This window comes from Paenibacillus sp. P3E, from assembly GCF_001909045.1.
GTDB lineage: Bacteria > Bacillota > Bacilli > Paenibacillales > Paenibacillaceae > Paenibacillus_AQ > Paenibacillus_AQ helianthi.
In genome coordinates this window covers 57672-115342 of sequence record NZ_LVWH01000209.1, presented here as the reverse complement: position 1 = coordinate 115342, position 57671 = coordinate 57672, and the positions used below count along the sequence as shown (strand labels likewise).

General features: G+C 50.7%; 53 protein-coding genes and 1 other RNA gene (2 of these 54 cut by a window edge). 48 read left to right on the top strand and 6 right to left on the bottom strand.

Translation table 11 applies throughout. The annotated features are described in order from the left end of the window. From A3842_RS26655 to rnpB, 28 genes are all read left to right on the top strand, one after another. Positions 1–2038 carry the end of a UvrD-helicase domain-containing protein gene (locus A3842_RS26655; RefSeq protein ID WP_074103307.1) on the top strand. 2132 nt of this gene lie to the left of the window's left edge, so only the last 2038 of its 4170 coding nucleotides appear in the window; its start codon lies off the left edge, out of view; its stop codon occupies positions 2036–2038. Positions 2039–2119: 81 nt separating this feature from the next. Next, positions 2120–3301 (top strand): exonuclease SbcCD subunit D, encoded by a 1182-nt coding sequence (locus A3842_RS26650; protein ID WP_074103306.1) that lies wholly within the window; start codon positions 2120–2122, stop codon positions 3299–3301. 1 nt (position 3302) lies between these two features. After that, positions 3303–6899, top strand: coding sequence for an AAA family ATPase (locus tag A3842_RS26645; RefSeq protein ID WP_074103305.1), 3597 nt, complete (start codon positions 3303–3305; stop codon positions 6897–6899). 554 nt (positions 6900–7453) lie between these two features. Further along, positions 7454–7813 carry a histidine triad nucleotide-binding protein gene (locus A3842_RS26640; RefSeq protein ID WP_074085707.1) on the top strand — a complete coding sequence of 120 codons (360 nt, stop codon included), beginning with the start codon at positions 7454–7456 and terminating at the stop codon, positions 7811–7813. Between the two features lie 141 nt (positions 7814–7954). Then, positions 7955–8128, top strand: a complete 174-nt coding sequence (gene rpsU, locus A3842_RS26635) for a 30S ribosomal protein S21 (RefSeq protein ID WP_005547957.1) — start codon at positions 7955–7957, stop codon at positions 8126–8128. A 15-nt stretch (positions 8129–8143) separates the two neighbouring features. After that, positions 8144–8587: a GatB/YqeY domain-containing protein gene (locus A3842_RS26630; RefSeq protein ID WP_074085706.1), complete on the top strand. Its 444-nt coding sequence runs from the start codon at positions 8144–8146 to the stop codon at positions 8585–8587. Between the two features lie 215 nt (positions 8588–8802). After that, positions 8803–10188 (top strand): NfeD family protein, encoded by a 1386-nt coding sequence (locus A3842_RS26625; RefSeq protein ID WP_074103304.1) that lies wholly within the window; start codon positions 8803–8805, stop codon positions 10186–10188. Between the two features lie 39 nt (positions 10189–10227). Next, the gene (gene floA, locus A3842_RS26620; protein ID WP_074085704.1) at positions 10228–11229 is read left to right on the top strand and encodes a flotillin-like protein FloA; all 1002 of its coding nucleotides are present in this window, start codon (positions 10228–10230) and stop codon (positions 11227–11229) included. Positions 11230–11244: 15 nt separating this feature from the next. Next, positions 11245–11823 (top strand): hypothetical protein, encoded by a 579-nt coding sequence (locus A3842_RS26615; protein ID WP_074103303.1) that lies wholly within the window; start codon positions 11245–11247, stop codon positions 11821–11823. A 148-nt stretch (positions 11824–11971) separates the two neighbouring features. Next, positions 11972–12265, top strand: a complete 294-nt coding sequence (gene yqfC, locus A3842_RS26610; RefSeq protein WP_074103302.1) for a sporulation protein YqfC — start codon at positions 11972–11974, stop codon at positions 12263–12265. Continuing rightward, positions 12262–13443 carry a sporulation protein YqfD gene (gene yqfD / locus A3842_RS26605; RefSeq protein ID WP_074103301.1) on the top strand — a complete coding sequence of 394 codons (1182 nt, stop codon included), beginning with the start codon at positions 12262–12264 and terminating at the stop codon, positions 13441–13443. The genes yqfC and yqfD overlap by 4 nt, the downstream gene beginning before the upstream one ends. 15 nt (positions 13444–13458) lie before the next feature. Further along, complete coding sequence (locus tag A3842_RS26600) at positions 13459–14430, top strand: PhoH family protein (RefSeq protein ID WP_074085700.1); 972 nt, start codon at positions 13459–13461, stop codon at positions 14428–14430. 17 nt (positions 14431–14447) lie between these two features. Then, positions 14448–16703, top strand: coding sequence for an HD family phosphohydrolase (locus A3842_RS26595; RefSeq protein WP_074085699.1), 2256 nt, complete (start codon positions 14448–14450; stop codon positions 16701–16703). Beyond that, a complete protein-coding gene (ybeY, locus tag A3842_RS26590) occupies positions 16700–17197 on the top strand; it encodes an rRNA maturation RNase YbeY (RefSeq protein WP_074103300.1) in 498 nt (165 codons plus the stop codon). The genes A3842_RS26595 and ybeY overlap by 4 nt, the downstream gene beginning before the upstream one ends. Then, positions 17197–17592 carry a diacylglycerol kinase family protein gene (locus A3842_RS26585; protein ID WP_074085697.1) on the top strand — a complete coding sequence of 132 codons (396 nt, stop codon included), beginning with the start codon at positions 17197–17199 and terminating at the stop codon, positions 17590–17592. Before ybeY ends, A3842_RS26585 begins: the two co-directional genes overlap by 1 nt. A 134-nt stretch (positions 17593–17726) precedes the next feature. Next, positions 17727–18146 (top strand): cytidine deaminase, encoded by a 420-nt coding sequence (cdd, locus tag A3842_RS26580; RefSeq protein ID WP_074085696.1) that lies wholly within the window; start codon positions 17727–17729, stop codon positions 18144–18146. 412 nt (positions 18147–18558) lie between these two features. Beyond that, positions 18559–19452: a GTPase Era gene (gene era, locus A3842_RS26575; RefSeq protein ID WP_074085695.1), complete on the top strand. Its 894-nt coding sequence runs from the start codon at positions 18559–18561 to the stop codon at positions 19450–19452. A gap of 119 nt (positions 19453–19571) precedes the next feature. Then, positions 19572–19715 (top strand): YqzL family protein, encoded by a 144-nt coding sequence (locus A3842_RS26570; protein ID WP_074103299.1) that lies wholly within the window; start codon positions 19572–19574, stop codon positions 19713–19715. A gap of 36 nt (positions 19716–19751) precedes the next feature. Beyond that, entirely contained in the window at positions 19752–20507 is a 756-nt protein-coding gene (recO, locus tag A3842_RS26565) for a DNA repair protein RecO (RefSeq protein WP_074085693.1), read from the top strand. A 411-nt stretch (positions 20508–20918) separates the two neighbouring features. Next, positions 20919–21806: a glycine--tRNA ligase subunit alpha gene (gene glyQ / locus A3842_RS26560; protein WP_074085692.1), complete on the top strand. Its 888-nt coding sequence runs from the start codon at positions 20919–20921 to the stop codon at positions 21804–21806. Beyond that, positions 21799–23877, top strand: coding sequence for a glycine--tRNA ligase subunit beta (glyS, locus tag A3842_RS26555; protein ID WP_074103298.1), 2079 nt, complete (start codon positions 21799–21801; stop codon positions 23875–23877). Before glyQ ends, glyS begins: the two co-directional genes overlap by 8 nt. A 208-nt stretch (positions 23878–24085) precedes the next feature. Further along, entirely contained in the window at positions 24086–24559 is a 474-nt protein-coding gene (locus tag A3842_RS26550) for a YaiI/YqxD family protein (protein WP_074085758.1), read from the top strand. Positions 24560–24583: 24 nt separating this feature from the next. Then, positions 24584–26419, top strand: coding sequence for a DNA primase (gene dnaG / locus A3842_RS26545; protein WP_256701879.1), 1836 nt, complete (start codon positions 24584–24586; stop codon positions 26417–26419). Between the two features lie 40 nt (positions 26420–26459). Continuing rightward, on the top strand, positions 26460–27593 hold the full coding sequence (rpoD, locus tag A3842_RS26540; RefSeq protein WP_036683799.1) for an RNA polymerase sigma factor RpoD: 1134 nt from the start codon (positions 26460–26462) through the stop codon (positions 27591–27593). 97 nt (positions 27594–27690) lie between these two features. Then, entirely contained in the window at positions 27691–28515 is an 825-nt protein-coding gene (locus A3842_RS26535) for a hypothetical protein (protein WP_074103297.1), read from the top strand. Next, on the top strand, positions 28512–29288 hold the full coding sequence (locus A3842_RS26530) for a tRNA (adenine(22)-N(1))-methyltransferase (protein ID WP_074103296.1): 777 nt from the start codon (positions 28512–28514) through the stop codon (positions 29286–29288). The genes A3842_RS26535 and A3842_RS26530 overlap by 4 nt, the downstream gene beginning before the upstream one ends. Beyond that, positions 29264–30379, top strand: coding sequence for a Nif3-like dinuclear metal center hexameric protein (locus A3842_RS26525; RefSeq protein ID WP_074103295.1), 1116 nt, complete (start codon positions 29264–29266; stop codon positions 30377–30379). The genes A3842_RS26530 and A3842_RS26525 overlap by 25 nt, the downstream gene beginning before the upstream one ends. A gap of 62 nt (positions 30380–30441) precedes the next feature. After that, an RNA gene (rnpB, locus tag A3842_RS26520) (RNase P RNA component class A) lies at positions 30442–30855 on the top strand. Positions 30856–30968: 113 nt separating this feature from the next. Here rnpB and A3842_RS26515 read toward each other — a convergent pair. Next, positions 30969–32204 carry an aminotransferase-like domain-containing protein gene (locus tag A3842_RS26515; RefSeq protein WP_074103294.1) on the bottom strand — a complete coding sequence of 412 codons (1236 nt, stop codon included), beginning with the start codon at positions 32202–32204 and terminating at the stop codon, positions 30969–30971. 97 nt (positions 32205–32301) lie between these two features. Here A3842_RS26515 and pdxR point away from each other — a divergent pair, with 97 nt between their 5' ends. After that, on the top strand, positions 32302–33741 hold the full coding sequence (gene pdxR / locus A3842_RS26510) for a MocR-like pyridoxine biosynthesis transcription factor PdxR (RefSeq protein WP_074103293.1): 1440 nt from the start codon (positions 32302–32304) through the stop codon (positions 33739–33741). Here pdxR and A3842_RS26505 read toward each other — a convergent pair. After that, a complete protein-coding gene (locus A3842_RS26505; protein WP_074103292.1) occupies positions 33738–35621 on the bottom strand; it encodes a S8 family peptidase in 1884 nt (627 codons plus the stop codon). The genes pdxR and A3842_RS26505 overlap by 4 nt on opposite strands. A gap of 203 nt (positions 35622–35824) precedes the next feature. Between A3842_RS26505 and A3842_RS26500 the strand changes: the two genes are divergently transcribed. The 6 genes from A3842_RS26500 (at position 35825) to thiI (ending at position 40751) form a co-directional block, all read left to right on the top strand. Continuing rightward, complete coding sequence (locus A3842_RS26500; protein ID WP_074085684.1) at positions 35825–36322, top strand: YpuI family protein; 498 nt, start codon at positions 35825–35827, stop codon at positions 36320–36322. A gap of 41 nt (positions 36323–36363) precedes the next feature. Further along, positions 36364–36843: a DUF1540 domain-containing protein gene (locus A3842_RS33635; RefSeq protein ID WP_305953402.1), complete on the top strand. Its 480-nt coding sequence runs from the start codon at positions 36364–36366 to the stop codon at positions 36841–36843. A gap of 12 nt (positions 36844–36855) precedes the next feature. Further along, on the top strand, positions 36856–37266 hold the full coding sequence (locus tag A3842_RS26490) for a hypothetical protein (protein ID WP_074103291.1): 411 nt from the start codon (positions 36856–36858) through the stop codon (positions 37264–37266). Positions 37267–37404: 138 nt separating this feature from the next. Then, complete coding sequence (locus tag A3842_RS26485; RefSeq protein ID WP_483874426.1) at positions 37405–38166, top strand: lytic transglycosylase domain-containing protein; 762 nt, start codon at positions 37405–37407, stop codon at positions 38164–38166. A gap of 131 nt (positions 38167–38297) precedes the next feature. Next, positions 38298–39449 (top strand): cysteine desulfurase family protein, encoded by a 1152-nt coding sequence (locus A3842_RS26480; RefSeq protein WP_074103289.1) that lies wholly within the window; start codon positions 38298–38300, stop codon positions 39447–39449. 75 nt (positions 39450–39524) lie between these two features. Beyond that, on the top strand, positions 39525–40751 hold the full coding sequence (gene thiI / locus A3842_RS26475) for a tRNA uracil 4-sulfurtransferase ThiI (protein WP_074103320.1): 1227 nt from the start codon (positions 39525–39527) through the stop codon (positions 40749–40751). Positions 40752–40839: 88 nt separating this feature from the next. On the opposite strand, the gene A3842_RS26470 is transcribed toward thiI, so the two are convergent. Next, positions 40840–41535 (bottom strand): TerC family protein, encoded by a 696-nt coding sequence (locus A3842_RS26470; protein WP_074103288.1) that lies wholly within the window; start codon positions 41533–41535, stop codon positions 40840–40842. A gap of 232 nt (positions 41536–41767) precedes the next feature. Here A3842_RS26470 and A3842_RS26465 point away from each other — a divergent pair, with 232 nt between their 5' ends. The 6 genes from A3842_RS26465 to A3842_RS26440 all read left to right on the top strand — a co-directional run bounded on the left by A3842_RS26465 (position 41768) and on the right by A3842_RS26440 (position 47523). After that, entirely contained in the window at positions 41768–42427 is a 660-nt protein-coding gene (locus tag A3842_RS26465) for a TerC family protein (RefSeq protein ID WP_074085679.1), read from the top strand. Between the two features lie 307 nt (positions 42428–42734). Further along, entirely contained in the window at positions 42735–43247 is a 513-nt protein-coding gene (locus tag A3842_RS26460; protein ID WP_074085678.1) for a hypothetical protein, read from the top strand. Positions 43248–43500: 253 nt separating this feature from the next. Then, a complete protein-coding gene (typA, locus tag A3842_RS26455) occupies positions 43501–45345 on the top strand; it encodes a translational GTPase TypA (protein WP_074085677.1) in 1845 nt (614 codons plus the stop codon). Positions 45346–45542: 197 nt separating this feature from the next. Continuing rightward, positions 45543–45839, top strand: coding sequence for a YlaH-like family protein (locus A3842_RS26450; protein ID WP_074085676.1), 297 nt, complete (start codon positions 45543–45545; stop codon positions 45837–45839). A gap of 84 nt (positions 45840–45923) precedes the next feature. Next, entirely contained in the window at positions 45924–46997 is a 1074-nt protein-coding gene (locus A3842_RS26445; RefSeq protein ID WP_074103287.1) for an LCP family protein, read from the top strand. Between the two features lie 70 nt (positions 46998–47067). Next, on the top strand, positions 47068–47523 hold the full coding sequence (locus tag A3842_RS26440; RefSeq protein ID WP_074085674.1) for a pyridoxamine 5'-phosphate oxidase family protein: 456 nt from the start codon (positions 47068–47070) through the stop codon (positions 47521–47523). 48 nt (positions 47524–47571) lie between these two features. On the opposite strand, the gene A3842_RS26435 is transcribed toward A3842_RS26440, so the two are convergent. Further along, on the bottom strand, positions 47572–48162 hold the full coding sequence (locus A3842_RS26435) for a YhcN/YlaJ family sporulation lipoprotein (RefSeq protein WP_074085673.1): 591 nt from the start codon (positions 48160–48162) through the stop codon (positions 47572–47574). Positions 48163–48265: 103 nt separating this feature from the next. On the opposite strand from A3842_RS26435, the gene A3842_RS26430 reads away from it, so the two are divergent. Together A3842_RS26430 and A3842_RS26425 are read left to right on the top strand one after the other, a co-directional pair. After that, a complete protein-coding gene (locus tag A3842_RS26430) occupies positions 48266–49597 on the top strand; it encodes a PhoH family protein (RefSeq protein WP_074085672.1) in 1332 nt (443 codons plus the stop codon). A gap of 423 nt (positions 49598–50020) precedes the next feature. Next, positions 50021–51253 (top strand): extracellular solute-binding protein, encoded by a 1233-nt coding sequence (locus A3842_RS26425; RefSeq protein ID WP_074103286.1) that lies wholly within the window; start codon positions 50021–50023, stop codon positions 51251–51253. Here the strand turns inward: A3842_RS26425 and A3842_RS26420 are convergent. Continuing rightward, positions 51245–52243, bottom strand: a complete 999-nt coding sequence (locus tag A3842_RS26420; protein WP_256701876.1) for a coiled-coil domain-containing protein — start codon at positions 52241–52243, stop codon at positions 51245–51247. The two genes, A3842_RS26425 and A3842_RS26420, sit on opposite strands and share 9 nt — an antisense overlap. A gap of 307 nt (positions 52244–52550) precedes the next feature. Next, complete coding sequence (locus A3842_RS26415) at positions 52551–52787, bottom strand: DUF2626 family protein (RefSeq protein ID WP_074085669.1); 237 nt, start codon at positions 52785–52787, stop codon at positions 52551–52553. A 345-nt stretch (positions 52788–53132) separates the two neighbouring features. Here A3842_RS26415 and A3842_RS26410 point away from each other — a divergent pair, with 345 nt between their 5' ends. The 5 genes from A3842_RS26410 to A3842_RS26390 form a co-directional block, all read left to right on the top strand. After that, entirely contained in the window at positions 53133–53783 is a 651-nt protein-coding gene (locus tag A3842_RS26410) for an RsfA family transcriptional regulator (protein ID WP_074085668.1), read from the top strand. A gap of 105 nt (positions 53784–53888) precedes the next feature. After that, a complete protein-coding gene (locus A3842_RS26405; RefSeq protein WP_074103284.1) occupies positions 53889–54905 on the top strand; it encodes a ketopantoate reductase family protein in 1017 nt (338 codons plus the stop codon). A gap of 6 nt (positions 54906–54911) precedes the next feature. Further along, complete coding sequence (locus A3842_RS26400) at positions 54912–55298, top strand: DUF3397 domain-containing protein (RefSeq protein ID WP_074085666.1); 387 nt, start codon at positions 54912–54914, stop codon at positions 55296–55298. 150 nt (positions 55299–55448) lie between these two features. Beyond that, on the top strand, positions 55449–57170 hold the full coding sequence (locus A3842_RS26395; RefSeq protein ID WP_074085665.1) for a peptide ABC transporter substrate-binding protein: 1722 nt from the start codon (positions 55449–55451) through the stop codon (positions 57168–57170). A gap of 223 nt (positions 57171–57393) precedes the next feature. Next, on the top strand, positions 57394–57671 hold the 5' end (the start) of the coding sequence (locus A3842_RS26390) for an ABC transporter permease (protein WP_074085754.1). The gene runs 655 nt beyond the window's last position; only the first 278 of its 933 coding nucleotides appear in the window; the start codon lies at positions 57394–57396; its stop codon lies off the right edge, out of view.

Below are 57671 nucleotides of genomic sequence, written 5' to 3'. Positions count from 1 at the left end.
CGTGCTACGTTCACCTGTGGTGAATTTGCGCGAAGAAGAGCTGGCTTTGGTGCGTCTTTGCAGCAATGGTTCATTTTTTGATGCTGTCCTTGCGGCAGCCGGGGAAGAGAACAAGGCAGACTATTCTTCAAAATCTTTACATGCGGAAATACAGCAGGCAGCAGCAGGACTGGCAAAGGCTGTTCAAGCCGAGAGTGCTGCTGCTAATGAAGCAAGCCTGGCACAAAGCGGTGGATTAGCGGAAGATAGAGCCGCTGCCGGAGGCACGCCGGAGATTCCTGTGCAGCTTCAGACGAAGCTGCAAGCTTTTCTGAAGCTGCTTGAGGGCTGGAGAAATGCCGCCCGGCAGGGCAGTCTCAGTACATTGATCTGGCGGATTTATGGTGAGAGCGGCTATCTGGAGTGGGTCGGCGGCCTGCCTGGAGGCTTTCAGCGCCAGAACAATCTGACAGCACTGTATGACCGGGCTGTACAATTTGAAAAAGACACCTCTGCGCGAGGATTGTTCCGCTTCTTGGTGTTCATGAACCGGCTGAGAGAAAACGGCGGAGACTTGGGCGTGGCCGGAGGAACGGGCGAAGAGGCCGGTGGAGTCAGAATTATGACCATTCACAAATCCAAGGGTCTGGAGTTTCCGGTGGTGTTTCTGGCCGGGATGGCGAAGCCGTTCAACCGTCAGGATTTGTATTCCCCGTTCCTGATGCATAAAGAGCTAGGATTCGGACCGCGTTTTGTAGAACAAGATACCCGGGTCAGCTACCCTACACTTCCTTATCTGGCCATTAACCGCCGTTCCCGGCTGGAACTGCTGGCAGAGGAGATGCGTGTGCTCTATGTCGGATTAACCCGGCCGCGTGACAAAATGATCCTTGTCGGCACGGTAAGAGATTTATCCCGCACCCTTGCAGGCTGGAGCAGCGTGCAGGCCCGTGAAGAATTGCTGCTGGAGGACCATTTGCTGGCCCGGGGACGCAGCTATCTGGATTGGGTAGGACCGGCACTCATCCGGCATCCAGGAGCAGCTATTCTCCGTAAGCTGGCAGGAACAGAGGGATCTGTATCTGCGGTACTGCATAACGATGCTTCCAATTGGAGCATCTCAGCGGTGAACGCGGCAGAACTCAGTTCCGGCTCTCTTGCTGCGGCTGGTACAACGGATCAGAATGAGGAACGGTATACTATGCTCGAAGCATTGAAGTGCGGCCGCAGTGTGGCATTTAAGAGCACAAGTAGAGAGACTGATATCACCGCACGACTGAACTGGGGCTATCCTTATGCCGCCGCATCCGGGATTCCCGCCAAAACATCAGTCACCGAACTGAAATCGATGCTGTCCATGCAGGAGCAGCCTTCCTATGATTTGCTGGAAGAGTCCCGGCTCCCGGCTTCGGGGAACGGCTTGGTACGCGGGGTGGCAGGAACAGATAGTCTGCATCTGCGGCGCCCAAAATTTATGGAGAAACGTGGCTTGTCGTCTTCAGAGCGGGGAACGGCCTATCATACGGTCATGCAGCATGTTCCGCTGGAAGGTGCTGTAGACCGTGTTGTCCTGGAAGCCACAATAGCACGTCTTACACGGCTTGCCATTCTCACAGACGAGCAGGCTGAGGCAGTTGAGCTTGGTGAAATTGAGGCGTTTTACATGGGGGAAATGGGCCGGAGGCTAATTGGGGCTCCCTGGAAAAGAAGAGAACAGCCTTTCAGCTATATGGTTCCGGCAAGTGAGGCCTACCATGGACTCATTGATCTCAATGAAGCGGCAGCGGGACTTGATGCTTCTGAAGTAAGCACGTCCATGGGGGAATCCGTCCTGATTCAAGGTGTAATCGACTGTCTCTTCCGGGAGGAGGGACGGCTGATTCTGCTGGATTACAAGACGGATGCTGTTCTGGAGCATCAGGGCGGAATTGATGCTCTGAAAGAAAAGTACCGGTTTCAGCTGGAACTGTACAGCAAGGCGCTGCTGAATATTCTCGGGGAGCCGGTCAGCGAGATTTGGCTGTACTTTTTTGACGGTGGTCATGCTGTAAAGCTATAAATCGATCCATATTTTTGTTGATGAAACTATAAATCTATCAATTGAGAAATACCGCATGAGGGCGGGGAAAAGAGGACGACAATGCGCATATTGCATACGGGGGACTGGCATCTGGGCCGGACGCTGGAAGGAAGAAGCCGGCAGAAGGAGCAGGAGCAGTTCATCGATGAGCTGGTAGAGATTGCCGATGATTCCCAGGCAGATCTTATTCTGATGGCGGGAGATGTCTATGATTCCGTGAATCCACCGGCAGCAGCAGAGCAGCTGTTCTACGATGCTGCCGCCAGACTTACGGCAAATGGCCGTCCGCTGGTGGTCATTTCCGGCAATCATGATCAGCCTGAGCGTGTAGCATCCGTATCCCCGCTAGTCCGCAGACAGGGCATTACACTGGTGGGTTTGCCTACCTCTGAGCCGGTGACGGTCCATGCCGTACGTACAGGAGAAATCGCCAAAATCGCTGCCCTTCCATATCCCTCCGAAGCCCGGCTGGGCGAACTGCTCGCCGGGGATAGCGGAGAAGATGAGCTTCGTCTTGCCTACAGCGCAAGGGTAGGCAGGCTGATGAACATGCTGGGGCGGGAATTCACACCTCATACGGTCAATTTGGCGATGAGTCATATCTATGTCCTGGGCGGGGTAGAGAGTGATTCGGAGCGTCCTATTCAGGTCGGCGGGGCGTACACCGTTGATCCCTCAGCGCTGTCATGCGGCGCACAATATACAGCCCTTGGGCATCTTCACCGTGCCCAGCATGTGAAAGGCGACGGCATGATCCGTTATAGCGGATCGCCTCTGGCCTACAGCTTCTCTGAAGCGGGTCAGGCCAAGTCCGTGGCATTGCTTGAGATTGCACCTGGCGGAGAACCTTCCTTTGAGGAAATCTATTTGCGCTGCGGCCGTCCTCTGGTGAACTGGAAGTCTTCCGGCGGGTTACAGGAAGTCTACAACTGGCTGGACGAAGGCCGGGATGCAACTGCTTTTATTGATCTGGAGCTCCGCCTGACGGAAGCGATGTCGCTGAATGATATCCAGCGGCTGCGCAAATCCAGAGAGGGGATCATCCATATTCGTCCGGTGTATCCGCAGATGGAGCAGGAGCTTGAGGAGATGGCCCGCTCGCGCATGCCGGTGCAGGAGCTGTTCCGGAGATTCTACCAGCGGCAGACCGGCGGGGCAGAGCCTGAGGACAGCCTGATTGAACTGTTCCTGGAGCTGGCGGAAGAAGAGCGGCGCGAGCCTGCGGAAGGGGAGGACAACTGAAGTGAAGCCAATTCTACTAAAGGTAGCCGGGCTGCAAAGCTATAGAGAGCAGCAGGAGATTGATTTTGCGAGTCTGACCGAGACAGGACTATTCGGTATTTTTGGGCCTACGGGAAGCGGCAAATCCAGTTTGCTGGACGCGATCACACTGGCCATGTATGGCAAAGTGGAACGGGCAGTGAACGGGACACAGGGAATCATGAACCATTCCGAGGACCAGCTTAGCGTGGCATTTACTTTTGAGCTAACTTCCTCAGCCGGCCCCCGCCGTTACCGGGTCGAACGGAAATTCAAGCGGACCGGGGACCAGTCCGTGAGCAATACAATCAGCCGTTTCATCGAGGTTGCGGATGACGGTGATCACGTGATGGCCGATAAGCTCGCAGATGTTACACGCTGTGTAGAGGAGCATATCGGACTTAAAATGGATGATTTCACCCGGGCCGTTGTGCTGCCGCAGGGTAAGTTTGCTGAGTTTCTGTCACTGCGCGGTGTAGACCGCAGACAAATGCTCCAGCGTCTTTTTCATCTGGAGCAGTATGGTGACGGGCTGGCGCTGAAGCTTAGCCGCCGGGTGAAGGAGAATGAGGCTGCGCTGCGCGCACTGGAGGCTGAGCAGCAGGGGCTGGGCAGTGCAGGCAAGGCGGATGTTGAGGCTGCTGAGCAGCGCCTGCAGGAAGCGGTCCTCCAGGCGGCAGATTGCCGCAAGCGGCTGGATGAGGCGGTGCTGCGGGCGGAACGCTATGCCCGCATCCGTGAGCTGCAGGACGAGCGATCCCGCCGTGAGGGTCAGCGGCAGGCTTTGCTTGCGCAGGAGGCAGATATCCTCCTGCTGGAGCAGAAGCTCGGCAAGGCTGACGAAGCCGAGAAGATGCTGCCCGCGCTGAAGGCCTGGCGCAGCGCTGAAGAGGCCTGGAAGAGCCGATTGGACCGTGCGGAGGGCCAGGAGGTGCAAGCCGCCGCAGCCGAGCGGCAGGCGGCGGAGCTGGCAGCGGCGGAAGCGGCGGCGCAGGCCGCGCTGGCCGCGGAGGAGCCCGCCCTCCGGCAGGGGGCGGATACCTACCGCCGCGCGCTCGAGCTGGAAGCTGAGCTGGGCGGACTGCGGCGCGAGCGCACAGCGGTGCTGGAGCGCCGCGATGAGGCCTCCCGCGGGCTCGCTGCCCGGCGGGAGAGCATGGCCCGGGAGCGTGAGCTTTTGGCCAAGGGCCAAAAGCGCCAGCAAGAGCTGCAGCAGAGCCTGCAGCCGCTGGCGGTCCGCTCCCAGGAGCGGCAGACGCTGCAGGAAGCCATGCAGCGTCTTCAGGGCCTGCGTTCCGCCTCCTCCCAGCGGGAGACAGCGGAACGGGAACGCGCCGAGCGCGCCGCGGTGCTCGCGGCGGCAGAGGCGCGGCTCGCCGCCGCCGGCGACCGGCGGCACTCGCTTGAGGCGCAGCGCGGCACGGGTATCGCCGCCGCAGCGCTGCACCTGGAAGAGCTGCGCGCCGGAGAGGCCGCAGCGGGAGCCGCCGCCGATCAGCTGGAGCTTCACGGAAGCACGCTTGCGGCGGCGCTCAAGGGCCAAGAGCGGCACCGGCTCTCTCTGTCGCTCGCCAGTGAACTGCAGGACGGGCAGCCGTGTCCGGTCTGCGGCAGCCAACATCACCCCACCCCTGCGCTGGCAGAGGACAGCGGGGAGCGGGAAGAGCTGGAGCGCCAGCTTGAGCAGTCCCGTGCGTTAGGCAGACGGGCGCTTGAAGCGCGTCATCTGTTTCGTAGCCTGCTGGAGCAGGATGTGACCTGGCTGGAGCAGGTGTACGGCGAAGGGGCAGCAGAATCCTTCGCAACACCTGCAGCTGCGGGGCTAGAACAAGGCAGCGCTATCGGCTCAGCCTCGTCTTGGACCTCGGCATCTTCAGATCGCCCTGTAGCCTCTGCTCCATCGGATCGTCTTGAAGCTCTTGCATCTTCAGATTGCCCTGTAGCCTCTGCTCTATCGGATCGCCCTGTAGCCCTGGCCACTCCATCTGGAGCTTCGGCTCCTGCCGGTCTCTCTGCCGATCCTGTTTCATTCAGCACTAATACAATTTCGGCTGAGCAGGCTTTGTCCGGATTGGAAACTGATTTTTCTGCGCTTAAAATCCGCTCCAGCGAGCTTCGCCGAAGTGCGGCAGAATGGCAGCGCTCCTTGCAGGAAGAGCAGCAGCTGACCCACAAGGAAGCAGCGGCGGCGGAAGCCGAAGCAGCTTGGGTGCAAGGCATTACAGCCAAGGCCGCGGATCTGGCACGGCAGCTGGATGAGCTCCATAACGAATGGACGCGGCTCTTTCCGGAGCTGGCTCCGGATGATGCGGAGCATGCCTACCGCGAAATGCAGAAGAAGGATGAGCAAGCTGAAGAAATCAGGGGACGGCTGGAGATCAGCGTCAAGTTCCTGGATGACAAGAGCACTTCCGTGCAGGTGTTTCAAGAGGAGATAGCTTCCTTAGACAAGGAACTGGCCCAGTGGAGCGCACAGCTGGAAGGCAAAGAGGCGCTGGAGAGCGAGAAGGAGCAGCGCCTCCTGGAGTGGACTGGCGGCAGGTCTGCTGCCGTTTTGCTAGCGGAATGCGAGCAGCGGCTACAGGCGCTGCAGGCGGGTCTGGACAGCAGCAGGCAGTCTCACCGGACAGCAGCGGAACAGGCACAGCATGCGGTGAAGGAAGCAGCTATCAGCCGCCAGGCGGCGGAGTCTGCCCGGGAGCATTATGCTGCGGCTGCCTCGTATTGGGAAGACAGTTTGAAGGCCTCGCTGTTTGCTTCAACCTTTGAGGTAGAAGGTGCGGCGCTCACCCCTGAAGAGCGGACAGGGGCAGTTGCCCGTGTGCGGGCCCATCGTGAAGGTGAAGCTGAAGTTACGCTGCAGCTGCGGAATATTGAAGAGAAGCTGGAAGGGGCTGTTCTAAGCGCAGAGGAATGGCAAGAGAGCCAGGAAACCCTGCGCAGATGCAAGGATGACGATGAGGCCGCTTTGCAGGGCCGGGCACGTGCTGAACGTGATCTGGAAGACTTGCAGCACCGCCACGTCCGATGGATGGAGCTTGAAGGGAAGCGTGCGGAGCATGCTGAGCTTCAAGACCGGCTGTCCAAGCTGCAGACCGTGCTGCGGGGAAACGCCTTTGTAGAATATATTGCGGAGGAGCAGCTCATGCAGGTATGTCAGGCAGCATCACAACGGCTTCGTTTCCTGAGCAAGCAGCGTTATGCGCTTGAGGTGGATTCCGGCGGCGGGTTTGTCATTCGTGATGACGGGAATGGCGGAGTAAGACGACCTGTATCCACCTTATCGGGCGGAGAAACGTTCCTGACCTCTTTGTCCCTGGCACTGGCGCTTTCGGCTCAGATCCAGCTGCGTGGGCAGTATCCGCTGCAATTCTTTTTCCTGGATGAAGGCTTCGGTACATTGGACCCGGATCTGCTCGACACAGTAATCACATCACTCGAAAGACTGCATAACGACCAGCTCTCCGTTGGGATCATCAGCCATGTTCCTGAGCTGAGGGCACGTCTGCCCCGCAAGCTCGTTATCGTTCCGGCAGAGCCGGGAGGCGGAGGTTCGAGGATTATTTTGGAAAAAATGTAATGCCTGATATACAATGTGATAACTGTCACAGATACAGTATCATACCCTTGTTATAATACAGCTAAGCCGACATCATTTTGAAACACCTCGGCGGACGTATGACCGGGAGTTTTGCTCCTTTTCATACGTCCGCCGCCGAATCAGCTTTTTGAGCTGATAGGGTGTTTCTTTTTTTTTGTCTTTTTTTCATGGCAGAAATGTATAACGAATTCCCAGCAATCTGTATCTATAACAGAGCTGATGATCTTCAAATTCCATGATTTATATAAAATGAGTTTGTGAATTTTCTATTATGGATCTGCTGTGACTACAGACAGTCCACATTCCTACTCCCTATGCTTCCACATTCTCCCACATTCTCCCTGAGCCAACTCCCCGTTGCCACCGTTATCGTCACTGTCACAGTCACCTGTCTTTCCCAATCCGCAATTATCCTGTATGATAAGAGACATAAAAATAATGATGCCGCGAAGTAAGCCATTCTCGAGCACGGATTAGCACAAGCTGGATTCACCTGCTGGCTTTTCACCACAACTATAGGAGGAAGCGTCCCGATGGAAACCGTGTTTAGCAAAATCATTGAAGGTTCGATACCTTCCAAGAAGGTATTCGAAAATGAACGGATTCTGGCTTTTTATGATATTGAGCCTGCAGCTCCGGTACATGTGCTGATTATTCCAAAGAAGTTCATAGCTTCCATGAATGACGTTGCACCTGAGGACCTGCCGCTAATCGGTGAGATTCATGCCGTGGCACAGCAAATTGCTGTCCAGCTTGGGATTGCAGACAGCGGATACCGCCTGATTAACAATTGCGGACCGGACAGCGGACAAGCCGTGCCTCATCTCCACTATCACTTGCTTGGCGGGGCCAAATTAGGCGCACTTGTCGGAAATTCGGCATCTCACGCCTGACAGATTTTAAATACGGAAATACCTGGCCGAAAAAAAGAATAACACGAAGGTTGACACCATATTTCGCTTTGACCTATAATGAAATTTGATGAACCGTGTTGTTATGCTCTTGGACGGTCTGGTCGGAGGGAGGGAAAACTGGTGTCTGAAACGAAAGTTCGCAAAAACGAGACAATTGATGCTGCACTTCGTCGCTTTAAACGTTCCATTGCTAAAGATGGTGTCTTGGCTGAGGTGAAGAAACGCAAGCATTATGAAAAGCCAAGCGTAAAGCGCAAGAAGAAGTCTGAGGCTGCTCGTAAGAGAAAGTTTTAGGAGGATTACCCACGCATGAATCTTAGCGAACGATTAAACGAAGATATGAAGCAAGCGATGAAGAGTAAGGACAAGTTCACACTCTCCACGATTCGAATGGTTCGTTCTACAATAAAGTATCTTGAAATAGATTTGAAGAGAACATTAGACGACAACGAAGTGCTTGATATCCTTAGTCGTGAAATCAAACAGCGCAAAGATGCCCTCCAAGAATTTGAATCAGCGGGTCGCGACGAGCTTGCCGCGAGTACGAAGGCAGAAATCGAGATTATCATGAAATACCTACCTGAACAGCTTTCCGAAGAAGAAATTAAAGTAATTGTACAGCAGACCATCCAGGAAACCGGTGCTTCTTCGAAAAGTGAAATGGGTAAGGTGATGAGCGCACTGATGCCTAAGGTAAAAGGTCGCGCCGATGGTAAACTCGTGAACCAGGCGGTTCTGCAATTTCTGCAATAATATAACGCTAGCACCCCTTTATTAAGGGGTGTTTTTCATTTTTTGGGGAATTTATGCATGTATAGGTTTATAAGATTATGATAGGGACACATTCTAAGAATAGACTTTGATGTGTCTCTTTTTATGCTGCATTCTTTAACTTCGTTTGAAACGCTTGTGTCTAAGGGGCGTACTATGCACTAAGAGCTGGAATTATGTGAAGAGGAGGTAGAACCTTGGACAGATTTCGTAAAATCGCGGTATCCAGTATTTCCTTTCTCCTATTACTGCTGCTGCTGCTGATACCGATAGCGGGTGTGGCAAGCGCAGATAAGGCTTCACCGCGTACATCAGCAGCTGCGCCTGTGTCCAAGAATGGGCCTGTATTTATCATTCCGGTAGATCAGGAAATTGAACGTGGGCTCCAGAGCTTTCTGGAGCGGGGATTCCAGGAGGCGGCAAACTACGGGGCTGTTCTGATTTTGCTGGAAATAGATACACCGGGCGGACTCGTGGATTCAGCCGAACAGATCGGCATGATGGTACGCGACAGTAAAATTCCGACTGTAGCCTATATCAGGGGGGATGCCGCTTCGGCAGGCAGCTACATTGCGCTGAACGCAGGAAATATCATTATGAAACCGGGCAGTATGATTGGTGCGGCTTCCCTGGTGGACGGCAGAGGAAATAGCGTGGAAGACGCTAAGATCACGTCCTATTGGAAATCAAAAATGGTCGGTGCCGCTGAGCTGAACGGGCGTGATCCGGAAATAGCTGCCGGGATGATGGATAAGAATATTGTCGTCAACAAGCCCGAGCTTGGTGTGAAAAAGGCACAGGGCGAGATTATCGCACTAAGCAGCGATGAAGCGCTCAAAGCCGGGTACGCAGACAGCATCGCAAGTACGCCTGAAGAAGCGATTACCTCACTGGGCTATTCCACAGACGACATTTTTCGCGTGGAGCATACCGGTGCGGAAAAAATGTCGCATTTTCTGACCAATCCGATTGTGATGACGATTCTGCTCTTCATCGGAATTGCGGGAATTGTCATTGAGATGCTGGTTCCGGGCTTTGGTGTTCCGGGGATTATCGGCACATTGGCCTTTGCGCTTTATTTCTTCGGTAATTACGTGGCGGGCTTTGCCGGTGCAGAGACCTGGCTGTTGTTCATTCTGGGACTTGTGATGCTGATTCTGGAGCTGTTTGTCCCGAGCTTTGGCATACTCGGTATCCTGGGCTCAGTACTCCTCGTAGCGGGCGTAGTAAGGGCTGCTTACAGCTATACCCATGCGTTGTTTAGTCTGGGCATTGCTTTTGCGGCAGCGGCAGTAGTCATTATTGCTGTGGCTGTCACTTTCAAGGAGCGGGGGATATGGAACCGGTTTATTCTGAAGGACAGCCTAACCAAAGAGCAGGGATTTGTGCCTGTACTGGAGAAGCTTAGTTTGGTTGGAGCCTCCGGTGTCAGTATAACACCGCTTCGTCCGGCAGGAACGGCCAGTCTGAATGGGGAGCGGGTGGATGTGGTCACCGAGGGCTCCTTTATTGACACAGGTGTTTCCATTTCGGTGATCAAGGTCGAAGGCGGACGAGTGGTTGTGAAGGAAGCCGCGAAATAAGAATTGTGAAATTACATTTTAACGGAGGTTGGAAGAGGTATGATTGAAGCGTCTACTATTACGATTTTGCTGATCGCGGTTGTTGTAATTGTTGTATTGAGTGTATTTTTCAGCTTTTTCCCGGTCATGTTATGGGTTTCAGCCTGGGCTGCCGGAGTGAAAATCAGTATTATTACCCTGGTGGCGATGAGACTCCGGCGGGTTACGCCAAGCCGGATCGTCAATCCGCTGATCAAGGCAACCAAGGCGGGGCTTGGCGTGAATATTAATCAGCTCGAAAGCCATTATCTGGCGGGCGGGAATGTAGACCGGGTTGTGAATGCGCTAATTGCCGCGCAGCGTGCAGACATTCCGCTGGAATTCACACGTGCCGCTGCAATCGATCTTGCTGGACGCGATGTGCTGCTGGCGGTGCAGATGAGTGTTAATCCGCGCGTGATCGAGACTCCGATTGTAGCCGCAGTAGCCAAGAACGGTATCGAGGTTAAGGTAAAAGCGAGAGTAACCGTACGCGCCAACATTGACCGCCTCGTCGGCGGTGCAGGTGAAGAAACCATTATCGCCCGTGTAGGGGAGGGGATCGTCACCACAGTAGGTTCAAGTGATTCCCATAAGGACGTGTTGGAGAATCCGGATTCCATCTCCCGGACTGTATTATCTAAGGGACTGGATTCGGGGACGGCTTTTGAAATTCTGTCCATAGATATCGCGGACATTGATGTAGGGAAGAATATTGGTGCCTATCTGCAGACCGAACAGGCTGAGGCAGATAAACGCATTGCCCAGGCCAAAGCAGAGGAGCGCAGAGCGATGGCTGTCGCCCATGAGCAGGAAATGAAGGCCCGTGTCGTTGAGATGAAAGCACTAGTAGTCGAGTCTGAGTCCAAAGTGCCGCTGGCTATGGCGGAAGCGCTGCGCTCTGGCAAACTTGGAGTTATGGATTATATGAATCTCAAAAATATCGAAGCTGACACCCAAATGCGCGGCTCGCTTGGCAAACTAAACGACGGTGATGACAACACCCGTCCAACCAATAAATAAGGGGATGTGAGTCCCATGGGCAGCTTGATTTATGTAGCAGCGATTATCATCATCGCAATCATTTCGAGTCTGAATAAGGCGGGTAAAAAGAAGGGGGACCCCGCTCCGCGCGGAGGAATGCCTACTTTTGGCAGTGGAGGTGGGAATCCCCTTCAACCTTCCGGGCGAACGCAGAGCAAGCCAAAAAATGAGCGCAGTGGTTTTCCTGTTCCCGGAGGCGATTCCCCTAACCTTAGCAGGCCTTTGGCTTCCTTCCCGGAAACGGGGGATGAGGCATCTCCGGCATGGCCGGAATCTGCAGAGTCGCCATCCCCCGATTACCAAACCGGTGAAGGTGTTTCTTTAGAGCAAGCCTGGGGAGACGGCGTACAAGTCCGTGCAGAGCGGATGGAGCGGGAGTTGAAACGCTTGGAATCGCAATTTACCGGGAGTGCGTCCACCGTGGGCTCTGGCAACGCCGGTAAACGGCCTGATGCCGTCCAGGAGGTTGACCGGGATTTCAGGGCAGACCGCAAGGCGCTGCAGGACGGTCTTCGATGGGCGGAAATACTGGGTCCCCCGCGATCGAGGCAGCCCCGTACTTTTCGCAGATAACCTATGAGCTTCGGATTCCTATGAGGAGTCCGGAGCTTTTTTGCTTCATGTTAACCTGCACTTGTTATTCGCTTCCCGAGTTCTTCTCATAAACAAAAGCGCTCCCGCATAAGGTGTACAGAAGGCAGGAAGGGGGAGAAGTCTACTTATGACCCGTATAGGCCGCAGGCTGCGGGGATGGACAAACGGGGTGCTGGATCTTCCGCAGGACGTACTGCAGGAGCTGCCCCGAATCACCCTGATCGGCAATAAAGAACTGTATATTGAGAACCATCGCGGTGTGCTGCATTTTTCCTCCGGGCAGCTGAAGCTGGCGTTAGTTAACGGTTCGCTGGAGATTTCCGGCGAGGGGCTGATGATACGCAATATATTAGGCCAGGAGCTGACGGTAGAGGGAGTTATCGGAGAAATCAGATATAAGGGAAGCGAGGAGAAATCATGAAGGAACCGCCTCTGTCATCACTGCGGGGGTTCGTTACACTGCATGTGACGGGACCGCAGGTGGAAAAGTTTATCAACGCCGTAACCGAAGCAGGAATCGTGATCTGGGACGTGAGGCCTGCCGGCAACGGTGCTTCTCTGAACCTGTTTCTGGATGACTTTTTTGTCCTTCGGCCGCTCTTGAAAAAGACAGGCTGCCGCTCGCGGGTCACAGCCAGATATGGACTGCCGTTCCGGGCGGCCAGGCTGTGGAAACGGAAGTTTTTTGCCGCAGGCGTGCTGCTGTTCGGAATTGGCCTGCTGCTGTTATCCTCGATGGTATGGACCATTCGAATTGAAGGCAACAACCGGATTGCTTCTGAGGATATCCTGCAGGCCGCACGACAAGAGGGGGTATACCCCTTCCAGTGGATTTGGCGAATGAATGATCCGGACAAGCTCTCCAAAGCGCTGACCTCAGAGCTTCCGGGTGTCTCCTGGGTAGGGGTGCAGCGGACTGGGACGAGCGTCAAAATCCAGATTGTGGAGTCCGACCAGCCGGAGAAAAAGCCTCTGCTCAGTCCGCGGCATCTGGTCAGCAGGACCGATGCAGTGGTCAGCGAAATCTACGCGGAGCAGGGCAGACCTGTAGTAAGCCGAAACACACGGGTTAAAAAAGGGCAGATATTGATCTCAGGCACACTGGGTGATGAAGAAAATATGGAATCTGTTGTTGCCAAAGGCGAGGTGAAAGGGCTCGTCTGGCATGAATACAATATAGAGGTACCGCTGAAAAGATCGGGAAGCTCCTATACTGGAGAACGGAAGGACCGCACCTATCTGGTGCTTGGCAAATGGGCGATTCAGCTGTGGGGATACGGTGTTTCCGGCTTTACAGAATCACGTACGCTTACGGAGCATGATCCGCTGACGTGGCGGTCATTCCAGCTGCCGCTGGGGCTGATGACCGAGAAGGAGATGGAGGTCCGTAGCACAACTGATACACTGACACCCGAGGCTGCGCGGCAAGAGGGGATAACGGGGGCGAAGAACGATATTTTGGCCCGTTACGGCACAGACAGCACCATAAAAAGTCAAAAAATTTTGCATGAGAAGAAAGACAATGGTAAAGTTTATATGAAAGTGCTCTTTGAAGTGGAAGAGAGAATCACGGAAGAACTTCCGATAGTAAACAACTGAGGAGAATGAGGCTACTTGTCAGAACAGACTGCAAGCATTCGTATATCTTTGCAAAATGCGGGAGAAGCGCAATCCCTGTTCGGCCCGCAGGATGGTTTTCTGAAAATAATCGAAAGTGAAATTCCTGCCGTGATTGACTCGCGTGAAGCTGAAATTACGGTTCGCGGAGCGGAGCGGGAAGTGGACATGCTGGAACAGCTGTTTGGTGTGCTGCTCTCCCTGATCCGCAGCGGCTACATACTCAGTGAACGGGATATTCAGTATGCGGTGGAGCTGGCCAAGGATTTCCGGGCCGACCAGCTGCTTGATTTGTTCAAAGGTGAAATCACGACCACCTTCCGTGGCAAACCTATCCGGGTCAAAACGATTGGCCAGAAGCATTACGTAACTACCATCAAAAAGCGGGACATCGTCTTCGGCATCGGTCCAGCTGGTACCGGCAAAACCTATCTTGCCGTTGTGCTGGCTGTTACAGCGCTGAAGGAAGGCTCCGTCAAACGTATAGTCCTTACACGCCCGGCTGTGGAAGCAGGAGAGAGCCTGGGCTTCCTTCCTGGCGATTTGCAGGAAAAGGTAGATCCGTACCTCCGTCCTCTTTACGATGCCTTATACGACGTTATGGGCCCCGATCAGGTCGCTAAGGCATTGGAACGTGGGTTGATTGAGATCGCTCCGCTTGCTTACATGCGCGGGCGTACGCTGGATGACTCCTTTATCATTCTCGACGAAGCCCAGAATACAACCCCGGAACAGATGAAAATGTTCCTGACCCGCCTTGGATTTGGCTCCAAGATGGTAATCACGGGGGATGTCACCCAGATCGACCTGCCGCGCGGCAAGAAATCGGGCCTGATCGAAGCCAAAGCGATTTTATCCGGCATTGATGAGCTGGGTTTTGTCTATTTCGCAGAACAGGATGTAGTCCGGCATTCCCTGGTACAGAAAATTATCGTCGCCTATGAACGCTCTGCCGAAAACCGCGAATAAAAAAGGGGACTGTCTTCATGGCCTCAAAGCAACCATCCAAATTAAGCGGATTTGTATACAGCAACAACGGCTGGAAGTATAGCGCGGTAACGCGCTATGCTCTTTTCCTGTTACTTGGGCTCATTTTCTACTTCAGCCTGTCGTCAGATCTGGTACCCAAGAAGTATGATATCAAAGAGGGAACCCACAGTGCCAAGGAAATCACAGCACCCAAGCAAATCCTAGACACCAAAGCCAAGCTTAAAGCCCAGGAAGAAGCGGCTGAGAATGTAACCAACCGTTATGCAATCATACCAATGAGAGCGGATAATCTCGTAACCTCCCTGCTCGACCGGATTGACCGGCTGAACCAGGATGATCTCATCTCGCAATCCGACAAAACGGCTATTTACCGGGAGGAGATTCCTCAGCGGGCCAATGATTTTATTTTGAATTTTGTGACCTCCAGCCGAAGTTCCGGTACCTATTCCGAACATCTGCTGGATGAAATGCAGTCAGTGATCAAGGATCAGACGTATGTTATTCCAGAAGAGACCTTTATCAAGATTCCGCGTCTGACCTCTCAGGATATTATCGAGATGAAGCCGGTTGCCCGGGATATCGTAACGAAACTAATGAACGATCAGATTACAGACGCCCAGTCTGCACGTGCCAAAGTGGCTGAACAGGTCAGCGTCAGTTCGCTTAGCCAGCGCACGGCCCGTGAGGTTGTGCAGGAACTGGTGCGGCTCGTGATTACAAGCAACAAGTTCTACGATGAGGATGCGACCAAAGAAGCCAAGGTACAGGCCCGGGAGAATACGCCTGATGTGTTCATTGAGCAAGGGGATGTACTTGTTGCCAAAGGGGAGCTAATCACTCCCGAGTTATATGCACTTCTGGATGACAACGGCCTGCTGAGCAACGAGGTTAATTATTGGCCGCAATTTGGTCTGCTGCTTCTTTCGGCTATGTTATCCTTTGGCCTTTTGACCTTCATCCGTTATAACGGGGGAACCTCCGGCTTTAAGTACAATAACTCCCAGCTGCTGATGCTGGTGCTGGTATTCATAATTACGATAATTACGATGAAGCTGGCTGCGTTCCTGCAGACAGATGTACGTTCTTATGTCGGTTTTCTGGCCCCGGTTGCTATTGGTGCAATGTTAATCACCATGCTGCTGGATATGACCCTGGCATACTTTTGTTCCATTTTGATCAGTATACTTGCCAGCATCATCCTAAATGTGCAGCAGAACACCGTATTTGATTTCACCTTCGGGTTCTTTGCACTTATCGTTTGTTATGTCGCCATCTTTGCCACACACCGCGCGGGACAGCGTTCCACGCTCCTCAAAGGCGGGATCATGGTATCCTTGTTCGGCTGCTTGACTGTATTTATGCTTACGGTGCTTGGCGGAGGCGTCTGGAATCAGACGCAGACGCTCTATGCGATTGGCTTCTCTTTTGCCAGCGGTCTGCTGACTGCCGTGCTGGTTATCGGTCTGATGCCTTTCTTCGAGGCTACCTTCGGTATCCTGTCGGCGCTGAAGCTCGTCGAACTGTCCAACCCGAACCATCCCCTGCTGCGCAAGCTGCTTACGGAAACGCCAGGTACTTATCATCACAGCGTGATGGTCGGCAACCTGTCGGAAGCGGCGGCGGAGGCTATTGGAGCAGATGGACTGCTCTGCCGGGTCGGCTCCTATTATCATGATATTGGCAAGACCAAACGGCCGTTTTATTTCATAGAGAACCAGAACAACATGGAGAATCCACATGATTCGATCGAGCCGATGCTCAGTAAATCAATCATTGTGGCGCATGCAAGGGATGGGGTGGAAATGCAGAAGGAGTACAAGCTGCCGAAGCCAATCCGCGATATTGCTGAACAGCATCACGGCACAACATTCCTGCATTATTTTTACCACAAGGCACTGAAGCTGGCTGAGGAAAAGGGGGTGGAGCCCGATTTCACCGAAGAGGACTTCCGGTACCCCGGACCGAAGGCACAGTCCAAAGAATCCGCCGTGGTCGGAATCGCCGACAGTGTGGAAGCCGCCGTCCGCTCGCTCCGCAAACCTACAGTTGTGCAGGTGGAGACGATGATTGAGAAAATCATCAAGAGCCGCCTGGACGATCATCAGTTCGATGAATGCGACCTCACGATCAAGGAGCTCGATATTATCGCGCGGACACTGAAAGAGACGGTAATGGGGATTTTTCACTCACGGATTGAATATCCCGAGGATGTGAAAAAACCGAAAAAAGAGGAAGGGGCCGTAACAACATGAGTTTAGCAATCGTTTGGAACAACGAGCAGGAAGAGCATCTTATAAGCGATGAGCTGATCACCCTACTGGAGAATATTCTGCAAAAGGCAGGACAAATGGAAGGGATTGACGAAGGCGAAGTGGATCTTACTTTTGTCAATAATGAGCGTATTCACGAATTGAATATGGAGTACAGGGGGATCGACCGTCCGACGGATGTACTCTCCTTTGCCATGAACGAAACCGGAGAAGATGAGCCGGAAATTATATATGTTTCCCAGGACAATGGGGAAGGAGATGATGTGCCTTATGTTCTGGGCGACATCATTATCTCTGTGACCCGGGCGCAAGAGCAGGCGCTGGAATATGGACATTCCCTGGAACGCGAGCTTGGTTTCCTGTTTGTCCACGGTTTCCTGCACTTGCTGGGCTATGATCATCAGGATGAGGCTTCGGAGGCTGAAATGATGTCCAAGCAGGAGCAAGTGCTGGTCCAGGTCGGGTTGACCCGCTAATGGTCAAGAATACAGCGGTAGGCCATAAAAAGTTCTGGCACTCTTTTCGATTTGCTGCGCATGGCATTGCTTCGGCGTTCAAATCCGAGCTGAATATGAAGGTGCACAGCACTTTAGCTGCATTGGTGCTTGTTGCCGCTGTTCTATTCAGACTTCCCCTGTCCAGCTGGATGCTGCTGTTGCTTGTGATTACGCTCGTTTTGACCGCTGAGCTGCTGAATACCGCCATTGAGGCGACGATTGATCTGGTCTCCCCTGAGATACATCCCTTGGCTAAAAAGGCGAAGGATACCGCCGCAGGTGCTGTACTGCTCACGGCGGTCTTTGCGGTCATCGCCGGAATCTATGTGTTTTATCATCCTGTGATGGACTGGATCACCGGACTTATGTCATAATCAGTGTACAACTTGAGCTTATGGGAGAGGCGGACCCGCGTTTTGCGCTCCGTCTTTCATTGTCTTTACTTCAAAGCCAGTTTGTACGAAGTTATTCAGTGAAGTAATCCTAACAAACTCTTAGGAGGACAACTATGGAATCTGCCCTACTCTTACAAGAAGCGATCAAAGCTCGGGCCAATGCCTATATCCCCTACTCCCGTTTCGGTGTCGGTGCAGCATTGCTGGACCAGGACGGCCACGTGCATCATGGCTGCAATGTTGAGAATGCCGCCTTTGGGCCGACAAACTGTGCCGAACGGACTGCGCTTTTCCGCGCCATTGCGGACGGCCACAAGGCTGGAAGCTTCAAAGCGATCGCAGTCATTGCGGATACAGACGGACCAGTATCGCCTTGCGGCGTCTGCCGCCAAGTGATGGTAGAGTTATGCCCTCCAGATATGAAGGTCATTCTCGGCAACCTGAAGGGTGACATTCAGGAAACCACGGTGCGGGATTTGCTTCCGGGCGCGTTTGGACCCGCCGATCTGGAGCAGGGCCAGGCTCCCGAGTGAGCCGGGAATTACGGATCGATTCAGGGACTTACTAAGCGTATGCTACACTTCTTACAGCAGAGTTCGAGAATACAATAGATTGGTTAATCAGCCTTTTAAATGCGAATTCTAATGGGCAAAGTGCAGCAGAATAAGAATTGAGCTTCAAATGAACAGAAGTATTCATTCAGCACTTTAGTAAATTTGTTCCACAGTCAAGCGTGTTCCCGTAGGGAACTTAAGCGCTCCACCCTCTATCCCTTATTCCCATACGCCTACAGTTACTGCCACGCCCATTTCAGGGTGTCCAGAGGGCCGGGGCCCTTGGGGTCCCCCTTGGCTAAGGGGGATTTAGGGGGATCGAAACGCCTTTAGGGGGATCGAAAAAGCTTTTGCAAAAGGGTTAACTCATGAATTCAGGAAGGAAGATCATATGAAATTCAAATCAGGGTTTGTCGCCATTATCGGCAGACCGAACGTAGGCAAATCGACACTCATGAACCAGGTGATCGGACAGAAGATCGCCATCATGTCGGACAAGCCGCAGACAACCAGAAACAAAATACACGGGGTATACACCGCTAATAATTCGCAGATCGTATTCCTGGACACGCCGGGTATTCATAAAAGACAGTCTAAGCTGGGCGACTATATGAATCAGACGGCGATGAGCACACTGCATGAGGTAGAAGCTGTGCTGTTCCTGGTGGACGCTTCCGAAGGCATGGGCGGTGGTGACCGCTATATTGCCGAGCAGCTGAACGGAATCAAGACGCCGGTCATTCTCGTGATGAATAAAATTGACAAAATCGAGCCGGAAGCTCTCCTTCCGATGATCACCGAATACAACAAGCTGCATGAGTTCGCTGAAATTGTACCGATTTCAGCCAAGCTCGGCAGTAACGTGAATACACTGCTGGATCAGGTGGCAAAATATCTGCCGGAAGGCCCGCAGTATTATCCCGATGATCAGATTACCGACCATCCGGAGCAATTCGTCTGTGCGGAATTGATCCGTGAGAAAATCCTGCATCTGACCCGCGAGGAAGTGCCGCATTCCATCGCGGTTGCGATTGAGGACATGCGTGTCGAATCCAATGGCGTTGTACATGTTTCGGCTGTCATTTTTGTCGAGCGTGATTCCCAGAAGGGGATTATTATCGGCAAGCAGGGTGCTCTGTTAAAAGAAGTGGGCAGACGGGCCCGTACGGATATCGAGAACCTGCTGGGTTCGAAGATTTTTCTGGAGCTGTGGGTAAAAGTGAAAAAAGACTGGCGTAACCAGGACCGCGTTCTGCGTGATTTGGGCTTCCACAAAGACCTTTAAGATCCGCATCTGCGGCTTTTTTGAAATATACTTGGCAGGAATTGCAAGGATAGATCCTGGCCTATCGCACATCCTATTTCTGAAGAGACATCGTGTTTCCGAAGAAAGGATGAATACGAATGCGAGACTTTTCGTGGAAGTATTTTGCAATGACTGGAGATGTCGATGCTTATCTGCTGTACAAAGAAGCCGTAGATCCGCTTAGTGGCAGTATAGAGCTGCCCGCGGAGGAAGAGAAGGTCCTTGATGAAGAAGCACAATAAGGACTGGTTGCTTGCCGAGTGGTTGGGGGAAGAGGCATGCTATACAGGGTGGAAGGGATCGTCATCCGCAGCATGGACTACGGCGAGGGGAACGCGATTATTACGCTTTGCACCGAGAACGCCGGCAAAGTAGGCGTTCTTGTGCGTGGTGCCAAAAAGGTTAAAAGCCGCCATGCTGCCTTGATCCAGCTGTTCACTACCGGAGAATTTGTGTTTTTCCGCAACAATGGGGGACTCGGAACACTGAATGCCGGGGAGATTACGAAGTCTCACCATCCGCTTCGTGAGGATCTGGTTAAAGCGGCCTATGCTTCATATGCCTGTGAGCTGCTCGACCGTGTGCTCCATGATGAGGAAACCGGCAGCTTCTGGTACCGGCAGCTCTCGGCTTGTTTGAATGCAATCGAGGAAGACAAAGAACCAGGTATCATTACTAATGTTTTTGAAATGAAAGTTCTGCAGGCAGCAGGCTATGGCCCGCAGCTGGATCATTGTATTGTTTGCAGCTTGGACAAGCCTGACGAGGAACTCCGGCTCAGCCCCCGCCTCGGCGGTGTCCTCTGCCGCAGTTGCAGGCATAATGATCCTCCGGCAATGGAGGTCTCCCCCCGTGCACTCAAGCTGCTGCGTTTATTCGCTGCTCTTGATCTGACACGGCTCGGCAGCGTAGATGTGAAGGAAGAGACACGGGCTGAACTCAAAAAGATTATGCGGGCCTTTATGGACCATCAGCTGGGGCTGAAGCTGAAGTCGCAGAATTTTCTGGATCAGCTTGATAAATACAAGATTTGACGAAATGCAAAAAATCCGTTACTATAGGTTCAGTTTCTTTTATAGTTGCGCCGTTGTAGCTCCTAACATGGAGTAACGTGCAGTGATCGGGAAAGTAATGAGCATCTTGTCGCTTAAGCGAGCCGGGGGTAGTGGAAGCCTGGCGGGACAACGTTCATGAACATGGCACCCGGGAGTACGCAAGCGGCCAAATGAAAGTGGATTTCGTCTTTATTGATGAGATCAAGTAGGGTGGAACCGCGGGAGTAATTTCAAGCTCTCGTCCCTATGTCTGTATATCAGGCATGGGGGCGGGAGCTTTTTTGCCTTGTGATGAGCAAGGATAGAAAAGTGACGCCTCCATCGCACAGCAGGCAAGATGACCCATGGCAAGAGGCGCAGTTAAACTTGTGAAGCGAAGGAGTCGGTAGTATGAATTTTCAGCAGATGATTTTGACGCTGCAGCAGTTCTGGTCTGCACAGAACTGTATTCTCGTCCAGCCGTATGATACGGAAAAAGGAGCAGGAACGATGAACCCTATGACCTTCCTGCGTTCGCTCGGACCAGAGCCGTGGAAGGTTGCTTATGTGGAACCTTCACGCCGTCCGTCAGACGGACGTTACGGGGAGAACCCGAACCGCCTGTATCAGCACCACCAGTTCCAGGTGATTATCAAGCCTTCGCCCGACAATATCCAGGAGCTGTATCTGGACAGTCTGAAGGCACTTGGGGTAGATCCACTTCTCAATGACATCCGTTTTGTAGAAGACAACTGGGAGAATCCGTCGCTGGGCTGCGCAGGCCTCGGCTGGGAAGTATGGCTGAACGGCGAGGAGGTTACACAGTTTACCTACTTCCAGCAAGTCGGAGGAATCGAGACCAAACCGGTTGCGGTTGAGATCACTTACGGGATGGAACGGCTGGCCTCCAACATCATGAAGAAAGAAAATGTGTTTGATCTGGAATGGGTGGACGGCATGACCTATGGTGATGTATTCCATCAGCCGGAGGTTGAGCACTCGACCTATACCTTTGAAGTCTCCGATGTCAAAATGCTGTTCACACTTTTTAATACCTACGAAGAGGAAGCACGCAGAGCAATGGAGCGTCATCTGGTGTTTCCGGCTTACGATTATGTGCTGAAATGCTCGCATACCTTTAATCTTCTGGATGCGCGCGGAGCCATCAGTGTAACCGAACGAACAGGATTTATTACCAGAGTCCGCAATCTTGCCCGCACCGTAGCGGCAACATATCTGGAGGAACGTGAGAAGCTTGGCTTCCCGCTGCTGAAGAAAGAAGGTGTTGATCTTGTCTAAAGATATATTGTTCGAGATCGGTCTGGAAGAGGTTCCCGCACGCTTTATCCGTGCTGCTATGGAGCAGCTTCAGGACAGAACATCTAAATGGCTGGAAGCTTCACGCATTTCCTATGGCGGAGTCAGCGCATATGCAACACCGCGGCGTCTTACGGTTTTGGTGAAAGATGTTGCCGAGAGACAAGAAGATATTAGCGAAGAGGTGAAGGGGCCTTCACGCAAAATCGCGCTTGACGCCAGCGGCGAGTGGAGCAAGGCGGCACTCGGCTTTGCCCGTAGCCAGGGGGTATCCCCGGAGCAGTTAACCTTCAAAGAGTTGGCCGGAGTGGAATATATCTACGCCACCAAAAACAGTGTCGGTGTAAATACCTCCTCGCTGTTGTCTGAAGGACTCAGCAGCATTGTCAACTCGATGACCTTTCCCAAAAATATGCGCTGGGGAGCGTATGATTTCAAATTCGTCCGTCCGATCCGCTGGTTGGTTGCCCTGTTCGGTCAAGAGATTATCGATCTTGAAATCACCGGTGTCAAAGCCGGAAATGTAAGCCGGGGACACCGGTTCCTGGGAACCGAAACAGTCATCGCCGAGCCGTCACAGTATGTGGAGACTATGCGCAGCCAACATGTACTGGTGGATGTGAAGGAACGTGAAGAACTGATTCTGAACCAGATCCACAAGCTGGCTGAAGAAAAGAACTGGACCATCGCGATCAAGGAGGACTTGCTGGAAGAAGTATTGTTCCTCGTAGAAACTCCGACCGTCTTGTTCGGTACGTTTGATGCTTCCTTCCTGAACATTCCTCAGGAGGTGCTGATCACCTCGATGCGTGAGCATCAGCGTTATTTCCCGGTTTTTGACGCGTCAGGTACGCTTCTGCCATTCTTTGTGACTGTTCGCAATGGTAATGCCCAGTCGCTGGACGTGATCGCCAAGGGAAATGAGAAGGTGCTGCGTGCCCGCCTTTCGGATGCGAAGTTCTTTTATGGAGAGGATCAGAAGCTGCAGATCAGTGATGCGTTGGCCAAGCTTGAAAACATCGTGTATCACGAAGAGCTCGGCAGTGTCGGAGATAAGGTTCGCCGGATACGGGCCATCTCTGATCGTTTGGCCACTAAGCTTGCACTAATCCAGACAACAGCTGCTGAAGTAAGCCGGACTGCCGATATTTGCAAATTCGATCTGGTTACACAGATGGTCTATGAATTCCCTGAGCTTCAAGGCACCATGGGTGAGGATTATGCGCGCAAGGCGGGTGAACCTGAAGCGGTTGCCAGAGGGATCTTCGAACACTATCAGCCACGGTTCGCAGGCGATGCGGTCCCTGCCTCTGAAGTAGGAATGATTGTCAGCCTTGCGGATAAAATCGATACCATTGTCGGCTGCTTTTCGATCGGTATTATCCCGACAGGTTCACAGGACCCGTATGCACTTCGCCGCCAGGCGGCAGGTATTGTGCAGATCGTACTTGAGCATAAGCTGGCCATCTCTTTGCAGGAAATTTTTGATGCGGCGGTGGATGTGCATGAAAATTTACGCAAAGAGAAACATTTTACCCAAGACCTGCGTATAAACCTTTACGAGTTCTTCGGACTGCGAGTGAAACGTCTGTTATCCGACAATGTGCGCTATGATGTTGTGGATGCGGTGATTGCTGCAGGTTTTGATGATATCGTGGCTGTAGTAGGCAGAAGCCGTGCGCTTATGGATACTGTGAATGGTCAGGCTGATTTCAAAATCACCGTAGATTCACTGACACGGGTAAGCAATTTGGCAGCCAAAGCGGCTGAAGGAACCAGCGTAGATCCTACTTTGCTGAAGGAAGAAGCGGAGCTCACGCTTTATGAAACTTGGCAGGCTATACACACGCCGTACCAGGAAGCGCTGAGTGCCAGAAATGCAGAGGAAGCATTGCGGATTCTGTCCGGTCTGAAGGATGCAGTTACCGGGTTTTTCGATTCCGTAATGGTCATGGCCGAGGACGAACAGATTCGTGCGAACCGTCTGGCGCTGCTGGCTGGTATTGATGCGGACTCCAAAGCCTTTGCCGATTTCGGTAAGCTGGTGTGGTAATCTCTTCCTGAGAAGACCCGTATGTCTGTATCGGAACCGAAAAAATGTACAACTTTGTGCAGTTATGGTATAGATCGATGGTTTGGGGGATAAATATACGGAACGGTGCCAATGCGTAAGTTGACATCCGTTCCGTATTTATGCTTTTCAAAGCAGGATTTCTGTTCGGCAAAGCGTATATATATTACACGGGAAATTGGTGATGCTCATGGAAGGTTCCCAGGAAAGAAAGATCGTAGTTGACGGGGATGCTTGTCCGGTGAAGCAAGAAATCATTACGGTCGCCCGAAGCTTCAGGATCCCGGTAATCATGGTCTCATCCTACGATCATGTGCTTAAGGGTGAAGAGGGCGTCTCCATCGTTCAGGTGGACCGCGGGGCAGATAGCGCCGACCTGTATATCGCCAACCATATTTCTGCAGGAGACATTGTCGTTACGCAGGATTTTGGCCTTGCTGCACTTGCGCTTGGCAAACGCTGCAGGGTTTTGTCTAACCGCGGACAGGAATATGACGATTCCACAATGGATTTTATGCTGGAGGGCAGGCATGCCAGGGCCGTGGAGCGCCGACGGGGACACTATTCCAAGGGACCTAAAGCGATCACTACGGAAGAAAAAATTTATTTTCAACATAAACTGACAAAACTTTTAACACTTTTGCAGGAGAATGTACAGCTATAGCGAATTATATTTACTTGTTAAGAGATGAAGGTGGTTGAAGTGGCTAGCGGACAAGGTAATATTCCGGAAGAGGTTATCGAGAGTGTGCTCGCACGGCATGACATTGTCGATACAGTCGGTAAGGTTGTTCATTTGTCCAAGCAGGGGAAATATTTATGGGGCCTCTGCCCGTTTCATTCGGAGAAAACTCCTTCCTTCACTGTAACCCCTGATAGGGGTGTCTTTCATTGCTTTGGCTGCGGTATGGGTGGAAATGCCATCAAATTCAGGATGGAAATCGAAGGATTATCCTTCCCCGAAGCAGTTCGAATCATGGCGGAAGAAAGCGATATATCTGTTCCCGAAGGAGCAGGGGGGATTCAGTCTCCTCCTGACCCTGAGCGTGACCGGCTGATTCAGGCCTATGAGCTGTCGGCAAAATTTTATCATTTTCTGCTGAAGAATACGGAATACGGCACTGCCGCCATGGATTATTTGAGATCCCGGGGCTTCAGCGACAAAATGATCGACCAGTTCCAAATCGGCTACGCACCGGACCGCTGGGATACACTGCTGCAGTTCCTCGAGAAAAGAAATTTTGATCTCGCTGAGATGGAAAAGGGCGGACTGCTGTCTGCCAGAGGCGAGGGGAAAGGGTACGTTGACCGCTTCCGCGGACGTGTCATTTTTCCGATTGCCAACCGCACAGGGAAGGTAATTGCTTTTGCCGGAAGAATTCTCGGAGAGGGTCAGCCGAAATATTTGAATTCCCCGGAGAGCAGATTATTTAACAAAAGCCGGATTCTGTACAATTTGCACCAATCCAAAGCATCCATCCGCAAAACGCGGCAAATCGTCCTTTTTGAAGGCTACGGGGATGTCATTTCGGCTTGGGAAGCAGGTGTGCATAACGGCGTAGCTACCATGGGCACCTCACTTACAGATGGGCATGTGGCGTTGATGAAGAGCCTGGGTGATGAAATTGTTCTGGCGTATGACGGCGACAAGGCGGGACAAGCTGCTGCGATTAAGGCGATCCCGATGCTGGAGGACAATGGCCTGCGGGTAAAGGTTGCCGTGCTTCCGAGCGGACTCGATCCCGATGAGTTCATCTCCCGTCATGGCGGAGAGCGTTTCAAGGATCAAGTCATTGATTCAGCGGTCTCATCGATTAAATTTAAGCTTATATATCTGAAAAAAAACCATATACTCCTAGAGGAAGACGGCAAAATTGCCTATGTCAAGGAGGCACTGGAGATTATTGCATCACTGCATTCCTCCACAGAGCGCGAGGTCTACCTGCGTGAAATCTCCTCTGAGCTGGAGCTGTCATATGATAGCTTGAAGCAGGACTGCAATTTACTTCGGGCTTCGATGCAAAAAAACATCCCCGAAGGGGATAATAACGACAAAAGGTGGAATAATGGTAGGCATAAAAAAGGGCAAGTGCAAACACCGACTTTGCTGCCGGCTTACCATGTTGCCGAAAGGCGCCTGCTGTCTTTGATGATACAGGACCCGGAAGCTGCCGCATATGTAGGCGAACGCCTCGGAGAAGAGTTCAACATCGATGATCATGCGGCAATAGCCGCTTATCTATATGCCTATTACGCGCAAGGCAAACCACCCGGCATCAGCCGGTTTCTATCATCACTTCAGGATGACCGTCTGGAAAAGACTGCAACAGCCATTTCCATGATGGACACTCCTCCGGACTGGAATACGCAGGTCCTGGATGATTGTATCCGTGAAGTGCGGAAGTACCCCGTGCAACGCGGGATGGAACAGAAGCGTGAAGAGATGATTCAGGCTGAGAAATCAGGCGACTTTTTGCGTGCGGCACAAATTGCAAGTGAGATTATAGCCCTAGAGAGACAATGAGCAGTTGACAGGATGTACCTAGGGAGGAGGGAGTCGAATTATGGCGAACGATCAGCACACTGAACTGGAAGCGGAATTTACTCTGGATCAGGTGAAGGACCAGCTTATTGAGCAAGGCAAGAAAAGATCATCATTGAACTACAAAGATATTATGGAGAAATTGTCGCCGTTTGATCAGGACCCCGAGCAAATGGAGGAGTTCTACGAGCAACTGAGTGATTTGGGTATCGAGGTTGTGAATGAGAATGACGAAGAGGTGAACAGCCTCCGTCCAAGTGAGGATAATGAGGACAAAGACAGCGATGATTTCAGCTTCGACGACGATTTGTCACTCCCGCCCGGAATTAAGATTAATGACCCGGTCCGGATGTATCTGAAGGAAATTGGACGGGTGCCGCTGTTGTCGGCTGACGACGAGGTAGAACTGGCGATGAGAATCAAAAACGGGGATGAGGAAGCGAAACGCCGTCTGGCTGAAGCGAACCTGCGTCTCGTAGTTAGTATCGCCAAACGGTATGTCGGACGCGGAATGCTGTTCCTGGACCTGATTCAGGAAGGCAATATGGGTCTGATCAAAGCCGTTGAGAAGTTTGACCATAACAAAGGATTCAAATTCAGTACGTACGCGACCTGGTGGATTCGTCAGGCTATCACACGGGCGATTGCAGACCAGGCCCGTACGATCCGTATTCCGGTACACATGGTAGAAACCATTAACAAGCTGATCCGGGTATCCCGTCAGCTGCTGCAGGAGCTTGGACGTGAGCCGTCGCCGGAAGAAATTGCCGCCGAGATGGAACTGACAGTTGAAAAGGTCAGAGAAATTATGAAGATTGCCCAGGAGCCGGTATCGCTGGAAACACCGATTGGTGAAGAGGATGATTCGCATTTGGGTGATTTCATCGAGGATCAGGAGGCCCTTGCGCCTGCGGATGCGGCTGCTTATGAACTGCTGAAGGAACAGCTGGAGGATGTGCTGGACACGCTAACCGAGCGTGAAGAGAATGTGCTTCGTCTGCGTTTTGGCCTGGATGACGGACGGACGAGAACGCTCGAGGAAGTCGGCAAAGTGTTCGGCGTTACCCGTGAGCGGATTCGCCAGATTGAGGCGAAGGCCTTGCGTAAGCTTCGCCATCCGAGCCGCAGCAAACGTCTTAAGGATTTCCTCGAATAGTTGTTATGAACCGACCTTCTGCTGCACGGTGGCAGGAGGTCTTTTATCTTGAATAGAAGCAAGTGCCAGAGTCAAGGTCCGAAAGAGGGTTGAGCCGTTGAACTTGGAAAAACGTGAAATTATTTTAAGAGAAATTCAGTACTGGAGAAGAAGTAAAGTGTTGCCGGAGCAGTATTGTGATTTCCTGACCAACCTCTATGATGATGAGGCAGAGGCGAAGGACAGCAATCCGATTTCATTCCGCAATCTTCAGCAGGGAAGCATCAAAATTTGGCTGTTTGGTTTTGGAATTATTTCCTTGATTTTCTTGATTAGTCTTTATTTTAGCGTTTTTCCCTGGCCTTTGCAACTTGCAACAGCACTCTGTGTCCTAATTGTTTGTTATGGCTACTCCGCCATTTACCGGGACCGGAACAACATGATCAGTCTCATGCTCGCAGGGATAGGCAGCATATTAACGCTGGGATTCGGATTATGGCTGATTGCACTACATAACCTGGACCCGGACTTCTGGAGGCCTTTGCTGATTGCAGGCTGCGGACTGCTGTGGGTCGTTCTTGGTTTTCTCCTCCGCATTAGCCTTTTGCATTTTTGCGGCTTTGCTTTCTGGACCCTGCTCTATGCCGGATTCTTCGGTCAGGTGCGTCCGGATGCCTCTATTCTTGAACTGGAGCTGCTGTATCTGCCGCTGTGTGTGCTTATGGTATGGCTGAGCTGGCTGCTGCATCACCGGGTGAATGGTGTTTCAGGAGTCTACCTGGGCGTTGGTGTTTTGCTGTGGATTATGCCTGAGATCGACGCATTGCTGCTGAGACCTGATTTTCCACAGTGGGTTTCGCTAATACTGATATTGAAGATCGCGGCAGGTCTTGCTCTGCTGTTTATATTTCGTAAAAAATGGATACCGTGGGTGACTTCATGAATAACAATAAATTATCAAGACGGCTTCAGGTTGTACTGGAGCAAATTCCGCAGGGCAGCGTGGTCGCCGATATCGGATCGGATCATGCGCTTTTGCCTGTAGCGGCTGTTGGGAGCGGACGGGTACGGTCTGCTATTGCAGGAGAGGTGAACCCGGGGCCGTTTGAAGCTGCCCGAAGAGGGGTTGCAGAGGCCGGACTCGGGAAGGCGATTGCCGTACGACATGGGGATGGGCTTGAGGTACTGGAGCCTGGAGAAGTGGATTGCATTACCATAGCAGGTATGGGGGGAGCCCTCATTGCTTCGATCCTGGATCGTGGGTTGAACCTTGGCAGGCTGGAAGGTGTCAAAACCCTCGCGCTGCAGCCGAATGTGGGAGAGGATATTCTCCGCCGCTGGCTTTTGAACCACGGGTGGGTACTTACCGCCGAGCATATTCTGGAGGAAGACGGCAAGATCTATGAAATTCTGACGGCAGTGAGGGAAGCGGCGGCTGCCGGAATTACGAATGAACAGCTGTACCAGGAGCTTAGGTTGTCTTCCGGTGTGGTATGTGACCGTGAGCTGCTGCTGGAGATGGGACCTTGGCTGCTTCAGGCGCCCAATGAAGCCTTCTTCGCCAAGTGGCAAGGGGAGATTGATAAGCTCGAAGGTATTCTAACTTCTCTGTCACGCTCAGAGCTTGAATCTGCAGAGGAGAAACGCGGCAAGATCAAAGCACAGATCAGACGAATTACGGAGGTGCTGGAATGTTTGCCAAAGGCCAAACGGTAATCGGTTATATGGAGCAGCTTGCTCCCAAACATCTGGCGGAGGAATGGGATAACGTAGGCCTCCAGCTGGGATCTCTGCAAAAGGAAATTACCGGCGTCCTTGTGGCGCTTGATGTGAATGAAACCGTTGTGGACGAGGCTATCGTCCGGGGTTGCAATCTGATCATCGCCCACCATGCGATTATTTTCCGCCCAATCAAGGGAATTCAGACCGATACTCCAATGGGTAGGCTCTATGAGAAGCTGATCAAAAATGATATTGCCGTCTATATTAGCCATACGAATCTGGATGTGGCAGAAGGCGGCATGAATGATTGGATGGCTGAAGCTCTCGGCATTCAGGAAGGTTCTCCGATCAAGGATATCCATACTGAACAGTTGTCCAAGCTGGTGGTCTTCGTGCCAAAGGATCATCACCAGAAGGTGCTGGATGCCATCCTGAATGCCGGTGCCGGCTGGATTGGCAATTACAGCCACTGCAGCTTCAATATTGAAGGGTACGGCACGTTCATCCCGAGAGAAGGCTCTGATCCGTTCCTTGGGGAGCAGGGCAAGCTGGAGCATGCGGAGGAAATCCGCATTGAAACGATTGTGCCCCTGCCCATCCGGAACAAAGTTGTGCAGGCCATGCTGAAGGCCCATCCTTACGAAGAGGTGGCTTATGACCTCTATTCCATGGACCTCAAGGGCCGCAGCTTCGGACTGGGCCGGGTCGGGAAGCTTAAGGAGCCGACAACGTTAGGCCAATTCATTGAAACGGTCAAAAGCGGACTACAGGTGGACCATGTGCGCGTCGTCGGCGACTTGAACCGCCCCATCCGTAAAGCTGCCGTAATGGGGGGCTCCGGGGCAAAGTATTACAACAGTGCCATCTTCAAAGGAGCAGATGTGCTGGTGACTGGAGACATTGACTATCATACAGCCCAGGACGCTGCTCTGGCAGGTATCGCCCTGATTGATCCGGGACATAATGCAGAGAAGATTATGAAAGTGAAGGTAGCCGAATGGATGACGGGCAAGCTGACTGAGCATAAATATGATACAGCTGTGCATGTCTCTCAAGTGAACACGGAGCCTTTTGCATTCCTGTAAAACCACATTTTTACACTTGTGCGCCAAGGTGCAAGTCTGTATAATATACAATGTTGTTCAGGAAAGTTTGACAGACAATCGCCGGTGCGCGTGAAGACGCCGCGGGAGGAAAGTCCGGGCTCCACAAGGCAGGGTGCTGGATAACGTCCAGTCGGCGCGAGCCGAAGGATAGTGCCACAGAAATGGACCGCCGATGGCCGCTTTCGGGCGGCACAGGCAAGGATGGAACCGAGGTGTAAGAGACCCCGAGGAACGCTGGTGACTTCGTTCCTGGTAAACCCCATCTGGAGCAAGACCTAATGAGACGCAGCTTCTCCTTACGGAAGAAGCAGCCTTCGCCTGAGGCGCGTCTAGGTTGGTCGCTGGAGCTGTGCAGTAATGTACGGCCTAGATAGATGATTGTCGCTTATGGTGGGAGGGTAGTTCCCGTTTGAACCACGACGAGCACAGAACCCGGCTTACGGCAAACTTTCCTAACTGACAACTTACAAGTATTGTTGAATTCAACTGGTTTAATCATAAGACAGCGGCCCTCCTCGGAGGGCCGCTTATTTGTATAAATATAGGACTTTATATGCTGAACTGTTGTTTAATCTGCTTGAGCAATCGGCTGCGAGGCTTCTGCACTTTGCCCGTATATGTTCAGGGCTTCATCCAGCCGCTGCACGGCAATTTGCATAAGCTCAGGCGGCGTATGGGTGAAATTGAGCCGCATTGTATTCCTGCGTGGCTGCTCGGAATAGAACACCTCGCCGGGTACAAAAGCTACGCCTTGCCGGACGGCATAAGGAAGCAGCTTAGCAGCGTTAATGTGTTCGGCCAATGTAAGCCACAGGAACATACCGCCCCGCGGCTCAAGAAAATGAGTGCCTTCCCAGCCATGAGATGCCAGCTCACCGGAGAGCAGTTTCATCCGCGAATGGTACTCGCGCGAAATCATGCGGATATGCTCCTCAAGGTCAAAGTTATGCAGCAGTTCGGACAGCGCCCGCTGGTCAATAGCGCTTGAATGCAAATCTGCAGCCTGTTTGGCTTTGGTGATCACTTGGATCAATTCAGGAGGCCCGATGATCCAGCCGGTGCGCAGCCCCGGGGCGACGATTTTGGAGAAGGTTCCTGTGTAGACTACACAGGATTCGCCCTCACCGCTTCGATCAATCGCTGCAAGAGTAGGAGGGTATGCGCCTTGAGCATCATCGAAGGTGATTTCCCCATACGGATTGTCTTCAAGAATAAGAACATTGTAGCGCCGGCATAATTCTACTGTCTGTTCGCGGCGTTCCCTGCTCCAGGTGGCACCCGAGGGATTGTTGAAGGTAGGAACGGCATACAACAGCTTGGGCCGCTGGATGCGAAGCTGCTCCTCCAGATGATCCGGGAGCATACCGTGTTCGTCACTCTTGACAGTGTGGATGTCCGCACGGTAAGAGCCAAGCACCTGAAGCGCAGCCAGATAAGTAGGCGCTTCTACAAGCACACTGTCGCCAGGGTCGAGCATAATTTTGCATAGCAGATCCAAAGCCTGCTGCGAGCCTGTAGTCAGAATCATGTCGGAAGCAGACACAGCAATTCCCTGTCCGGTGAGTCTTGCAGCGATTTGTTCACGAAGCGGCAGATAGCCTTCGGTCAAGCCATACTGAAGGGCTGAAGTATCCGCAGCTAGCGCCCTGTTGTAAGCATCCCGGACCGCCTGCATTGGAAATAATTCTTCTCCGGGCAATCCTCCGGCCAGCGATATTATATTTTTACCTTGGGTTACCTTTAGTATTTCACGGACTGCCGAGGAACCCAGGTGTTGTGCCGCAGTTGAAAAATTAATCTTCATAAAAAAATACGCCCCCGCTGCTTTGATTTTGTTGTATCATAACGGCATAGCGGTATAACAGTAAAGCGCTGAATATAACAGTTGGGAGGACGGAAGAATGCATATCGATTTGCTCCGCAGCGGCAGCAAAGCCTTGCCGCAGCAAATCAGTGATACGCTGGCTCAGCGGATCACTTCCGGGCTCCTGCAGCCGGGAACCCGGCTCCCCTCCGTCAGGGGACTGGCAGTTACACTGAAAGTAAGCCAGGTTACGGTGAGCAAAGCCTACGCTGATTTGGAGAAGAGGGGACATATTGTATGCAGCCAGGGCAAAGGCTGCTTTGTAGCGGAGCATGAGCCAAGCGGAGCAGGGAACGGGACACGCTGGCAGGACAGATACGATGATTATTTGCCGCGTGCACAGCTGTGGCGCAATTTTGACTACACCGAGGTGGAATTCCCATTCCATCTGGCAGCGATTCATAGTGAACTGCTTCCTCTCGAGCCGATTGGTTCGACCATGGCAGCATTGGTAACGGGCCAGCCTGAATTGATGGCTTCCTACGGCAATTTTCAGGGTGATCCAGAGCTGCGTGAGATCATGCGCAGGCATTTGCAGCCGCGCGGCATACACATCAGCTCCACCGAGCTGATGATCACCAGTGGAACACAACAGGGGATCGATCTTGTAGCACGGACCTTTGTGGGTCCGGGGGATACTGTATATCTGGAAGCGCCTAGTTATACCGGGGCTATAGATGTTTTTGCCGGAAGAGGAGCGGAGATGATCTTTGTGCCTATGGATCATGAGGGGATGCGGGTGGATGTGCTAACCCGGCTGTGTGATGCCAGGCCGCCCAAACTGATCTATACCAACCCTACCTTTCAGAATCCTAGCGGTGTCACTATGAGCATAACAAGAAGACAGCGGCTGCTGGAGCTTGCCCGCAGCTACCGCTGTCTGATTGTGGAGGACGATCCGTTCAGCGACCTGTATTTCCGCACACCGCCTCCCCCTTCAATCAAGTCAATGGATGAGGACGGGCATGTAGTATATATGAAAAGCTTCAGCAAAGTCATTGCCCCGGGCTGCCGGATCGCCTGTGTGGCTGCTGAGGGGAACATTCTGTCCAGGCTGATCGCTGCCAAGTCGGCCAGTGATCTGGGAAGTCCTCTGCTTACGCAGGGGGCTATACTCCCGTTCATTGCCCATAAATATGAGGATTATGCCCGCAAACTCCGGATTGCCCTCCGGAGACGAATGGAGAAGGCTGCCAAGCTGCTGAAGCAATATGCCCCACCGGGCGTGACATGGGTTCTTCCCGAAGGAGGATTGAATCTTTGGCTGCAGCTTCCTTCCGCATCCGGTATTAAGAAGCTCCATGAGCTGGCGGAGCAGGAGGGCATTTCATTTCTGCCCGGCGATGTGTGTTATGCCGGTGATCAGCCTTCAAGACATATCCGCTTGTGCTATTCGCAAATGAAGGAAGCGGATATGGAGCGTGGCCTGAAGCTGTTCCTTATTTTGCTGGACAAGCATCTCCGTTCTTCGGATTAATGATTTTCGAGACTCTGCCGGAGACTGTTGAGCTGGCGGCCGACACGTTGCGGGAACAGCTGAAGCGGAACCTCGCCTCCCGCAGCTGCCTGCAGAGTCCTGTAGATATCCACTTGGCCTGAGCCGTAATATTTGTCATGGCCGGGATCACCCAGATCTATGGCGTTTGATGTCATCATTGCCATTACTTCTTTATTGGTCAGAGCCGGGTTCAGGGAACGCACCAGTCCGGCGAGTGCCGCAACATGCGGGCTGGCCATCGAGGTTCCGGACAGTGCCGCATATTGGTTGTCGGGATAAGTGCTCGCAATGCTCTCCCCGGGAGCGGCGACATCAATATATTCCCCGTAATTGGAGAAGGAAGCTCTTTCACCCGTGGCATTTGTTGCAGCAACTGCAAGGACCTCGGGATAGGCGGCAGGAAAACCAGGACGTTCTGTATTGTCATTTCCTGCAGCGGATACAATTACCACATCGCGGTCATAGGCATATTTAATCGCATCATGCAGAAATTGCGAATCGGCATAGTTGCCCAGACTGAGGTTAATCACTTTGGCACCCTTGTCTGCAGCCCAGATGATCCCTTCGGCTACGGAATAGGTAGTGCCTGCACCTGAGTTGTCTAGTGCTTTTACCGGGAGAATCTTATTATACCAGCTGATGCCGGCCACACCTTCTCCGTTATTGGTTAATGCCCCTATAATTCCCGCAACATGTGTGCCGTGACCCACATCATCGTCAGGGGGGGACGTTTTCGTTATGGCATTATATCCGGCAAGCAGTTGGCCTTTGAGGTCCGGATGATTTGCCTGCACCCCGGTATCTACCACCGCGACAATGACATCTTTGCTGCCTTTGGACAGATTCCAGCCCTGTTCAGTTTCGATAGCCGGCAGATTCCACTGGTAAGCGGAAAAAAGTAAATCATTCGGTGTAATTACTGTGGCTTTATTTTCGCTGACGGCATCATTGGTTAAATACATATAGTGAGGTTCCGTATACTGCGGATGCCATTTGTCGTTGAAATAGGTTTTTAACTGGGTATAGTTCATCTTCCCCGAGCGGAAAATGTAGGCGTAACCGAGTTTGCGCGGCTCCTTACTGCGGATATCAGCGGCAATGGTCTGCAGCTGTCCTGCGGTAGGGTGACCATTTTTGAAGCGGACGACAATCTCATTTTCGTAATAATGGCTGGCATTCTCGTTGTCATGGCCAGTTTTGACGGTGAGATCCTTCAGAGTATCGGCGTGGACTGATTCGACGCGGTACTTGCCTTCCTTCGGATAGGGGATTAGCCGCAGATTCTTGAGCTGGTGCTCAGCCACCTTATCCAGGATCCTTTGATGAATCAGGGCGATGACCCCATAACGGCCTTGCTGATCGCGCTGGGCGGTGAAATAATATTTTTTATTGCCGATAATAAAAGAAGGGGATTCATAAGCCTGATGCCCCTTGATTGCGGCTTTTGCAGTATTCAGATACTTCAGTAGCTGTTTGTTTTCCTGGTCGCTTCCCTCTGGAAAGGATGATTTAAAGGTACTGGTCTGCTTCGTTTGGAAATCAATCCACATCAGCATGGTGATATGGCCGTGTCCCTGCTGTAGACGTTTGGCATATGCTGAAATATCCTCGGGCGTTTTGCCATTCGTCTCGAGGAGCATCGTTCTCAGATGCTTGCTGACATCTACACGGTTCAAGCGGTCAGTGGCGATGACATCCTGAGTAAGTGCGGCCTTCTTAATCGTTTTTTCCTGTGAAGGATTAGGCACAGAGGCCTGCCCCGGCTTAGGCTCTCCATCGGAACGAAATGTGAACGTTAGAACTGCTATGGTAAAAGCGGCGGTGACCAGACCGGCAAGCATTACATTTTTGCGTGACATATTTTCCGCTCCTTCATGGAATCGTAATAGCTGTAGGTTTAGGAGTGAACACAGGTTTTATGCATTGCAGAAAAGGATACCGTCGTCCAAGGATTTATGTTAATATCAGAAAGTAAGTGCTTACTAAGTAAAACACTTGGAAAAACCTCGCTTAATTTAATTCAACTTTCATGAGCCAGGAATAATAAGGGGGAGCAATCGCCATGTCAGCAGCCAATGTGCAGAAACTGTGTGAAACGACGAGAGAAAAGCTTAAATCCGTAATCGGAAAAATGGAATTATTCCTGAATCAGCATGCGCTGCCGCAACTGGCTACAGAGGAAGATGAGGAAACGCTGCTCTTTTATCAAGGCTTTTTGTCCGATCTCCGCCATTTGTTGGTGTTCTCGGAAATGTCATATGAGAAGCTTGGGGTTGCTTTGCGGCGTGCCACATTCGATGAAGCCTTTGCGCAAAAAGCGCTATATAACGTATATCATTTTGGGGTAAACAACTTCTTTTATCCCAAGAATGAAAGCTATTCCGAAGATGGGCGTTATGCCTATACTGGCCAAGATGCCATCCGTTTCCGGAAAAAGCCGGTTCGTCCGGCCCGCGACATTATTATGGATATCACCAAGGTTTACGAAGAACTGCGGGATGACCTAAGCTACTATGAAAATGATTATTTGACCGAGAAACGCATGCAGAATCAGGTATAGCCTGAGCTGAATAGTCCCGGTACAACTGGACCGCATTTGCCATGGATATGGCAGATGCGGTCTTTTTTGCGTGCCCCGGCATGGGCGATAACTTGGCGGTGAAAGTCCGCTACAGGCTTGGCAGTAGGGGTGGCAGGCTTACCAATGGGGAAACTGAAACGGCTTCCGTCCTTATAAAAATTTCTATGCCGTTTCCACTTGATTGTTGGCGGAAGCTGGGGGGCGTGTGTTCATTTGGAAACCCTTTTTACAGGATAGGTGTGGCCTTCCGCGGACATAATGAAGCCGAGGTGATAACGATGACAACCGCCAAACCACTTGTGAAATGCAGTGTGAGCAACTGTAATTATTGGGGAGAACAGAACCTGTGCCGCGCAGATCAAATTTTGATCGAAATCGACAAACATTCGGGCAGTGCTTATCTGGAAGAGTATGCCGAAGAAATGACTGACAAGGGCCATCACGATCATGCGTCTACTTCTTCTGCCACCTGTTGTCTGACGTTCAAGCCGAAGGATTAGGAGGGCACCGCCATGGACAAGCGTAGTGATGATTCCAGTCTGGACCGTGATTCACGCCAAAAAATAATTCTGCGTCCGCGGAGGATGGATTATCCCCGGCGGGACAGGGCCCTAAATGAAGAATATGCAGCCGAGATCAACCCGTTGCCGGCTCATGTGCACAGAGGGCATATTACCGGGGCAGATGCAGAAGAAGCCAAAAAGGAAGACGGAACAAACACGGGGAGCCGTACGATAGGGTATGTCGGCTTGGGGTTTGGGATCGTTTCCTTATTTATCTGGTCTATTATTTTGGGACCCATTGCAGCAGTCCTTGGCTATTATGCCTATGCCAGGGGGCAAAAAACTGCAGGGGCGTGGGCCATGGGGCTGGGAATTGTATCCACACTCAGCTATTTTATTATGATTCCTTTTGCCCGTTAGCCGTATAATCCAATGTAAGAAGGGAATCGAAACAGGCTTTAAGACCTATCTATGCGGGTCTGAAGTCTGTTTTTTCGTGTCGGCATATAGCAATTACAGCGGAGAAATTGTAAAATAAAGGCGTATTTTAGAATTGAAATGAGAACCTTAACATATAAAACAACCTTGAAAGAAGGAATGCTCAGAATGGTGATTAATGCCGCAGCAACAGGAAGCGGAACCGGCCAGCTGAAATGGATCGATTTACGAAGCTCTTCCCAGGTTAAAAATGTGATGGTCAAAAATAAATCGGCAGCTTCGGGCAGCTCATCCGCAGAATTTGCGGCTCTCCTGCAGGAGAGTGCACTCAAGAATACCAGCGGGGACACCGGCAATGCGCTGGCCTCAATGGACAGTTCATCCTTAAACGGGCTGTTGTGGCAGCAAATTGGCGGGGGAGGAGAAGCCTATAACTCCATTTCCGGGGAAATAACGGAGACGAAACCTACAGATTATGAAGACCTGATTCAAACCGCGAGTGCGAAATACGGCGTTCCTGTTGATCTGATCAAAGCGGTTATTGATACAGAATCCTCTTTTAATCCTCATGTTGTATCTTCAGCCGGAGCCAAAGGGCTGATGCAGCTAATGGATGGAACGGCAAACGGACTGGGTGTATCAGATCCTTTTGACCCGGCTCAGAGCATCGACGGTGGGGTACGCTATTTATCCTATCAATTGAAACGGTATAACGGGCAGGAGAACATGGCGCTTGCCGCTTATAATGCCGGTCCGGGTCGTGTGAACAAGCTGGGTGTTAACAATGACCTGGAGCTGTTGGCCAATCTGTCGCAGCTTCCAAAGGAAACCCAGGCTTATATCACCAAAATAGAACGCGCCCGCGCGAAATACGCGGTATAATAAAAAGGATCAAACGGGTTACCCTTAGACCACAGTGGTGGCAAAGGACCGTTTGATCCTTTTTCGCCCTAGATGGGTTGCAGGAGATTCCTGCACGCTGCCAAGAAAGACACAAAGGAGACCTTCAATATATGCTTTATTGGGATTACGCAGCTGCTGCACCTCCTTACGATGAGGTGGTGCAGACCGTAGAACAAATCATGAGGCTGCATTATGCCAACCCCTCTTCCCTGCACCGCGCAGGGGTGGAAGCAGAGCGGCTTATCACCCGTGCGCGGGAAGTGTGTGCAGCTTCACTTGGCGTACAGCCGAATGAAATACTATTTACCTCGGGAGCAACCGAGAGCAATAACCTGGCTATAAAAGGTGCTGCCCTGCAGTATCAGGGCAGGGGGCGTCATATCGTAACAACACAGTTGGAACACCCTTCCGTGTTTGAGAGCTGCCTGCAGCTGCAAGGTCTAGGATGGGAGGTTACTTTTGTCGCGCCAAAAAGCTCGGGAATCGTGGATCCGGCAGCTGTTTCCGCTGCTGTCCGCCTGGATACGGTGCTTGTCAGTGTCATGCATGTCAACAATGAGATTGGAACAGTGCAGCCGCTGCGGGAGATTGGCGAGGGAATCAAAGCTATGAATCGGCGGACCTTGTTCCATGTTGACGGGGTGCAGGGATACGGTAAGCTTGAAACTCAGCTGAAGGAGTGGCAGGCTGATCTGTACAGCTTGTCCCCGCATAAAATTCGCGGACCACGCGGTACAGGTATCCTGGTTGCCAGAGAAGGGTTAACGCTGTTTCCGCTCCTGACGGGAGGCTCTCATGAGAATGGGAACCGTGCCGGAACAGAGAATGTAGCGGGGATTGTGGCTTCAGCCAAGGCTGTGCGAATAAGCGGTGAGAAGCGGGAGGAGCTCAGCAGACGGCTGATTCCGCTTCGTAACCGGCTGCTGCATTTTATCTCAGGTATACCCGAGCTAATTCTGAACAGCAGAGAGGACGGTGCCCCTCATATTGTCCATTTCTCCTATCCGGGCATGAAGGGAGAGGTTCTCGCCCGAAAGCTAGAGGAGCTGGGGATGACCGTCTCGACCCGTTCAGCCTGCTCTTCGCGTCTTGCCGAACCGAGCCGGATCTTGCTGTCGATGGGCCGAGATGTCCCGGCGGCACTTGGCGGTATCCGGATCAGCCTTGGGGATAGCCATACGGAAGCTGATGTTGACAAGCTTGAACAAGCGCTGCTGGCTGCGGTACAGTCATTGAAGAAAGCTGAAGGAGGCATGAAGTAATACATGAAAGAGATAGAGAATGGATACGCGGTTGAACCCAGGGCAGGGATAGTAAGAAGTAGCGAGTATGCGGATATGTTGATGCTGCGGTTCGGAGAGTTTACTTTAAAAGGGAAAAACCGCTCGCGGTTTGAGAAAACAGTGTTACGCCATGTGCAGGAGATGGTCAAACCCTTTCCCAAGGTCAGTTTAAGCAAGGAATTCGGACGCATTTACGTTCAGTTGAACGGAGAACCTGCAGAGGAACTGATCGCTGTGCTGCGCAACGTTTTTGGTATTGCTTCCATCAGTCCAGTCAAAGTTTCACAATCGGAATTTGAGGATATATTATCCGTCAGCCGGACCTTTTTGCAGATTACAGCTCCACCAGCCGGCACGACCTTTAAGGTGAATGCACGGCGGGTGTGGAAGGAATTCCCTTATGGTTCAATAGAAATGAATAAGCTTATTTCAACACCGCTGCTACAAGGCTATCCGGGTCTGCTTGTGGATGTGAAGTCACCGCAGATGGAGCTGAGAATTGAAATCCGGGAAGGCCATACGTTTATTTTCTGTGAAAATATTGCCTGTGTGGGAGGCTTCCCTCTGGGCACCAATGGCAAAGCCATGCTGCTGCTGTCTGGCGGTATTGACAGTCCTGTCGCCGGCTGGTCCTCCATGCGTCGGGGACTCGAAATCGAATGTGTCCATTTCTACAGCTTTCCCTATACCAGCGAGCTAGCCAGGCAAAAAGTCGTAGATCTGACGCGGGTGCTGTCAAGATATGCGGGTGTCATTAAGCTGCATCTTGTTCCATTTACGGAGGTGCAGACCTCTTTTACCGGTATCGGACAGGATAATCTAATCGTTACGTTGATGCGTAGGGCCATGCTGAAGATTGCATCGCGTTTGGCTGAGCAGGAGGGGGCACTGGCTCTCGTTACAGGAGAAAGCCTCGGACAAGTTGCCAGCCAGACGCTTTCCAGCATGAATGTAATCGGCCGTGCGACCCCGCTTCCGTTGCTGCGTCCTCTCGTGATGATGGACAAGAGCGAAATTGTGGACATTTCCAAAACCATTGGTACCTATGAACTCTCTATCCTCCCCTACGAGGATTGCTGCACACTGTTTGTCCCCAAATCGCCGACGACTAATCCTAACCTGCGGATCGTGGATAAAATTGAAGCTACCCTTCCGGGTTATAGTAGCCTCCTGGATGCCGCAGTCACCGGCACAGAGACCGTCACCATTACTCCTTACGGGGATGAAAAGCCAAGGGATATGGTCCCGGCGGAGGCTGGGCTTCAAGAGGAATGGTTCTAGTCTAAAAGAAGGAGTGCTACCAGACCTTATGGTCAATGGTGCACTCCTTTATTCATTCGGTGTTATCCTGTGACGGGTTGGGAATTCCTTAGACAGCCGGTCCGCCATGTACAGATTTCCGGTGATCCCGAACTCGCTTCCAGTGTCCGGCTGCTAGGATCCCTGTAATCACCAGCAGAATAAAAAGAACACGCAGCAGCGGATGCTCCTCAACAAATGGACCGATCCGCTGCTCTTCGGTAATCATGCTTGAGGCCGTCAGTCCAAGTACGGCAGCGCCGATATAAATGATCCAGGGATAGCGCCCCATCAGCTTAATGAATAGGGTGCTGCCCCAGACGACAATTGGAACACTGATCAGCAATCCCAGCACAACCAGCACTATATTATGATTGGCAGCCCCCGCGATGGCGATCATATTGTCCAGACCCATGGCAGCATCCGCAATAATGATCGTCCGGACCGCCGACCAAAGTGTCCCCCCGGCCTGAATATTGGGCCCCCCGTTATCTCCGGTCAGCAGCTTATAAGCAATCAGAATGAGCAGAAGACCCCCGAACAGCAGCAGCCAGGGAATCTTAAGCAGCCAAACTACCAGAATAGTGGCGATAATCCGTAGTGCTACAGCTCCGCCTGTACCCAGCAAGATCGCTTTTTTCTGTGTTTTTCCCTGTAAATTCCGTGCAGCGAGACCAATGACTATGGCATTGTCACCGGCCAGAATCAGATCCAGAAAGATAATATTGAGCAGCGGCAAAATGAAATCCCAAACGGATGTGTTCAAGAGCGTGTCACTCCTAGTGTTTTGTTAGAATTACTTTTTGGATCAGCTTCGTACAAAACGTTCATCCTGAGTATGTGTATGCATTTTGGAAGTTGCCCTGAACCGTATAGTGTTGTATACGCTATAAAAACCCCGGACATTCGTACCTTGCAAAAAAGCCTGCCCAAGAAGCATAGCTTGCCCGGCTTGGACATACATGTAAATACATGCAGTTCGGGGAGGCTGAAGTCAAATGGATTCTTTATTGCTGCTTGGTGAAATACTGATGATCAATCTCGTGCTGAGCGGAGATAATGCAATGGTTATCGCAATGGCCAGCAAAAATTTGCCGGAGCAGCACCGCAAGCTGGCGGTTTGGTGGGGGGCTGCCGGTGCAGTTGTGCTGCGTTGCCTGCTGACGTTTGCCGCAGTACTGCTGCTGAAGATTCCTTATATCGAGGCCGGCGGGGGGATATTGCTGCTGTGGATCGCGTTCAAGCTGCTGCTGGAGGAGGAAGAGGATGTCCGGGTAGAAGAGAGCTCTACCATATGGAAATCCGTCCGCACCATTCTGCTCGCTGACTTTATTATGAGTCTGGACAATGTGCTGGCCATTGCAGGCGTGGCGAAGGGGGATCTTGCGCTGATTGTGATCGGTATCGCTTTAAGCATTCCGATTGTAGTCTGGGGCAGCGGAATCATTGTGGGCTGGCTGCATCGTTTCCCAGTACTAATCTACATTGGGGCATATATTCTTGCATATACGGCGGGAGATATGCTGCTTCAGGATGCCAAATTTGGTGCGGTGATTTCCTTCCTGCTGCCGTCGATCCACTCGATGCTGCCGCTGCTGCTCGGAATCATTGTGGTGGTATCGGGCTTGTTCAAGCGCGGCACCTTATCGGTAAAGTAGAACTCTGAAAAGGATCCCTAGGCTGAGTCAGAGCTGTACAACAGCTTTGGCCCGGTCTTTTTGAAATATAAGAATTTATATGTTTCACGCTATAAATTATCCTTATATTTTTTGGAGAAACGGCTGCAAGCCTCTTTCAGAGGACGGTGAAGTCGTTTCTTCTTAGCATGGGAACCAATAACAAGAAGAATGATGGTGTTTTATTTATTTTTCAGATAAAATATAAAGGGAATCCTGTCACATGCTTGTGTGTCGCAGTGGCGGGTCTGAGTGAAGAGACATGAAGTCTTGAAGGGACGGGTGGAAAATGTCTTCCAAAAATGACGCGAAACTGGGTATATTTATATTCGTTGCCGGCATAGTGATACTGTTCGGAAAGCTGGGGGTGTTCGGCTTTCTCGGGCGTGCTCTGTGGCCACTCGTGATTCTGGTTCCCGGCCTGTTCCTGCATGTGCTTTTCTTCAGCCGCCGGGCTCCCGCATCCGTGCTGCTGCCCGCTGGGATATTGACCGTATACGGTTTGCTGCTGGGTTTCTGCAATACCTGGGGCTGGGGACTGATGTCTCATCTGTGGCCGTTGCTGCTGCTAGGCATTGCTGTCGGACTGTATGAGTATTCGCTCTATTCACCGGGACGAAACGGCGGACTTACGACTACAGCTGTCCTTCTGGGACTGCTCAGTCTTGTACTGTTGATCTTCAGCATGCTGGGAACGGGAGCACTCTATTTGCTCGGAGCTATTCTGATTGCAGCAGGTGCCTGGCTGATCTTTGGACGGGGCAAACCGGGGGGCCGTAAAAAGTGGAACGGAGGCTGGTAAAACAGCTATATTCCGCGAAACTAGATCAAAGAAGGAACGGGGAAATTGCCCGAATGCAACTTTAGCAAAATTAAACGGAGTTGGAAACCGTTTTTTCATAAAAAGACTTGCTTTTCATAGTACTTTCACTATAATATTAAGGATATGTTGAAGCGTCGGCTTTCTGCCTGGCGCTTCTTTTGTGAGACTGCCGCGACAAGCTATAAATTTAAACATTTTTAATTTGATAAATGAGAGGATTTGGATACAAATCATGCATTCAAGAAAAGATATCCGCAATATTGCGATCATTGCCCACGTTGACCATGGCAAAACAACACTCGTCGATCAGCTTCTGCAGCAATCAGGAATTTTCAGCGCTCACGAGCACCTGCAAGAACGGGCCATGGACTCGAACGATCTGGAGCGGGAACGCGGAATTACCATCCTAGCCAAAAATACAGCAATTACCTATAAAGAGTTCCTGATCAACATCGTAGATACCCCTGGACACGCCGACTTCGGCGGTGAAGTAGAACGCATCATGAAGATGGTTGACGGTGTACTACTGGTTGTCGATGCGTATGAAGGCTGCATGCCGCAAACGAAATTCGTTCTGCGTAAGGCGTTGGAGCAGCACCTGACACCTATCGTTGTCGTGAACAAGATTGACCGTCCGGCTGCACGTCCGAAGGAAGTTATTGATGAAGTCCTGGATCTGTTTATTGAGCTTGAAGCCAGTGACGACCAATTGGAGTTCCCGGTTGTTTATGCTTCCGCAATTAACGGTACGTCCAGCATGGATCCTGAGAAGCAGGATGAAACGATGCTTGCACTGTACGAAACCATTACCCAGCATATCCCGGCTCCAACTGAAAAAATTGAAGAACCACTGCAGTTCCTTGTAACATTGATGGACTACAATGAATATCTGGGACGTATTGCTATCGGACGCGTGAACCGTGGCATAATTAAGCAAGGCCAATCCGTTACTGTCATCATGCGTGACGGCAAGAGCAAAACAGCCCGTATCGAGAAGCTGTTCGGCTTCCAGGGTCTTAAGCGTGTAGAAACAGAAGAAGCGGGCGCTGGCGACATCGTGGCCATTGCCGGTATCAAGGATATTAACATCGGTGAGACGATTGCCGATCCGGCGAACCCTGAAGCGCTGCCTGTCCTGAAGATTGATGAACCAACCATGCAAATGACGTTCCTCGTGAACAACAGTCCTTTTGCGGGTAGAGAAGGTAAATGGGTGACTTCCCGTAAGCTGCGTGAGCGGCTCTTCAAAGAGCTTGAAACCGATGTGAGTTTGCGCGTGATGGAAACTGACAGCCCGGATGCATTTATCGTTTCCGGACGCGGTGAGCTTCACCTGGGGATCCTGATTGAGAATATGCGTCGTGAAGGTTATGAAATGCAGGTATCCAAACCTGAGGTTATTGTCAAGGAAATCGACGGTGCCAAAATGGAGCCGCTTGAGCGTCTGATGATTGATATTCCTGAAGAAAGTATGGGAGCCGTTATGGAGAGTCTGGGTACTCGCAAAGCGGAAATGGTCAACATGATCAATCACGGTACCGGACAGGTTCGTCTGGAATTCCTGATTCCTGCACGCGGATTGATCGGCTATAATACGTACTTCCTGACGCTGACACGCGGCTATGGTGTAATGAACCATGCCTTTGACAGCTACGCTCCACTGATTGGCGGCCAGGTTGGCGGACGTCATCAAGGGGTACTTGTATCCAGTGAGACTGGAAACACTACTCTTTACGGCATGATGGGCGTTGAGGACCGTGGTATTCTCTTCCTGGAACCAGGTACTGAAATTTATGAAGGCATGATCGTAGGGGAGCATACCCGCGATAACGATATCATCGTTAACATCTGCAAAGAAAAGCAGTTGACCAACGTTCGTTCGGCAACGAAGGATGAAACGGTGAAGATGAAGACCCCTCGCCTGTTCTCACTGGAAGGTGCGCTTGAGTACCTGAACGATGATGAATATTGCGAAATCACACCAAAATCTGTCCGTTTGCGCAAAAAGATCCTGAATAAGGGCGAACGCGAACGTGTGGAAAAACAGCGCAAAGCGGCGCAAGCCAGCCAAGCCTAAGTTGTTCTGAACGAATGGTTGTTTGCTCTGCCACAGTACAGCATTCCGTTCTTCATTTAAGCCGCCGGATCATTCCGGCGGTTTTTGATTTAAATAAGCCGATTTTAATTCCCTCAAATTCTTAGGATTCTTGCGGTATAAAAGCGTGTTGAATGTTATAATGTAAGCGAACTTATTCCCGGAGGGAGTGACGAGCTTTGCAGATCTGGTTCGCTGAGCATCCTATTGTCGCTTACATTGTCATCTTTATTTTACTGACTTATGTGTACAACCGCGTTTTCCGCGTGAATCAGAAGCTGCCAATCGGCAAGGAAATTGTGTTATACCTGATGATGGCGGTGGGCTCGGGCATGTTGCTCATCTTCCAGCACGACAAGCTGCCCATTATCCAGTGCCTGCTGGTGGCTGTAGGGCTTATGCTGCTTGTGCGGGTCCGCTACATGGTTGAGGCCCGGCAGAGACGTAAGGCGGCAGCAGCGGGCAAACGACAGTAATCGCAACTTTTGCCGCTTGAATTCGTCTAATTGAAAGAGTGAGCAATCGAATACCAGTTGATATGAAAAGGACCTTATTCCATTATGAGTACAAATAAAGGCAGTTTGCCTCCAAGATCGAGCGGGAATCAGAGAAGCGGCAGACCGCAGCCGAACAGCACGGTTAGACCCGTGCCAAAGAAAAATGTTAAGAAACGCGGAGCATTGGCGAGGATGGGAAGAATGCTTTTGGTTATTCTAATCATTGTCATTCTCGCTGTTCTGGGATATGGCGGCTTTCTGTATTGGAAGTTTGACCAAGGCAGCTTCGGTGTAGACCAGCCAGTAAAGGCGGGACATTCCGCCTCAGAGAAGCCCATCACAATGCTGCTGCTGGGGACAGACAATCGGCCGAAGCATCCTTCCAATCTGACCGATGTGATTATGGTCGTGTCGCTTAACCCCAAAACACAGTCCGCTACAGTAGTCTCGCTTCCCCGGGATACTTATGTGGAGCTTAGCGGGTACAAGAAGACCAAGATTAATGAATTTTATGCCCGGTTCAAAAGCAAGGAGAAGACCTCAGGTATTCTTGCTGAAGATGAGATGAAGACCATGATGGGCAAATACCTTGATGTTGATGTGGATTATGTGACCGTCCTTGATTTCCAGGGCTTCCGTGATGTTGTGGATGAGCTGGACGGAGTGGATGTCAATATTAGTGAAAATATGTGTTACACGGATAGTGTAGATGGTACGGATATCGACCTGAAGAAGGGGCCGGCAAAGCTGAACGGCGATGATGCGCTCGATTACGTGCGCTACCGCAAGTCGAACTGCAGCCCAAAGACCAAGGCTTCAGATGATTTTGACCGCAACAAACGCCAGAACGAAGTTCTGCATTCATTGGTTGGACAGATGCAGTCACTGGGCGGTGTTCTGAAGATCGGAAAGGTGCTCGACGCTGTGGATGACAATATGAAGACTGATATTGAGAATGAACAGATCAAGAATATGATTACTACCTATTGGAAGATTTCCAAGGAGAACATTGAATTCAAACCGGTAACCGGAACGTGGCGCAGCCCGTATGTATATATTAACGATGAAGAGCTGGACGCAGCCAAGAAAAGTCTTCAAGACCGCATTGCCGGCATTGCACCAACATCTCAAAATTGAATGCAAGTTCGGGCATGTGCTATAATATAATAAATTGAATGCATCCAAGCTGCATAGGGGGCCTGTACTTATGTCCGAAGCCGTTGCACAGCTAAATGAAACATTGCTTACCATGCTGCAGTCGGAAACTTTTGTTCTACTGAACACTGTGGATGCGGAAACTGGCGGACCAACGTCCACCGCGATTTCCTGGATCTATGCAGTTAGCCCTTCTATTGTGCGTCTGGCTGTCGACCACCGTTCCAGACTTGTGAACAACATGAAGGTAAATCCGATGGTCACCATCACGGTCTTTGGCGAGGGTACCGTTCATGCTATTAACGGTCGTGCTTCCGTCAGGCAGGATCCGCTGTCCGATGTTCCGTTCAAGATGTGCTGTTTTGATGTTGAAATTGAAGCGGTTCGCAATGCGCTTTTCTATGGCGCACAATTGGAATCCGCACCAAAATATGCGAAGGTATACGATGCGCGTGCGGCTGATAAGCTGGACGGACAGGTGTTTGCCGCCATGCAAAAAGCCCAGTGATCAAGTCACTAGGCTTTTTTTGTCCAATTCTTTGAACCAAGACAGCTTCTATTGATTGCCTTTGGGCTTGGTATCTTTCGGAAGCTGCGGGATAATACGTCCGATAATGTCTGCCATCTCAGAGGCGAAACCAGACACCGGATGTCCCTTGCTGATGTGTTTGCCCATTTCGGCAAGTCTGCTGGATATATCCATGTCAGCGGTGACGAATGCTTTTACACTTCTTGGATCCTTGCTTCTAGGGTCCTTGCGGATGGCTTCTGCCACAGAATATTTAATGCTTCCGACTCGGGACCGGGTAAGAGATCCATCAACATCAATACCGACAACAGCGACATTGTTCATAACGACGCAGTGAGCGCCTTTTACACCGGGAACTCTTTTGGCAAGCCGCTCAAAATGGTCTTTGAGTACAACATCACTTTCACCTCTGCCGTCAGAAGGTTGTCCGGGCTGTGAATAAGGTATGGGGGCGGCAGTGGCTCCTTCACCCGATAAATTTTGCACTCCCTGGTTCCCCTGGCTGCTTAATGATTTTGCCGATTGTTTATCCTGAGGAGAGGGTGATGACTCTTTATTAGCGATACCGCAGCTTGTCAGCAGCAGCAGTACCAGCAACAGACACATTGATTTTCTCATATGCGTACTCCTTTCAGCGAAAGATCAGGTCTTTACCTTAGCTTACCCTCGCTGAATAGAGTTATGTATGACCAATCAAACCAGGCGCTGTGGAGGGGATAACATGAAAAAGATATTTGTACTAGACACCAACGTGCTTTTGCACGACCCCAATTCGATTTTTGCTTTCAAGGAGCATGAAGTTGTCATTCCGGCAGTAGTCCTGGAAGAAATCGACTCCAAGAAGCGCAATGCCGATGAAATCGGCCGCAACGCCCGCACCGTGTCGCGCTTATTAGACGGACTTCGTGAACTCGGCCACTTGCATAGCGGTGTGGTACTGGAGCATGGAGGCACGCTGAAGGTAGAGCTTAACCACCGCAGCTTCGTAAAAGTACAAGAAATGTTCGGTGAAGTCTCCAATGATAACCGGATATTGGCTGTCGCGCTTAATTATCTCCATGAGGAGAATGAAAAGGCTGAACCAAGTCCTGTGGTGCTCGTGAGTAAAGATGTGCTCGTCCGCATCAAGGCGGATGTGCTTGGCATAACACCGGAGGATTATTTATCCGACCGTACGGGTGATCTGAATGAGCTGTATTCCGGCTATCAATCGCTGATGGTCCATCCTTCGCTTATCGATGAATATTACAGCCACCGTTCCTTGTCTATCAAACAATTATCCTTGTCTTATCCGTTGTACCCGCATGAATTTGTTATTTTAAAGGATGAGATTGGCACCGGCAAATCGGCTCTGCTTAAAGTCAACAGCGATGCGTCCCGTCTGGAGCCGCTTTATCTAGGAAATGATGCGGTATGGGGAATCAGTGCGCGCAATGCTCAACAACGGATGGCACTGGAGCTGCTGCTCAATGACGATATCCCGTTAGTCACTATCACCGGTAAAGCGGGAACAGGGAAAACGTTACTGGCTCTGGCTGCCGGACTGTTCAAAGTAGAAGATGAGCATAAGTACAAGAAGCTGCTGATTGCCCGTCCGGTGGTGCCAATGGGTAAGGATATCGGGTACCTTCCCGGCGAGAAAGACGAAAAGCTGCGTCCATGGATGCAGCCGATTTATGATAATCTGGAATTTTTGTTCGATACAAAGAAGTCCGGTGATATCGATAAAATTTTGATGGGTCTCGGCAGTATTCAAGTGGAGGCCCTCACCTATATTCGCGGACGTTCGATCCCGTCTCAATTCATTATCATTGATGAGGCACAAAACTTATCCCGCCACGAAGTGAAGACCATCGTCTCCCGAGCGGGAGAAGGCAGTAAAGTCATCCTTATGGGTGACCCCGAGCAGATTGATCATCCTTATCTGGATGCTGCAAGCAACGGACTCAGCTATATCGTGGAGAAGTTCAAGCAACAGGGGATCAGCGGACATATTACCCTTGAAAAGGGCGAGCGTTCACACCTGGCCCAGTTGGCTGCCGACCTTCTTTGATGTTTCGAGCTATTCCTGCCTAATTAGTTCTCATTCATCAGTCCAGCCGCAGCAGGGCTGCAATTTACAGCAAACAGCCGGGAGATCATTTCCGGCTGTTTGTCATTGCCCCCCCCAAAGGAACGGCGGGGGATAAATTTTTTTGTGGCAAAGAATGGAGAGGAAGTTTGGAACTGGAGAAGCGGCAGCGTTCGCCTTTATCCTCGAATTTCTACCGCAGCGGCGGTAATTCAAATCAGGAAATCTGAGGATAACAGCGATCGGAAGTCCAAATCTTTCTCGGAATGACCAAATGCCGCAAAGTTTTGGTCCTCGCCGTTCACACCTATATAATAGAAAGAGAACGTTTTCAAACCCGCAGACAAGCGGAGAATCATCTGGTAAAATAGGGGGGACGAGTTATAGGCGGGAGGAGAATGAATCGTGCTGAGAAGGAGAAACTACTGGCTGTTGTTTGCTATATTATTGCTATCGCTGACAAGCCTGTCCCCCAGCATGGAGCTGGACACCAGTGATGATACCTATCCGCTGAAGCAGCCGCTTAACCCATCAGAGCATTCCGAATCTGGCGATAAAGACAATGTTGAAAGCTTGAGCATCCGGGTGTCCATGAGCAAAGAGGAATTTAATGAACTGGAACGGATCAGCAATAACTATAGCTTGTCGAGCGGTACCCGGGTAATCTTAAGCAATGTTGACAGCGCTGAAGCTGATGAGATTCTGCAGCAGGATCTGACGATTGGCCGGAGTCCGGATATTATTATGACCGACGGCCGCAGCATCACGGACTTGGCGACACAAGGCTATTTGCTGCCGGTAGATATTTACCAGAGTGTTCCGGGAAGTGCACCGCTGACCACCCTGATTCCGCAAATGCAATGGAATGGTTACGATTGGGGAGTTCCCCTTGATATTGACCCCTACGTACTTGTATATTCGCCGAAGCGGCTCGCGGAACTGGGAATTACAGGGTTGCCCAGAAGTCTGGAGCAGTGGAATGAGCTGCTTAAAGTAATTCGTGAACAGCCAAATAAGCAACGCTACCTGCTGGCAATGGATACGCGTAACCCCTACGGCTATTCGGCAGTTCTGGAGAGCATGGGCGGAAACCTGGAATCGATCAGTCCAGCTCTGCTGGAATGGACACAATATGCAGGCAATTATTTCTTTCTCACCAGCCGTACGAACACAGACCTCTGGGATATGCTTCAGGATGGTAAGCTTGCAGTTGCTGCGCTTCCGCTCTCGGAATGGCAGAAGCACGGGAACTCTACACTGTCCGCTGAAGCGCCGCTTACCGCCAGTAGCGGGTCAGGGTATGAGGCGATCTACAGCCGCTTCTTCGCACTCCCCGCACAATCCGGTAATCCGGAGGCAGCTGTCAATTGGCTGTCCTATGTCACATCCAGCACAGAACAGCTCGATTGGCTGGAGAATACGGGGCGGCTCCCTGCACTCGATGAGCTATACCGTACAGGGTTGCCGGAGAGCGTGAAGCTTCCTTTTGACACCCGGCTGCTGCTTGCAGACGAAACAAAACTTGAGAGTGAATCAACAGGCGGTTGGACAGCATTGTCGCTGGCAGTAACACAACTGCTGACAGGAAAGCTTGATCCGGCGGGATATGCAGCCGCGGCCGCACAGGCCTCAGAATGAGAGGGAGAGCTTCACATGTAGCACACCGTCCCGGCTGCTCACTTCAGTTGCACGGAGAAAAGAGACGATTTTTTCCGGATAGAAACCCAGGTCAAATTCTTCCTCCAAAGTCTTGCGCGTAGTATCGGGCAACTCAAGGCCATTAAATAATACATGATCGACATGGAATATCAATCCGTTGACCGGTTCCTCCTGAATGGTGTAATGGCCGGTCAGCGTCAGTGATAATCTGCCACTTTTACCGGAAGCCGTTATTTCATTATCATTGAAATGGAAGGCAAAATCCTTGAACAATTCATTCTGCGACAAGAGGAATTCATTTAGATCCTCTTCCTTTAGAGCCAAATTGTAGATCATACCTTTACGGGTCATGAGCCCATCATGACTCTGAACGAACTCTGGCAGATGCTTCATGGCAGAGGACAAAGCTTTGAAATAGGTTTTGACTTCGTGAACCCCAATGTTTTCCCAATATTTCGTGAATTCCTCCAATAAGGCGCTCATGCTGGCCGGATCACTGCTGGACTGAATGCCTTTATTAATATCTTCATGTAATGCCTCGATCCGATCCTTCTGCTGCACCAAAGCTGTTTTGAGCGTCGCAAGCTCTTCTGAACTGCGCTGTGCCGCGGAAAGCGTTGCTTTTAACTTTTTATAATCCACCTCATATTGCGACAGAATGTCTCGGTCTCTTCCAATAATGATTTCATAATAATCATACAAGGCCAGTAATCTGCCGATGCTTTTAGCCGAAAGTACTGCAGTCAGGAGTCCATCTCTCTCTCCCATATAATAAGAACGTATGATAGCGCCAGCCTGCTCCCGCTGATTCTGAATTGCACTTTGCTGAGAAGCTGCCCTTTTTTCCAGTAGCGATGTTTTTTCCTCAAGAGCCTGTTGCTCAGTGGTGATCCGTGATATCTCCTGCTCAATTTCTGCCGAGGATAACGTCTGTTCCAGCAGCTTGCGGGTGACCTCATTATCAGGCATGACAGGAGGAGAGCTAGAGGATAGACTCGTACCCGGATCTGCACTTAAAAAGTCTGGGGGCGTCAGCGGCAGCACAGTAAAGCAGAGAAGGATGAGAAGAACACAAGTATAACGGCTTCGATTATTGCAGGATCGCACCACTCCACCACCTTAAAAGAGATCAGAATATGTATGTACTAATAATATGATTAGCCCTGCTAAAATATCATACCCTCTTTTCTTTCCAAGACCTACTATGAATGCACAAAAAAACGGAAGCGCTCCTCAGAAGAAGGAATAGCCTCCGTTTCTATAAACTTAGAAAAACTTACAGCGGCAGACCCATTTCGAAGATCGTCCAGTAACTGAAGCCGGTAAATGTCAGAATCATATATCCCCAAAAAAGCAGAATATAGACTTTTTCTGTAAACTTCATATATCCGAGGATCACGAAAAAAGCGGTTTGCAGAAAGAACAGCAGAGCCATCTCCGTTAAATTCCCGGCAAAAGCCATGAGTCCAATAACAAGCGTAAAAAAACCCAAGACACGAAACATGCGGTCCAAGAGAACATCCCCCTCCTGTATGTATCCGGCAATTTCTTCTTTGTAGCTATATTATAACGGCTGGAATAAATGGTGTAAACGAATTCATTAAAAAAAAGCTGTTTTTTTGGAATTATTATGATTTTTGTTATAGACACGGCGTTTTATTTTGAAAGTAGAGAATTTATAGCATAGCAAGTATGAGGTTTAGCCAAAATGGAAATACAATTTAGTATCAAATAGATTCTATGAACTCTAATAGAGGCATAGAAATGGAGTAAGCAGCTTTTATCCTATTCACTATCCGGCGGAGCTGCCGGTTATGAAGATGGTTATTTCATGATGTTGTTAGGAGGGTTAGGCTTTATGACAGCCGTTAGACAGGATGCTTGGAGCGTGGAAGATGATTTGATATTGGCCGAAATAACGCTGCGTCATATCCGGGAAGGCAGCACACAGCTTGCTGCTTTTGAAGAGGTGGGTGAAAAAATCGGCAGAACCTCGGCGGCATGCGGATTTCGCTGGAACAGCTGTGTTCGCAAGAGCTATGAAGATGCAATTGGAATTGCCAAGAGCCAACGCCAAAAGCGGAGCTATTTGAAAAAGCAGCCCTCCGCTAGAGGCGCACAGGTAGCGGGGCTTATTCTCGGAAACATGGAAGAGGAGTACAGCCGCAGCGAGGGACTAGGCGAGAACACTTTGTCCATTGACGCTGTTATCCGCTTCTTAAGACAGTGGAAGGGCAGTTTTCAGGAAGCCGGCCGCCAGTTGAAAATGCTTGAGAGGGATTTGCGCGAGAAAGAAGATGAATTAACTGAGCTGAGGGTGGAAAATGAAAGATTGTCCAAAGAGGTCAATCTGGCCCAAAGTGACTATCGCGTAGTCAATGATGATTACAAAGCGTTAATTCAGATCATGGACCGGGCGCGGCGACTTGCTTTTCTTAATGAAGAAGAAGAGGAAATGAAGACAAGATTCAAAATGGATGCCAACGGTAATTTGGAACGGATTGAATAAACGAATTATGCTTCTTCAAATCCCGCATGCAGCGGCTTACCGCCAGCATTTGCGGGTTTTTTGTATAGATAGTGACTGTTTTTCTTTTACTGGAGAAAGGATATAATGAGGAAAAATGTGTACAAGATGGCGGGTGTCGGCATGAAAATGGATATTATCGGTGCAGGCTCACTCGGTCTTCTGCTTGCCGGAAAGCTGATTCTCTCTGGCGCAGAAGTTAGAGTGTGGTGCCGGAGCGAGGAACAAGCGGGGGAGTTAACCCGGTCTGGAATAACCATAAGTTACGAAGACGGGAAGGCTAGCCAGCACTTTCCGGGCACAAGCTTTCAAGCAGGACCAATAAGCAGGTTCTCAGAAACGATCCTCCGGCAACCGGGTGAATGGATAGCCATTATGCTCAAGCAGAATGCGTTTCACGCTACGCTACCAGAGACTCTGGCGCCTCTTCGGCATATTAGACTCCATGTGGTTTGCTTTCAGAACGGTAATGGACATCTTGAACTTCTTCAGGAGCTTTTGCCGGAGGCTTCAGTCTGGGCTGCAGTGACTACTGAAGCGGCCAAGAGGAAGACATTAACAGAGATTAGTCATACGGGGTATGGGGAAACATTTATAGGGAAGCGAGGAAACAAAACCTCAAATGTTCCAAAAGACACCTTAGAGGAGGATGACACCGCGGCAATTAGTTTGACACATGCTCTCACAGCAGCAGGATTCAGGGCATTGGTGTCGAAAGAAGTGGATACCATGATTTACCGGAAGCTGCTATTCAATGCTGTGATTAACCCGCTTACAGCGATCTGGCGCATTCAGAATGGCGAGTTGACCGCCTCCGGGGAGCGGATACAGTTAATGAAAGAACTGTATCTGGAGGCAACCTGCGTATATGATGCCTGCGGTATCAAGGTTGATACTCATGCGTGGGAGGGGATACTTGAGGTTTGCCGGGCAACTTCAGGTAACATCTCGTCTATGCTCGCTGATGTTCTAGCGTCCAGGGATACGGAAATACGCTGGATCAATGGGAGTATTGTGGCAATGGCGGATAGCGCTGGTATTGCGGTCCCTTTACACCGCTTGATTTGCCGGATGGTAGAAGGCATGAATGTGAAGGAGAGGTGAGGCTGTTTGGAATTTCTGCGGAATTCGTTCATTTCATTAAGCGTTATTCCGGTTGTTCCTTTTTTGATTGTATATTTCATAGGAATTGGCCTCAGAAAAGAAAAAAGAAATACGTTATTACTGGCTATGGATATTACTACTGTATTTTTATTTTTTTCCGTATCGGCCTTGTTCAATACCACTTTTAATTCGCGGTTCGGGTTTTACCTTATACTACTTATTGTATTAATATCCGCTGGACTGATTGGAGGCGCCCAAAATCGCCTAAAGGGAAATGTTGACGGGAAACGTTTACTTCGGGCAGTTTGGAGACTTTCATTCTTTTTTATGAGTACCATGTATGTGCTGTTTATAGTCGTAGGCCTTATCCATTACATATCACAAGCCATGTAATGTTCCATTGCTCCGGTGAAGCGTCAACGTCACAAAACTTTTAAGTTTTAAAAAAAAAGTGTTTTCAGAAAATATTGCTCTAGATTTTTTTGACCACTGGTTGTATAATCATAAACCATATACCACATTCTATTTAGGGGGAACTGCTAGATGAAGAAGAGTAAAAGTCTATTGCTCATGATTGCAATGGTTCTCGTTATCGGCACAGCACTTGCTGGCTGCGGCGGAAACAATGCAAACAAAGGCAACAACGCTGCCGCAACAAACGCAGCAGGCAATGAAGGCAGCACGAACACAGGCACTGCAACTGGTGACGAGAAATTGGCCGCTGACCAGACACTTAGAGTCAACCTGACTGCAGAACCACCTACTTTTAATCCCGCACTAGCTCAAGACAGCCAGGCAAATACGCTGTTGAAAACTATGTATGAAGGTTTGACCCGCATGAATGAGGAAACTGGTCAAGCTGAACCGGGAATTGCTGAGAAATGGGACATTTCTCCTGACGGTCTGGTATATACCTTCCACCTTCGCGATGCTCAATGGAGCAATGGCGACCCTGTAGAAGCAGCTGACTTCGTTCGCGCATGGAAAATCGTACTCGACCCTAACACAAACCCAACTGCACCATATGCATATCAATTGTATTACCTAAAGAATGCAGAAGAATATTACACTAAGAAAATTACAGATTTCAATCAAGTAGGCATAAAAGCTGTAGACGCGAAAACTCTTGAAGTTACGCTGAAAGCACCAACACCTTACTTCCTTGGATTGCTGTCCTTCTATACGTACTACCCTGTGCACAAATCTGTTGAGGGTAATCCGAAATGGGCAACTAACAAAGACACTATGATTACAAATGGTGCATTCACATTAACTGGATGGACTACTGGCCAATCTCTCGAAGTTACTAAAAATGAAAAATATTGGGATGCGGCATCCATTAAACTCAGCAAAATTGATTTCTCCATTGTTAACAGTGGTGCAACTGAATTGCTGAGCTATAAAAACGGAGAACTTGATCGTGCAGGTGCACCTCATGGTGAAATCCCGCAAGAACAGCTTCCTATCGTGAAAAAAGAGCTTCCTAACGAGTTTGTCTCCAAAGGTATTGCAGCTACTTATTACTATGAATTCAATGTTACTGAAAAACCATTCAACAATGCTAAAATCCGCAAAGCACTTGCCATGTCGATTAACCGTCAAGCTCTTATCGACAATGTAACATTGGGAGGACAGCTTCCTGCATTTGGTTATGTGCCACCAGGTATTGCTGGTGCTAACGGAGAATTCCGTAATGCAGTTAAAGACGATTACTTCAAAGAAGATATTGAACAAGCCAAAAAATTGCTTGCTGAAGGTCTGAAAGAAGAAGGTCTGACTACACTGCCTCCAGTGGAACTGTCTTACAACACAAGTGAAGGCCACAAGAAAGTTGCCCTGGCTATCGCTGATATGTGGAAACAAGCTCTGGGTATTACTGTTAACACAGTGAACCAAGAATGGGCAGTGTTTATTGATAACCGTCAAAACAAGAACTACCAAGTTGCACGTGCTGGCTGGACTGCAGATTACAATGATCCAATGACCTTCCTGGATATGTGGGTAACAGGCGGCGGTAACAATGATACTGGTTACGCTAATCCTGAATATGACAAACTGATTGCTGACGCAAAAGCAAGCTCTGACCTGGCTAAACGCCAAGAAGATTTTGCTGCAGCTGAAAAAATGCTGATCCAGGACGATATGGTCCTGATGCCAATCTACTACTACACAAACAACTCCCTGACTAAAGAATACCTCAAAGGTGTATCTCTTGACTTCAGTGGTGCAATTGACTTCACTCGTGCTTACCTGCTTGAGCACTAAGAATCAAACTTTAGAAATTCAATTAAATAGTTAGTCGTCTGAAGGTAGCTGTACACTTCGGGATATATATGTGGAATTCCATATATATCCCTTTTTTTTGTATTTACGGCTTTTTGTTAATGTTTTCACAAGCTTACAAAAATAGAAAATGGACAAATGGCCGTTTTTTGAATAGAATTCAATTGTATGTCTAAAAAATATGTCGAGGGAGGTGTTGATGGGGATGGTTCGTTATGTTGCCAATAAGTTTTTCTATATGATCGTATCGCTGTTTGTACTTATTTCAGCGACTTTTTTTCTGATGAAAGCAATTCCGGGAGATCCGTTTACTGCCGAGAAAAAAGTTCCGCCGGAAATTAAAGCGCGTTTATACGAACAGTATGGTCTGGACAAGCCGCTCTATCATCAGTATTTTAAGTATTTGGGTGAAGTTGCCCAAGGAGACCTGGGTGTTTCCATGAAACGTCTGAACCAGGATGTAACTCATTTGATTGGTCAGAC

Coding starts and splice junctions, on each gene's coding strand:
- A3842_RS26460 (WP_074085678.1), top strand. CDS start 42,735: ATGTCTTCCAAAAATGACGCGAAACTGGGTATATTTATATTCGTTGCC.
- rpoD (WP_036683799.1), top strand. CDS start 26,460: ATGGCGAACGATCAGCACACTGAACTGGAAGCGGAATTTACTCTGGAT.
- A3842_RS26585 (WP_074085697.1), top strand. CDS start 17,197: ATGGTCAAGAATACAGCGGTAGGCCATAAAAAGTTCTGGCACTCTTTT.
- A3842_RS26525 (WP_074103295.1), top strand. CDS start 29,264: ATGTTTGCCAAAGGCCAAACGGTAATCGGTTATATGGAGCAGCTTGCT.
- cdd (WP_074085696.1), top strand. CDS start 17,727: ATGGAATCTGCCCTACTCTTACAAGAAGCGATCAAAGCTCGGGCCAAT.
- A3842_RS26395 (WP_074085665.1), top strand. CDS start 55,449: ATGAAGAAGAGTAAAAGTCTATTGCTCATGATTGCAATGGTTCTCGTT.
- A3842_RS26500 (WP_074085684.1), top strand. CDS start 35,825: ATGTCAGCAGCCAATGTGCAGAAACTGTGTGAAACGACGAGAGAAAAG.
- glyQ (WP_074085692.1), top strand. CDS start 20,919: ATGAATTTTCAGCAGATGATTTTGACGCTGCAGCAGTTCTGGTCTGCA.
- A3842_RS26530 (WP_074103296.1), top strand. CDS start 28,512: ATGAATAACAATAAATTATCAAGACGGCTTCAGGTTGTACTGGAGCAA.
- A3842_RS26430 (WP_074085672.1), top strand. CDS start 48,266: ATGAAAAAGATATTTGTACTAGACACCAACGTGCTTTTGCACGACCCC.
- era (WP_074085695.1), top strand. CDS start 18,559: ATGAAATTCAAATCAGGGTTTGTCGCCATTATCGGCAGACCGAACGTA.
- A3842_RS26440 (WP_074085674.1), top strand. CDS start 47,068: ATGTCCGAAGCCGTTGCACAGCTAAATGAAACATTGCTTACCATGCTG.
- floA (WP_074085704.1), top strand. CDS start 10,228: ATGATTGAAGCGTCTACTATTACGATTTTGCTGATCGCGGTTGTTGTA.
- A3842_RS26435 (WP_074085673.1), bottom strand. CDS start 48,162: ATGAGAAAATCAATGTGTCTGTTGCTGGTACTGCTGCTGCTGACAAGC.
- A3842_RS26505 (WP_074103292.1), bottom strand. CDS start 35,621: ATGTCACGCAAAAATGTAATGCTTGCCGGTCTGGTCACCGCCGCTTTT.
- dnaG (WP_256701879.1), top strand. CDS start 24,584: ATGAAGGTGGTTGAAGTGGCTAGCGGACAAGGTAATATTCCGGAAGAG.
- yqfC (WP_074103302.1), top strand. CDS start 11,972: ATGACCCGTATAGGCCGCAGGCTGCGGGGATGGACAAACGGGGTGCTG.
- A3842_RS26405 (WP_074103284.1), top strand. CDS start 53,889: ATGAGGAAAAATGTGTACAAGATGGCGGGTGTCGGCATGAAAATGGAT.
- ybeY (WP_074103300.1), top strand. CDS start 16,700: ATGAGTTTAGCAATCGTTTGGAACAACGAGCAGGAAGAGCATCTTATA.
- A3842_RS26490 (WP_074103291.1), top strand. CDS start 36,856: ATGGACAAGCGTAGTGATGATTCCAGTCTGGACCGTGATTCACGCCAA.
- A3842_RS33635 (WP_305953402.1), top strand. CDS start 36,364: ATGGATATGGCAGATGCGGTCTTTTTTGCGTGCCCCGGCATGGGCGAT.
- A3842_RS26465 (WP_074085679.1), top strand. CDS start 41,768: ATGGATTCTTTATTGCTGCTTGGTGAAATACTGATGATCAATCTCGTG.
- thiI (WP_074103320.1), top strand. CDS start 39,525: ATGTTGATGCTGCGGTTCGGAGAGTTTACTTTAAAAGGGAAAAACCGC.
- A3842_RS26570 (WP_074103299.1), top strand. CDS start 19,572: ATGCGAGACTTTTCGTGGAAGTATTTTGCAATGACTGGAGATGTCGAT.
- A3842_RS26410 (WP_074085668.1), top strand. CDS start 53,133: ATGACAGCCGTTAGACAGGATGCTTGGAGCGTGGAAGATGATTTGATA.
- recO (WP_074085693.1), top strand. CDS start 19,752: ATGCTATACAGGGTGGAAGGGATCGTCATCCGCAGCATGGACTACGGC.
- A3842_RS26480 (WP_074103289.1), top strand. CDS start 38,298: ATGCTTTATTGGGATTACGCAGCTGCTGCACCTCCTTACGATGAGGTG.
- pdxR (WP_074103293.1), top strand. CDS start 32,302: ATGCATATCGATTTGCTCCGCAGCGGCAGCAAAGCCTTGCCGCAGCAA.
- A3842_RS26420 (WP_256701876.1), bottom strand. CDS start 52,243: ATGCCTGATAATGAGGTCACCCGCAAGCTGCTGGAACAGACGTTATCC.
- typA (WP_074085677.1), top strand. CDS start 43,501: ATGCATTCAAGAAAAGATATCCGCAATATTGCGATCATTGCCCACGTT.
- A3842_RS26550 (WP_074085758.1), top strand. CDS start 24,086: ATGGAAGGTTCCCAGGAAAGAAAGATCGTAGTTGACGGGGATGCTTGT.
- A3842_RS26650 (WP_074103306.1), top strand. CDS start 2,120: ATGCGCATATTGCATACGGGGGACTGGCATCTGGGCCGGACGCTGGAA.
- A3842_RS26445 (WP_074103287.1), top strand. CDS start 45,924: ATGAGTACAAATAAAGGCAGTTTGCCTCCAAGATCGAGCGGGAATCAG.
- A3842_RS26595 (WP_074085699.1), top strand. CDS start 14,448: ATGGCCTCAAAGCAACCATCCAAATTAAGCGGATTTGTATACAGCAAC.
- A3842_RS26485 (WP_483874426.1), top strand. CDS start 37,405: ATGAGAACCTTAACATATAAAACAACCTTGAAAGAAGGAATGCTCAGA.
- A3842_RS26615 (WP_074103303.1), top strand. CDS start 11,245: ATGGGCAGCTTGATTTATGTAGCAGCGATTATCATCATCGCAATCATT.
- A3842_RS26630 (WP_074085706.1), top strand. CDS start 8,144: ATGAATCTTAGCGAACGATTAAACGAAGATATGAAGCAAGCGATGAAG.
- yqfD (WP_074103301.1), top strand. CDS start 12,262: ATGAAGGAACCGCCTCTGTCATCACTGCGGGGGTTCGTTACACTGCAT.
- A3842_RS26515 (WP_074103294.1), bottom strand. CDS start 32,204: ATGAAGATTAATTTTTCAACTGCGGCACAACACCTGGGTTCCTCGGCA.
- A3842_RS26640 (WP_074085707.1), top strand. CDS start 7,454: ATGGAAACCGTGTTTAGCAAAATCATTGAAGGTTCGATACCTTCCAAG.